Genomic DNA, 57,671 nt, shown 5'->3' on the forward strand with positions numbered 1-57,671 from the left:
GGGTATTTCCAAAGCCAGTAACCGAGAAGAGCTGGAAAAGGCTGTAGATCTGGCTTTGCAATTTGACCTAAAGGTGATTGTCGAGGAGTACGTCGATGCCCGTGAGATTGAGGTCAGCGTACTGGGCAATGATGAGCCGATTGCCTCGGTACCGGGTGAAATTGTATCGTCGAGTGATTATTACGATTACGCTGCCAAATATACGGATGGCCAATCGGAAATGCTTATTCCGGCACCGTTGGATGAGGAAGTGGCAGATCGTATTCGTGAAGCCGCATTGCAAGCATTCCGCGCTCTGGAAGGCTGCGGGATTTCCCGTGCCGATTTCTTCGTCAGACGCTCGGACGGACATATCCTTATTAATGAAGTGAATACAATGCCTGGCTTTACACCGTTCAGTATGTATCCATTGCTGTGGAGAGAAACTGGCGTATCCTATGCAAGTCTGCTGGACCGCATGATTGCTCTTGCACTGGAGCGTTATGAGCGCAGATCCGCACTGCACTACGAGAACTCATAAACGAAACAAAGGGGAGCTGATCACTCTCCTTTTTGTTCATATATAAGGCACATACTTGAGCATTTCACTAAACCCTTAATGATGAAAGGTGGCAGCTACACATGGGCTTTCAAACTGAATTTAACTCCGTGTGCAAATTCAAGAGCGAACAAGAACTATACGAACTGCTGGAATACGGACGTGGCAAAATGGTTAAATCCGGGCTGCGCGTGTTTCCGACAGGCCAGAAGGTCATCGCTTACAACGTGGACAACGTGGCAGTAGCCATCGTGCAGATTATGGGCTGTATCGCCGAAATTAATTTCCAAGGCGATGAAGTGACCGAAGTTGAAATGATCCTCATTCGTAAGCTGAATGATGAGGAATCAAGAATTCAGACCGCATTGGCGGATGAAATGTTTTTTGGAGCACAGCAGCAATCCTAGCTGTTTTCTTCTTGCAATTTGTGCGATAACACCGAATCAGCAGGTGCATTTCCGGGTATGATCAGTAGAAAAGGGGTTTAGGTCACTGAACCAAAGCGACCTTACCATCTACTGCGACTGCTGAAAGGAAGACACTCTATGATCGTAAGGTTCGGTTATGTAGCCATGTCGGTTACCGTTCAAAATGCATCCCCCTCTAAAACCATGACATTGAGCAGCTTTAACAAGATTGGAGACCGAGAAGCTGCAATCCGCAAGCTAGAACGGATAGCAGCCGAAAATCTCCATAATACTTTGAGGCTGCTGCGCCATAATCGCGCGAGTGATATCCAGGTCTATCGTTTCTCATCCAAGCTGATTCCGCTCGCGACCCATCAGGATCTGCGGGATTGGGACCCTTTTCAGGCGCTCGCTGCTGACTTTGCAGAGGTTGGGAACTATGTCAGGGCGAATAAGATGAGGGTATCGTTTCACCCCGATCATTTTACAGTGTTAAGCACTCCCCGTCCTGAGGTGTTGCAGAGCTCCATTAATGATCTGAAGTACCACAAAGCGATGCTGGAGGCCATGGGACTGGGTGCCGAAGCTAAGAACAACATTCATATTGGTGGTGCATACGGAGATAAGGTGACCTCAGGCCAGCGTTTTGTAGAGCAGGTTAGTGCTCTGGATCTTTCGTTAAGAGAACGGTTAACGCTGGAAAATGATGATAAAACATTCAATGCGGTGGAAACGCTGGAGGCTTGCAAATTGACGGGGTTACCGATGGTTCTCGATATTCATCATCAATGGGTGAATAATGAGGGGGAAAAGCCGTGGGAGCTATGGCCGGATATTTTGGATACCTGGAAAGGGGAATTGGCCCAAGCCGGATCTTCTGTGGATCATCCATTGCCGCCCAAAATCCATGCGTCCAGCCCCAAAAGTGAAAAAGATCCCCGGGGCCATGCGGACGGTGTTCTAGTGGAGCCGTTGCTTACCTTTTTGCGCAATATTGCCGGATATACGGATCGGATTGATGTCATGCTTGAAGCCAAACTTAAGGATGAAGCGTTATTCGGGTTGATGAATGAACTGCGCCTTCAGGAAGCTAATGGGGTTAAAGTGCTGGATGGAGCTTCCGTAGAAATTATGCCTTAGAAAGTAGCATTTTGCGGATAAAGCTCCCATTTAGAGAAACTTTATGCAGATTATTGTGTATACTAGAATGTGTAAACTAGCAAACTTGTACTGAAACAGAGATGGTTAAGAGACTGTGTTGTAGAGCAGCTTCGTAAACCACGTAACAATGATATAGAAAGTAGAGTGAACACGTTGAACGAAAATGAAAACGAAAAGGTTCCCTATATCGTATCAGGAAAAAGCTATACTGCCGTGGCTATTAACGCGGCATCCAAAGCCGGGGAATGGATTAAAAGCAGGCTGGGAACTGTTGAACATTTGAATACCAAACAGTCTCCTACGGATCTAGTGACCGAGGTAGATAAAGGTGCAGAGCAGATGATTCGCAGACTGATTCTGACCCATTTTCCCGATCATGCTATTTTGGGTGAAGAGGGTGTAGAGCCGGGAGCCGAAGCTTCGGCCCGCGCATTAGAGGCTGCCCGTGAAGAGGAATATCTATGGATTATTGATCCGGTAGATGGGACTACCAATTTTGTGCACAGTCTGCCGTATTACAGTGTGTCAATTGCCTTGGCCCATCGTGGAGAGGTGATTGTCGGGGTTATTTATGATCCATCCCGTGATGAAATGTTTGTAGCAGAAAAAGGAAAAGGCGCATATGTACATGGCAATCGCATGCAAGCATCGAGAGAAGAAACACTGGGAGATAGTCTGGTGTGCGTCGGCTTCCCGCCGGATCGTACGTATGCACAACCGCTAAATATGAAAATTACGCAGGTTCTTACACCTCAGGTACGCGGCATTCGGGCGCTGGGCTCGGCAGCATTGCATCTGGCTTATGTAGCATCAGGACGGCTGTCGGCCTATTGCGAAATTGGTTTGAATGCGTGGGATGTGGCAGCGGGCGCTTTGCTGGTGCAGGAATCAGGCGGCACCATTACCGATACATTGGGCAGACCTTATGACCTGAGTGTACGGCATATTGCAGCGACGAATACAGCTATTCATTCTCAACTTATTCAAGTGCTGAAAGAAGCAGACGCAACCGGATTATAATTCTACGTAGAACATCATCATGAAGGAGGAAATCGCGATGAGCCAATCCGAAGAATTGGAACGCCAGCTCAGTGAACTGCTGACGGAAGGCGAAATTCGTGAGAATGAGGCCCAGAAGCGGGAAAGACTCAGTCCTAAATATGAGGTGCGGGTTCAGACTCATATCGATCCCATTGTTGAGGAGACACGTAAATACCGGAGTATGGCACGGGAACTTGATGACCGATACGACGAATATATGAGCAAGGCGGACAAATCGAAACCAACCGATCAACGCTAAGCAAATACAAATACCTCTTGCCGAATGACCAAGGCATGGGGTATTTTGTATGATATATAAAGTTTTCTCCATTTTGGGCTGGACCGGGCAGGATGAGCGAAGGAGGCGACATTCACTGATTACCTACTTTAAAAGCGCTTACAAAAATGCTGGAATCCATCATAAAATGGTACTGCTGATTACGGTGCTTATGCTGGTTAATTTTGCAGTTGTTGCAGTCATACTTAAGTACGTATTTCATATTTATGATAATCAAATGTACAAAAAAACATCCGAAGTACTCAATATTTCTTCAATCGGCATAGAAAATGAGCTGAAGGATGTGGAAAAAGTTACTTTCAAGGTAACAACGGACGAGCAGCTTCAACGTTATTTGCTGCAATTGGAAAAGGAAACGTCACCTTATACCAAAATGGTGCTGCGTAAAAAAATAACGAATAGGCTCGTCGCCTTTGCCGGCTCTGAGACCTATGTCTATTCTATGATAGTAATCGATAAAGAGGGACAGGTCATGAGCGCGGGCAACCGCGAAGGTATTCCCCAGGAGCTTCGATCCACCCTGTCGGAGCTGGCAGACGAACATGACGGTTCCAATGCATGGTATGCGGCAGGTCATTCCTCCTTGCTGGCAGCTCGGCAGTTCAAATCCTTTACCGATTCCAATTTTACACTGAATGGGCTCGGAACGCTTGCGATTCGTGTGCGAATTGACCGGATTGTAGCGGATCGTGTGCAGACCTCCGGCCGTGACGGACAACTGATGATTACAGATGGAAGACGGATGATTTATCCCGAAACACCACTTTTGAGTGAGAGTGATATCCAGGCGGAGCTTGGCCGAAAGCAGCCTTACGGGATTGCGACCTACTCAGGAGGAACCTTTTTCGCTGCTCAAATCAAATCCTCTTATACGGGGTGGACGTATTTGCATATGACCCCCTTCGATGATATGTTTCGCAGTATTACGATCATTAAAGAAGTTGTAAGCGCTATTTTTGTAATTATGCTTCTTATCGCATTGGCACTGGGGGCTAGGTTGTCAGGGAGCATTACCAAACCGATTGTTCAATTAATTCAGAACATGCGTAAAATAGAAAAAGGCGATCTCGACCGTTTGGAAGAAGAAGCACTTGGCGCGGTCCCCCTTTCCACACAGGATGAGGTAGGCTTGTTACATCGGACATATAAGAAAATGATTCGCCGCATTCGTGAGCTCATTAATGAGAATGTTGCCAAGCAGCTATTACTGCGGGAAACAGAGCTAAAGGCATTACAGGCACAGATTAATCCACACTTTTTATACAACACGCTGGAATCCGTGAACTGGCTCGCCAAGGCCAATAAGCAGGATCGGATTTCAGAGATGGTGGAAGCACTTGCTTTTCTATTGCGTAGTGCGGTCAGTTTTGAAGAGCAGCTGATTCCGCTTCGAAAAGAACTGGATATTGTAAGGAGCTACGTAACGATCCAAAAAACACGTTTTGATGAACGTCTCGTTTTCCATCTGGATGTCCCGGAAGAACTGATGGATGCACAAATTCCGAAGCTAACGCTTCAGCCCTTGGTGGAGAATGCCATTCATTATGCGCTGGAGCCGCGAATTGAACCCTGTCGGATTGCTATTATTGCGAGAGAAAGCGAGGGGGCTTTATTTCTACGAGTTGAAGATGACGGACCCGGAATGACGCCGGATTTCTTGGAAAAGCTGCGGAGCGGGCAGGTCCTGACTCGTGGGCAGGGCATTGGACTTACGAATATTCAGGAACGGATTAACCTGACATTTGGTACATCTTGGGGGATAGAGCTGCATAGCGAGTCAGGAACAGGAACGTCGATTCATGTCTGTATTCCATATGTGAAAGGGGATCAGGGTCGTGTACAAGGTGCTACTGGTTGATGATGAGCGTATGATTTTGGAAGGCATATCACAGGTGGTTGATTGGGGTAAAGCGGGAACGAGATTGGTTGGTACGGCACGTAACGGGATTGAGGCTTATGATCAGATTCAGGCCAGCCCGCCTGATTTTGTGATTAGCGACATCTCTATGCCTGGATTGGACGGCATCGGACTGGTTGCCAAAACGACGGAGCATTTTCCAGACGTCCGTTTCATTCTGTTGTCTGGTTACAAAGATTTTGATTATGCCTGTCGGGCCATGCAATACGGGGTGAAGCACTACTTGTTGAAGCCATGCAATGAGCGGCAAATTCATGAGGCTCTGACCGAGTTGGGGCAGGAGCGGGAGGAGCAGGAAGAACGCAAGCAGTTTGTAAACCGGATGAAGCTAGATTTTCAGCGTATGCTGCCTCATGTGAAGGAACACTTTTTGAAGGAGTTTATTTCCTATAAAACTTACGGTAGCCGTGATATCGCATTTTATGAGCGGTTATTCGGAATTGAATTGCAAGATAAGCAGGTTCGAATGCTGCTGCTGCGGGTGGAGGAATCCCATGAGCCGGAGCATTTGTTTGCATTGCAAAATATAGCGGCAGATTTGATGGATAATGTCTTGCTCAGTACGACCATGCAGGGGCAATTGCTCATCGTGCTGGAAAGTGAGGAGGATGACACGTCACGGTTTATGAAACAGATTGAAGCGGTACGTGCGACATTTCATCGCTTTTACAAGCTGGAGGTAACAGTCGCAGTTAGTGAGTCGGATAGTATGCAGCATTCACGGGGGATGTACCGGGAGACACTGCATTGTATGAATCACCGTTTTTACACCGGGGAGGGCAGTTTGATTACGAAGGAGGATTTAGCGGCTGAGGATACCCGGGAGATGGCAGATTTGGAGCTGGACGAGGAGAAGTTCGGTCTGCTAATCAAGGCTGGAAATACGGTGGAGGTTGCACAGGAAGTGGATCGGTTGTTCGGTATTCTGTCCCGGATGAAGCTGGAAATCTCCGTGACCCGCTCCTATGTGCTTCAGCTCTATGCCGCTATGATCCGTATATGCCCTGAAGAAGAGCGTGCGGCGTTTACGAGCCGAATGGTGGTGCTGGCAGAGCAAAAAACGCTGGCATGTCTCAAATCTTTTGTACAGGAAGCTGCCGAACGAATGACCGCAATCTATTATAAAAGTAATGTGTATCGCCAATCTTCCACCGTTGATAAAATGATCACTATTATTGAGCAAAACTACAGAAAATCCGATCTGTCGCTGAACGGAGTGGCAGGTCAAATGCTGTATATGAATTCCGACTACTTAGGAAAAATTTTCAAAAAAGTGACAGGCGAAAACTTTTCACACTACGTCAATCGTTATCGGATCGAACGTGCGGCTGAGCATATTCGAGAGACCGGAGACGTGAAGGTGTTTGAGCTGGCCGAATGGTTCGGCTTCGGTGGGAACGCGCAATATTTTAGCCAGGTGTTCAAAAAGTGGGCGGGTATGACGCCTTCCGAGTATATTAAATCACATGAACGGGGATGAGCTGATGGCCCCCACTGTTTTTTAAACCTAGGAAACCTGATTTGTGTATTCCAATGTTTCTCTGCTTTTGGGAAAATAACAACAGGAGCTAATGTAAACGCTATCAAAATTGCGTAAATGCGTTGTCACTCGTGATTTGGCTCCTTTCTAGAACAGCGAAAAGGGGAGAGATAGGTGGGCAAAAAGGGATGGTTTCTGATCATAGCGATGCTGCTCGTTTTGACGACGGCATGTAGCGGAGCGGACGGCGGCAGCAATTCGGGCACAAGTGCAGACGGGAAAGTAAAGTTACGTATCGCTTGGTGGGGATCGGATACGCGTCATGAATACACGCAGAAGGTCGTTGATTTGTATAAGCAGAAAAATCCAAATGTAACGATTGATGTGGAATATGCCTCTTTTGATGACTATTGGAAAAAGCTCGCCCCGCAGGCTGCGGCTAATCAGTTGCCTGATATCGTGCAAATGGACATTTCGTACATTAGCCAATATGCGAAAAATGGTCAACTGGAGGATCTCGCGCCTTACTTGAATCAAAAAATTCAGGTCGCTGATGTGACCGAAAATGTACTCAAAACCGGCGTAATTGCTGGAAAGCAATATGGTATCCCAACCGGTGTCAATGTTCTGGGTTTCCAGTATGACCCGGCGCTGCTCAAAAAAGCAGGCATAGACAAAATTCCTGACAACTGGACATGGGATCAATACAAAGAACTGGCTTTAAAAGCGGGTTCCAATAAAGTATACTTTGACAGCTCGATGGCTGCTGATATTTTCTTCCACTACTATTTGCGTACGCAAGGAAAGACTCTCTACAATGCGGAAGGAACAGGATTGGGGTATGACGATGATAAGCTGTTTGTTGACTTCTTCAGCGGATTGGCTGATCTGATTAAGAAGGGAGCGACCCCACCTCCTGAAATTATGAACCAGACCAAGGGGATTCTTGAGGAATCCGATATCGTAAAAGGAACAGGCATCGGCATTTGGCAGTGGTCCAATCAGTATGTGGGCTTACAGCAGGTTGTTAACCGCCCAATGGCACTGGCTCCAATGTTTGGGCCGAATATGGAAAAAGGAGTATACATGCAGCCTACGATGTACTGGACGGTTGCTTCCCGTTCACAGGTGAAGGATGAGGCCGCAAAGTTTATTGATTTCTGGATGAATGATGTAGAAGCGAATAAATTGATTAAAGGCGAACGGGGCGTGCCGATTTCCTCCAAAATCAAGGAGGCTGTTGCGCCAGAGTTAAGCGAGCCTACGAAGCAGGTGTTTGAATTTGTAGCTTCCATGGAGCCGAAGGCTTCTCCAATGAGCCCGCCGCCACCAGTCGGATCGCCGGAAGTGATTGCGACTCTGACCGATTATATTGAGCAGGTCAATTTCGGACAGATGACGGCTGAAGACGCAGCGGCCAAATTCCGGGCTGATGCGAATACTATCCTTGCGAATAACAAGCAATAATGAGCGCAATGAGACCTTTAGGGTATCTGACATCGTTTTAGCATAAGAACGACAAGATCGAAGGAACGTTTCGTTAAGTTAACCGTGCGTAGTCCAAAGCATGATTGCGCACGGTTGATTCGACGAACCAACTGCATAAGCACCCTTTGCAGACATCACAATAATATTCATATAACAACGAATTATTAACAACATAAAGTTTTTCTATTTCTTTAAATGCAACAGAAGGGAGGCTTGATGAGCTTGCGAAATCATCAGAGCTTGAAAGCCAATATGACCGGATATGCGTTTATCAGCCCGTTTATTGTGGGCTTTCTGGCGTTTACGTTAATTCCAATGTTTATTTCGCTGTATCTGTCCTTTACCACCTACAACCTGTTCACTCCGCCCAAATGGATTGGTCTGGGTAACTTCGAAAAAATGTTCACAGGCGACCCGAAATACTGGAATTCGATCAGGGTCACGTTTACGTATGTGCTGGTCGGAGTACCGTTGCGACTGATTTTCGCGTTGTTTGTGGCTATGATTTTGAATACCAAATCGCGCATGGTCGGCACCTATCGGACAATGTACTATCTGCCGTCGATTATCGGAGGTAGCGTTGCGGTATCCATTATGTGGCGGAACATTTTCAGTAATAACGGCATAGTGAACAGCCTGCTTTCGACCTTAGGGGCGACTCCGGTGAAATGGTTTGGTGATCCGGATGCTTCGCTTACGATGCTGATCACCCTGTCCGTATGGCAATTTGGCTCCTCCATGCTGATTTTTCTGGCAGGTTTAAAGAACATTCCTGTTGAATTGTACGAGGCGTCCAGTGTAGATGGCGCTAAGCCAGTACGAAAATTTTTCAGTATTACGCTACCGTTGCTTAGCCCCATTATTCTATTTAATCTGATTATGCAGACGATCAGCGCTTTTATGACCTTTGTCCCGGCTTATGTTATTTCTAAGGGCGAAGGAGGCCCGATGGATGGAACGATGCTGCATTCACTGTATCTGTTCCGGCAGGCATTTATGTTCAGCAACATGGGATATGCGGCAGCCATGGCTTGGGTCATGCTCATTATGATTGGGATACTGACAGCGATTTTATTTATAACCTCCAGATACTGGGTATTTTATGAAACGGAAAAGGGGCGCTGATACCGATGGCATGGAAAACAGTCAAATGGCCAATTTATCACATACTGGTTGCTGCACTGGCGCTCCTGATGCTGTATCCCGTTTTTTGGATGCTGTTCAGCTCGTTTAAAGAAAGTCGGACGATATTCGTCACGGCATCCTCGCTTTTCCCTACTGAATGGATCTGGCAAAACTATGTAACAGGCTGGAAAGGGACAACTGGCTACAACTTTGGCACGTACATTCTAAACTCGCTCACGATTGTGGTGATTTCAACGATTGGAGCTGTGCTTTCCTCTTCTTTGATCGCATTTGGCTTCGCACGCTTGAAATTCAAAGGGCGTAACTTGTGGTTTGCTTTGATGATGGTGACACTTATGCTACCAGGGGATGTGGTACTGGTACCGCAATATATTATTTTCACCAAGCTCGGTTGGATCAATACGATCTTACCGTTGGTGGTACCCTCCTTTTTCGGGATGCCGTTCTTCATCTTCCTGATGGTGCAGTTTATACGGACGATTCCAGCAGAGTTGGATGAAGCGGCGACGATTGACGGATGCGGCAAGTTCCGGCTGTATTTCAGAATTATTTTACCCTTACTCAAATCGTCGTTGGCTACAGCGGCAATCTTCTCTTTCTACTGGAAGTGGGAGGATTTGCTTGGTCCGGTACTGTATCTGAATTCGCCGGAGAAATATACCGTATCTATTGCACTCAAGATGTTCCTCGACAGCGAGTCGGCTTCCAACTGGGGAGGAATGTTCGCGATGTCTATCCTAAGCCTGCTTCCAGTTATCGCTGTATTCTTCGCATTCCAGAAGCAAATTGTAGAAGGAATGAGTACGAGTGGTTTGAAGGGGTAAGATCCAAAATCCATAGCGTGAGGATATGAAGCTTACGAGTGGAAATGGAAGGCATCCGGGTTTGTACGATTGAATGGACGGGATTTGAGGGCGATGGCTGAGAGGTGAGTAAATTGTGGAAGTTTGATTTTGGTCCGGGAGAGCCTGCGGATGGCTACAAGGGAGTGTCTCCGGATTGCTTATATACAACTGAACAGGGCTATGGCTTCGAGGCTACGGAGCATGTGTACGGTCGAAAAAGGCAGAGTGCAGCCAAGGATGCACGCACGCGGCTACGAAGCAGCTTTTGTATTCCACTGAACGCTGCATTTGTTGCAGATGTTCCAGACGGGATATATCTCGTCACCGTACTGGTCGGCGATTCACAGGCGGAAACGATCACGCGATTCAAGGCTGGTGAAGGTAAGCATATGCTGCCTCCAGTACACACGCTGCCGGGCCAGTTCACTGAAGCACTATTTGCGGTGCCTGTCCGGGGTGGCAAACTACGCCTCACCGTGTCAGGCACCGCGCCACGGCTCAATGCGCTGGAGATTGCGCCAGCGCCACAGACCCTCCGGCTATTCCTAGCCGGAGATTCCACGGTTACGGATCAGGACGCATCCGGCTATCCGTATACTGGCTGGGGCCAGGCTTTGCCCGCCCTGTTCAAGCATGATGTCTGCGTGGATAATCATGCCGTATCGGGACGAAGCTCCAAAAGCTTCGTGGGCGAAGGACGGCTGGATGTCATTTTAGGCGAAATAAAGGCAGGAGATTTCCTGTTCATCCAGTTCGGTCATAATGATCAGAAGCCTGATCCTGAGCGGGCTACAGAGCCTTTTACAACCTACAAGGAGCATCTTCGCCTCTACATCGACGGCGCAAGAAGCCATGGGGCAACCCCGGTACTGGTCACGCCCGTACATCGTCGCTATTTTAACGAGGATGGTACGCTATCTGACACACATGGTGACTATGTAACAGCGGTTCGTGAGCTGGCGGAAGAAGCGAATGCGCCGCTAATTGATTTGTCTGCCCGCACGCAGGAGTTATATGAGCAGCTAGGTCCCGAAGAGAGTAAAGAGCTTTTTATGTGGCTGCTGCCTGGTGAATACATGAACTTTTCCAGCGGCTTAGAGGATAACACGCATTTTCATGAGAATGGCGCGGTTCGTATTGCAGACATGGTGGTGGATGCTGTGAAGGAACTGGATTTGCAACCGCTGCGCATGTATTTACGTTGAAGGACGACCTTTTCATGTACCGGCGTCAAGGAGGTAACTCACGTGAAACTTACCAAAGGGGGAGACGTGGAAATGCCTGCATTGATTTTTGATGAAAAACAAGTTAAGCAGGTGATCGACCGGGTCGTAGAACGCACCTTTCAAATGCACTACAGCTGGGATTGGCCGGGCGGAGTCGCCTTTTACGGAGTATGCGAAGCGTATGAAGCGACAGGGAACGAAAAGTATTTGACCAAGCTGAAAGAATGGGTTGATGAAAATATTGAGGACGGACTTCCGTCTCTCTCGGTGAACGGCGTTTCTGTCGGGCACTGTTTGTTAACGCTTTATCAGGCCACAGGTGAGCAAAAATACCTTGATATTGCCATCGAGATGGCCGAATTTTTGGCCCAAAAAGCGGAGCGGTTTGCCGACGGCATTTTCCAGCATACGGTGAACTCACTTCATGATGTATTTCCGCAGCAAGCATGGGTGGATACGATGTTTATGGCCGGTTATTATTTGCTTCGTATCGGTCATCTGCTAGGGAACAAGGAGTATTGGGAGGATGGGGTTCGTCAATATCACGGGCATGAAGAATTTTTGCAGGACCCGGATACGAATCTGTATTATCACGGATGGGATCATGCGAATCAAAGCCGGATGTCAGGAATATATTGGGCGCGCGGCAATTCATGGGCAGCCCTCACGATGGCAAAAGCACTTAATTTGGTGGAGGTGCAGCATCCATCTTATATGATCATCGACGGCTCGCTGCGTGACCAGCTCAATGCGCTGGTGCGGCTGCAATCCCCGGAAGGGCTGTGGCATACGGTGCTGAACGATGATACCTCTTATCTGGAAACGTCGGGCTCGGCAGGAATTGCGACTGCCTTGCTTATGCAAGGAAGATTGTTTAACAAATACACCCAAAAGGCGATCGACGGTATTCTTTCCCGCATTAAGGACGACGGCACAGTAACGGGTGTATCCGCTGGAACTGCTGTGATGAACGATATTGACGGCTATCGAAATGTGCCATACAAACGCCTTCAGGGGTGGGGGCAGGGATTGGCGCTTGCTTTTCTGGCTCAACTGTTGCGTACCAAGGAGAATCCGTACGGCTAGAAGAAGGGGCATAAGCGCCAAAAAGTATGATGGGTAAAGGAGGCCAATAGTATGGGAAATGCTGAACGTTCTCAGGAAAAGGTGGCTAATCAGCCGCGAGGCAGCCTATTCTGGGTCATCCCAGATGGGTATATTCCACCGGAAAGCCGGGGAGAGCTGCTCAGTCATGAGAGTATATGCGTGCTGAATTGTGGGAGCCGTGTGGCAAATCTAAGTATAGACATCTATTTTGAAGACCGCGAGCCATTAGAGGGATTGATCGAGGTAGTGGAAGGAAGACGAACCCGTCATATCCGAACAGCCTCGTTGGAGAAATCCGGCGAACGGATTCCGACAGGCATTCCTTACGCAATTACGGTCACTAGCGATGTGCCCATCATCGTACAATATAGCAGATTGGACACGACACAGCCGGAATTGGCGTTAATGAGTGTCATAGCGTATCCTATTTAATCCAAAGAAGACTAAGAAGTGAAAAAAAGAAATCTCTCGGCTGGAATTGCGCAGCTGGGAGATTTCTTTTTTTGCAGGCAATGTAGTGTTTATTTTTAGCCCGTATTTTGTGATTTTGCCGAAGTTGTTTTGATCGGCGTGAAGTTTTTTCGCCCTCCGAAATTGGTACCCAGCACGCCGATAATGATCATCACAGCCCCAACAATGTGATAGTAGGCGAGCTGCTCCTTCAAAATGTAAGCACCGGCAATCATGGAAATGAGGGTGGATAAATTGCCGATCACACTCATTTTGGAGGCTTCGATCCACTTCAAGGCAAAGCTCGATAACAGCGAGGTGACGAGGGTAGACAGAATGCCCAGATAAATCAGTGCCATCCAATAACCAGGCTTCACCAGTGGAGCGGTATAGGCGCTCATGGAGCCGTCTATAGCATGATATCCCAGTGCCACCACGTTAAAAACGATACATCCCAAAATAGAGGTAACGTAGGTCAATTCCATGGGGTTGTACTTTTGTGTTAAGGGTCGTGCCAGCACATTATAGCCGGATAGGCATATCGCAGAAAGCACGAGCAGAAGAATACCGCCATAGCTATTGGACGCTAGCGGTGCTCCGCTTTTCATCACAAATATAAAAACCACGCCAAAGACAGAGAGCAGTAAGGAAATTTTTTGGACTACCGTTGTACGCTCTTTAATAAAATAGGAAGCTAACAGCAACGTAAAAATAGGAACGGTTGCTTGAATAATTCCACCTTCCGATGAAGAAGTGCTCATCAGCCCGAAGGCTTGTAGTGGAAAATACACTAAAGGGGAGAGCAGTGCTAGTGGTAAAATGCGCAAAATGTCACGTAACTTGATGTTGAGCTTAATCCAACCGAGCAGCACTGGAATGGTCAAAGCGATAAATGACAGCGCAAAGCGATGGGCAATCACATCCAGCGGGCTTGCCTCAGTGACTGTCAATTTTACAAATAAAAATGAAAATCCAAGTATAGCTGCATAGCTGAGAGCTGCCAGATAGGCGGCTCCATTTCTAGAACGACTGTGCATAATAAACCTCCGTAATCATGACCTTAACCTGTTGTTCTCTCAATATACCCGGATGGCATCATCTGATACAATCCATAAAATCTGCAACTGTACGGGTACAGTTGTCAAATAAAAAAGCCGGAACGAAGTCCCAGAGGTCGGATACCCATCCCTAAGACTACTTCCAGCTCTTATCCTATTCATATTCTATCACTTACTGCTTAGTTTACTTCCCTTGTGACATCGCCCGGAACGAATCGTCCGCCGCTTCCAGCGTAGCATCCACATCTTCGTCGGTATGCGCTGTTGTAAGGAACCAGGCTTCGTACTTGGATGGTGCCAGATGAATACCGCGATCCAGCATGTGACGGAAGAAGGATGCGAATGCTTCGCTATCCGTATCCTGCGCCTGCGCGTAATTCGTGATCGGATGATCACAGAAATGCGTCGAGAACGCTCCACGAATACGATTGATCGTCAATGGCACGCCGTAGCGTTCAGCAGAGGATTGAATACCGTCCGTCAGCCTCACGGCCAGACGTTCCATCTCTTCGTACACGCCTTCCCCTTGAAGGACTTCAAGGCAGGCGATGCCTGACGAGATGGAAGCCGGGTTGCCGGCCATCGTACCCGCCTGATAAGCCGGGCCAAGTGGGGCAACCTGCTCCATGATGTGCTTGCTGCCGCCGTAGGCACCAATCGGCAGACCACCACCCATGATTTTGCCCAGAGCGGTCAAATCTGGCTGAATCGCATCATGGTTGTCCAAACCTGCATACGTTTGGGTGGAACCGAAGTGGAATCGGAATGCGGTAATGACCTCGTCATAAATGACAAGTGAGCCGTTCGCACGCGCCATCGAGCAGAGCCCTTCCAGATAGCCTGGCTGCGGCATGACCATGCCGAAATTACCGACAATCGGCTCAACCATGACTGCCGCCACATCGTCGCTCCAACGCTCCAAGGCTTGGCGCAACGCGTCGAGATCATTGAATGGCACGGTAATAACCTCGCTCGCAATGTTGGTCGTAATGCCTGCGCTGTCAGGTATGCCCAGCGTGGAAGGACCGGAGCCTGCGGCTACAAGTACCAGATCTGAGTGACCGTGGTAGCAGCCGGCAAATTTGATGATCTTGTTCCGCCCAGTATAGGCTCGTGCCACACGAATCGTCGTCATAACTGCTTCTGTGCCGGAATTCACAAACCGGACCTTGTCCATAGAAGGAATTGCTTCCTTCAGCATCTTCGCCAGTTTGATTTCCAATACCGTTGAGGTTCCGTATAATACGCCGTTCGCGGCCGCTTCGCTGATGGCCTTAGTAATATGGGGATGGGCATGCCCAGTAATAATAGGGCCATAAGCCGCCAAATAGTCGATATATCGATTATCATCCTCATCCCAGAAATGAGCACCTTTAGCGCGTTTCATGAATACTGGAGCGCCGCCGCCCACAGCTTTAAAGGAGCGTGAAGGGCTGTTAACGCCCCCGACAATATGCTCCAGGGCTTCTTTATATAGTGCTTCGGAGTTTTCCCGTTTCATCATCAAAAACTTCCTTTCCGTTCATTAAAATAGGGTATACACACGCCAAAGGGCAGCGTTCACGGCTGCCCCTGCATACATCATTATAGCTCTTTTTGACCTGTCTTTGTTGTTGATTGTGTGGAAGCATCCTCATTACTGGTTTTACTGCCCCCTGTAAAAGAAGCTTTATCCTTCTTGGTAGACGATGCACTGTCTGGCTGTTTCGTTTCGTTCTGATCCTTGTTTTGTTCCTGTGTTTGTGTGGGTGGATTATTAAATATATCCTGCACATACGTTTTCAGTTCTTCCGGATCGCGGACAGTAAGAACTGCTGCGCCGCCCACATTCTCTTCTCCGAGCATCTTCATCGGTGGAACCTGTTCGCTGCCTGCAAAGTTGCTTTGGTACCCCACATTTGCCAGCTTCCACATATCGTTAACACTGAGATTCGTGTCGATGTACGGGTTAACCTGCTCTAAAATATTCGGCAAGTTAGCGATGGAAGTCGTGGTTTGCATTTTCTGGGCTACGGCTTCCAAGAATGCCCGTTGTCGTCCTGATCGGGAGAAGTCGGACATTGCATCGTGGCGGAACCGCACATATTGAAGCGCCGTGTTGCCATCTAGATGCTGCATGCCCTTTTTCAAATCAATATCGTACTGATGTTTATCCGCATTACTTGTATAATGCATATCCTTTTCCACTTCAAAATCAATCCCGCCTACGGCATCCACCAGTTTGATAAAGCCCTGGAAATCCGTGTACACATAATATTGCACCGGGATGCCTAACAGATCGCCAGCCGTCTTCATGGCCGTGTTGGGTCCGTGAGTAATGGCAGTGTTAATTCGATTTTTTCCATAGCCGGGAATATCCACGTACGTATCACGCAAAATAGAGAACAGGTGGATTTTTTTCTTAACGGGGTCCAGTGATACAACCATCATGCTGTCTGATCGGGGGACTTCCCCTTTCTGGATACCGCGCCCATCGACACCCATCAGTAAAATGTTAACCATATCGGTACCTTCCCACTTGGGCGGTTCTGGCGTGCGAACCTGATCGACCTGCTTTACATTTTTGAAGGGGGAGTTAGCGCCCTCTTTATGCAGATTATCCAGCTGATTATAAATGGATGTAAAATAGTACACGGCAAAGCCGACAATCGCGACGATTACCACGGCTAGAACCGACCATATCGTCCTTTTGGTTCTGCTTGTCATGGATGCTCTCCCTTTCGCTTTTCAGTTCATTACATTATAATTTCTTTTTGGAGCACAATCAATTTAACTATGGATTTTACAAATCCTGATTGAGAGGTATAACATGCTGGCAATTGATGTGCAGGATCTGCGCAAAACATTTAAGGTTCAAAAAAATCGCGAGGGCTTAAAGGGTGCCTTCCTTGATTTATTCGCCCGCGAATACAACGAGGTAGCCGCAGTCAAAGATATATCTTTCCGTATTCCGCAAGGAGAAATATGCGGTTATATCGGTGAAAACGGCGCTGGAAAGTCCACCACGATTAAGATGCTGACAGGTATTCTCGTGCCGACATCGGGACATCTCAAGGTGGGCGGTTATGTCCCCTATGAGGAGCGCGAGAAATTTGTAGGCAACATTGGTGTTGTTTTCGGTCAGCGCAGCCAGCTTTGGTGGGACATCGGTGTGATCGAGTCTTTTCAACTACTGCGGAAAGTATATCAGGTTCCGGCTACGGACTTCAAACGCAGGCTGGATGAGCTGGTGGAGAGACTGCAATTGCAGGATCTGCTAAGCCGCCCGGTACGCAAGCTTAGTCTCGGGCAACGGATGCGCTGTGAGTTGGTAGCAGCTTTGCTGCACAATCCGTCTATTGTTTTTCTGGACGAGCCCACCATTGGGCTTGATATTATGGTGAAGTCCGAAATTCGCGAGTTTCTGAAGGACATGAACCGGGATTACGGTACGACTATTTTGCTGACAACCCATGATTTGCAGGATATTGAAGCGCTGTGCTCGCGCGTCATTATGCTGGATGATGGAAATATCATTTATGATGGTGGTCTGGAGGATCTGAAGGCGCGTTGGGGGACAGGTCGAGAAGTACGGTTCCAGTTTGGCACATCGACCCAATTGGAGCAATTACAGGCATGGACTGCTGATATGCCACTGGCTTGGACGATGGATAATGATTTGGCTGCCAAAGTTTGGATTCCTCTTCATATTAATGTATCGGATGTGCTCGCTTGCGTAGTCGGTCGCACGGACATTACGGATATCAAAATCATTGAAACCAACACGGATGATATCGTCCGCAGTATCTATCAGTCTGGTTCGGCTGAACGCCAGGGCAATCCGATAGTGGAGGCCAAAGTTCATGCTTAGCGTATACACCGATTTTATTCGTATCCGATTTCTCACGATGCTTGCGTATCGTGTGAACTATTATTCAGGAATCCTTATTTATTGCATGAATATTGGCGTGTATTATTTCACATACAAAGCGATATATGGCGATGCGGGTAGCATTGGAGGCTTTACCGCTGCTCAGATGACGACGTATGTAGCAGTATCGTGGATGGCGAGAGCCTTTTATTTTAACAATCTGGATCGTGAGATTTCGACGGATATACGTGATGGAAGCATTGCAATTCAGATGATCCGACCTTATAACTATGTACTTGTTAAATTTATGCAAGGACTCGGCGAGGGAATGTTCCGTTTTCTGCTGTTTATGATTCCAGGCATGGCGATTGCGATGCTGTTATTTCCGGTAAAGCTTCCCACGGATCCGGTAGCCTGGGTTGGTTTTCTGGTCATGCTGTTTTTTAGCTTTATGATCAACACTCAGATTAATATTATTACGGGATTAACGGCCTTTTTTATCGAAAATAATGAGGGCATGATGCGTATGAAGCGCGTAGTTGTAGATCTGTTTTCTGGGTTGATTTTGCCAATCAGTTTGTTTCCCGGCTGGCTGGCGACGATCGCCCAATGGATGCCGTTTCAGGCGATTACCTATTTGCCGGGTTCTGTATTTACGGGACGTGTAAAAGGCGTGGGCATCTGGAATGTACTGGGTATCCAAATCATTTGGCTGGTCGTTCTGCTCGTGCCGATGATCATCATTTGGCGACTGGCGCGCAGACGTCTGTTCGTGCAGGGAGGGTAAGCCGATGATGTACTATTTGGGTCTCATTAGCGAATATTTGAAAAATTACATGAAGTCACGGCTCACCTATCGGGCTGACTTTTGGGTAGAAGTGATTTCAGACCTGCTGTTTCAGGCCACGAATCTTATTTTTATCCTGGTTATTTTTATGCATACGGACAGTTTGGGGGGCTGGAGTGAAAATGAAGTCGTGTTCGTTTATGGATTTTTCATGGTTCCTTACGGACTATTCAGCTGTTTCGTCAACCTTTGGAACTTTAGCGAACGTTATATTGTGAAAGGTGAGCTCGATCGGGTAATGACTCGTCCTGCATATAATCTGTTCCAGATTTTCCTTGAAAATGTAGACCCGCCAGCGCTGGTGGGCTCAGTGATTGGTCTGATTATTATGGGGATCAGCGGGGCACAGATGGACTTGGCTATGGAGTGGTGGTTCGTACCAGCGCTGATCGTTTTGAGCCTAAGTGCCGTGGCAATCTATACAGGCATTTACACCATATTGACTTCTCTTTCATTCTTTTCGGATGCGCCCACTGGAATTATTCCGCTCATGTACAATATTCAGGGCTACGGACGTTATCCAGTGACGATCTATAACCGAGCCATTCAGGTTGTGCTGACTTGGATACTACCTTTTGCTTTTGTTGGTGTATATCCAGCCTCCCTATTCCTCCACCGAGAGGACATGCGCCATATGGCTCTCTTAACTCCTGTGATGGGGATTGTCTTTCTGACCTTGGGCTTACTGGCATGGAACTGGGGAATTCGCCGCTACAGAGGGGCAGGCTCATAGGTCAGTTCACATAAGCCCCCCACAAGATAGGAGATGATGAAATGTCCGCTGTATTTACCGTTATTGAGCAAGAGGCACCTGATTTTGAATTGCCTGGGAGTGAAGGAAAGCGTGTCAAGCTGTCTGATTATCGAGGCAGTAGGGTATTGCTGTATTTCTATCCCAAGGATTTGACCTCTAGCTGCTCGACCCAGGCTTGTGATTTTCGGGATAAACATACGGAGTTTGAAGGCTTGAACACGGTGATTTTGGGGATAAGCCCAGATCCACTCAAGCAGCATGACAAGTTTATTGCAAAGTACGGACTCCCTTTTCAGTTGTTATCTGATGAAGAGCATCAGGTCGCTGAGACGTATGGTGTATGGCAGCAAAAACAGATGTACGGCAAGCAGTACATGGGTATTGTTCGGTCTACGTTCCTTATTGATGAAAATGGCATTTTAGTTCATGAATGGCGTGGTTTAAGAGTGAAAGGGCATATCGATGCTGCGCTGGCTTACATTCAGGATAAGGCGTAAGTGAAGAATACAAGAAAACCTTTTGAAATCGGAGCATGCTTTTTTAAGCATCGGTTTCAAAAGGTTTTTGTTAATTTTTGGATGATTTTTGTCGATGCTTCCACTTTTGCTTACAGAGATAAACACCCCATAAAACAAGCGGAATGATCAAGCCGTTGGTATAATGCCAAGTAGACATGGGATAAACCAGAGTTCTTACATAATAAAACACATTTGGGGTTATCGAAATGGTCATGCCAAACACAAGCCCTCCTGCGGGGATGACAAAGGGACGGATATTAGAAATTCGGAATAGTTGGGTTGTTCCGAAGGTAAACGCGTAAAAGAAAATGACTCCCTTGAAAAAAGCGGCCAGTGCCCAGGTTAATGAGACAAGCGACTCAATGCGTGTAATATAATTCAGTTCATTGATTTTTGTTGTAAGTGCAGAAGAAATGTATGGACTGTAGTTGGTCACAAAGGGCCCAATGATAAGGAGGGAGAGCAGTAAAAAGAGGGTAATCAGCACTCCGCCTATGAGCGACGCCAGCAGCATATCTCTTTTAAAGTGGCCTCTTTTGTTTACAAAAGGAAATACCATGAGCATGATAGACATGCTGGCAAAAGGCATTCCCGCGCCTGGAACCATCCCTTTAGCAACAGGAGCGAGCCCGTTTTCCAAAACAGGCCGTACATTAGAAAGCTGAATTTGTGGCAGGAGTGCCAAGATCAGACCACAGAAGATGAGTACATACACAGGTAGCAAAATCTCGCTAACCCGACTAAAGGCTTCAATTCCCGCTAGCGCAGTAAGCACCAGTAGTGAAACTTCCATCGCCAGTAGAACGCTCAAAGGGGTTTCTTCAAATAATTGTGTACTCAGAAAATCTCCTACCTCTCTCGCATTAAGGGCGGTACCCATAAAAAAATAAAACAGATACCAGCAGGAAACAATAGATCCGAACACAGGTCCCAAAATTTTGCGGATGGCTTCAATAAGCGAAAGATTCGGGTAGAGCTCATGAACGCGAATAAGTACATAAATGATAACTAAGCCCAACGGGATAGATAATATAGAGCTGATCCAGGCATCCTGCTGAGCAATATGTGTAATGATAGTCGGATAGATTAAGAGCATATCCCCGATTAAACTCAGGAACATCAGGACAGTCACTTGCCGAACGCTAATACGTGCTTTTTTTAACATGTGGCTGCCTCCTTTTCTAAAAACCAAATATATTTGACACAAAAGCGTTAACAGGGTTATAGATGGTTTCAATCAGAACCAGCGGGCTTGGCGTAACCTCTGATTTGGCCGCAAGGACACTAAGCCATGTGCCTAATCCGAGCATAATGATATACACGAACATATCCTTAAAGCGATGCTTTCGGTACAAGCCTGGTAAATCTTTGGCAGCAATGGCTAGACCGATACAGATAATGACAATGGTGATCAGCATGTTAAGGCTCCTTCCGTTAAGGGTGAGGGTCAACCAGGTCCCAGGCTGTGACGGCCTTTCGATCTAAACTTGTATACGACAAGCAGCAGCAAAGGAAGGACCACGGAATCAGTCAAATCCCAATAAATCCAGGCGTGAACGATCGTATCCAGATAATAAGTAATGTTGGGTGCCGACACGATAATCAGACCAAATAGGATCATAAAGCTAGGGCCCAGAAAAGTCCGTACATTGTCTAATCGCAGTAGCTGAGTCATTCCTAAGGTAAAGGCATAGAAGTGTAAGATGGTTTTAACAAAAGTAGTGATAATCCAGGCTGTGCTCATCAGGGATTCAACCCTCTGTAAGAAGTTCCCTATGTTAATTTTTTTAGATAGCGTATAAGAGGTATACACGCTGTGTTCGGTTACAAAAGGGCCCAGAACCATGAGAGAAACCAGGAGTAGCACGCTTAACAGAACGCTGGCAGTAAGGCCGGCTAGTAAAACCGATTTTTTTAGACCCGGTTTTTTGCTTACATAGGGGAAAATCATAAGTAAAAAAGCTAATTCTCCGAAGGGGTAGGAGAGCGCAAATAGGCTGCCTTCCATAATCTTAGGAATACCTTGCTCCATAATAGGCTTAAGCTGCTGACTTTCACATTGGGGAAGCAAGCACAGGATTAAAAACAAAGCGAAAGCCAAGCACAATGGAAATAAGATTTGAGCCGTACGGGCAATAGGCTCCAATCCCATATACATCCCCCACATCAGCACAAGGATTAAGAGTAAATTGATAACGGGAAGAGGTGTCATCACATAGGTCTGGCTGTTCATAAAATCTCCAACTTCTCTTAAATAAATCGCTGAATTCATCATTAAATGGAACAAATACCATATTGAGATGAGGGCGCCTAGCCACGGACCCAAAATTCGCTGGCAGAGCTGAATAAAGGTAAGTTCAGGGTATAGCTGGTGTACCCGCAGGAGCAGCAGCAGTACAGCTAGTCCTGCGGGGATGCTTAGAAATGAGCTGATCCAGGCATCTTGCTTGGATATGGCTGTAATGAGGGAGGGATACACCAGTACGCAGTCTCCGATAATACTCAAAAATACGAGTACGGCTATATTTGGTATGCTAATACGCCCTTTCTCCTCCACCCAGCTCACTCCTTCATTTCTTTTTGGAACGATTCAAACAAAGAACCAATTTTTTTGATCGTCGTCTTTGCCTTATATTCAATCTGTAAGTCCATAAATGGATTTTCTTTTTCTTCTTTTAGTCTTTTCCAAAGCTCTGGTTTGGACTGGTGGATCAGCTGACCAAAGCCGAAAATGTCTGATTTAAACTCACGACGAACAGTCTCTACGGAATGCTTCAAAATTTCAACGATTTTTTCATTGCTTGCGGCCTCAATTTCTTTAATATCAGCCATACTGCTTAACTTCATATGCTTACAATTGACCTCTCGTACAGTGCTGTCGTTGGTAACGGATATGGAGATAACAGGTTCTCCATCGCGAACAATCACTTTTTTTTTGGTTTCGCTGTTCAAGGTTAATAAGGCGATATTCCCTCCTCCCTGACAGTCGACGTGTCCTGTAGTTGATTCCACTGTATTCCGAATGTAATTGAACCCTTTGCTGTCTTGTTCATTGATCCAGCCCAGCAAGCGGTCTTTTTTTAAGACACCGATACCGGAGAACCTCAGTATGGTTCCAGGAGATATGCTTTTGGTGTCATCTATACCTTTTTCATTAGACGCTTCTATATCTCCCAAAGCTTCCAATGCGGGCAGAGTGGACTGGATGTCAGGATTAGCCAAGTCGCTCAGCAATTGATCCATGGTTACTTTGGTGGCAGGAGCCCATGTTTTGGTTAACGTATCCAATGAAGCAAACATTTTATTGGCCGGTAACTTTTCAAGTGGAGTGGGGATCTTTAACATCGTGGAAGCCTTGTTATCTTTGGCTATCGCAATATAAAAGTCACTTCTAGTAAAAGGCTCTCGCATCAAGGCTTCAATCGCATCAGAAATTCCTCTTCTCGCGTACTCTTCACCTAAAATCAGCATACGAATATGAGATAAATAGATGATTCGCGGGCTTGTATCCGTCATTTTTTGAATAGCCTCTTGAATTGTGGGCGCAGTGGCCTCATAAGTAACGACGGGCGAGCCTGCACTTGGTGAAGATTTGGAAGCTACTGCCGAAGGAATAACCACCTGAGCCGTCACCTGATACTGGTCACCTTCCATATCCACTCCGATCCCAATAGCGATGCCCAGCTCGTTTAATTCTTTGCGATCCCAGCAACCACCCAATAGTAAAGCAATCAGCCCCCAGACGATGAGCAAATGTATGGTCTGCTTCATGGTTGATCCCTTCTGGTTTTTGATTTATTGCCAATCCGTCTTTTTTTCGTTTTTTGGCGGATCGTATTTTGGATAGAAATGGATTGAGGCCGTGTCGTCATGCGAGGCCAAGGTAGGCGAAACAGCGTATCTTTCATATCGCTTTCCACATAGGGACCAAACGGGCTCATATAAGATACTCCAAACGATCGCAGACTGGTTAAGTGCAGTAAAAGCACGATTAAACCCATCAATATTCCAAGAAGCCCGAAGGCTGCGGCTAGCATCATTAAGGCGAAGCGTATAATACGAACCGCTATCGACAGGCCGTTTTCTGGAATAACATAGCTGGAGATGGCGGTGATTGACACGATAATGACCATAGCCGCCGAGACAACCCCCGCATCCACGGCTGCTTGCCCAATAACCAGTGTCCCTACAATAGATACAGCCTGTCCGACTGTCCTCGGAATTCTGACTCCTGCTTCACGCAAAATTTCATAAGTAATTTCCATGAGCATCGCCTCGATAAAGGCTGGAAACGGCACGCCTTCCCTTTGTGCTGCGAGACTGACCAATAAGTTTGTAGGAATCATCTCTTGATGAAAGGTAGTTACCGCAATATAAACTGCTGGTGCAAGCAAAGCGATAAAAAAGGAAAAGAAACGCAGCAAACGCAGCAAAGTGCTGATGTCAGCACGCTGGTAATAGTCCTCCGCCGACTGGAAAAATTGAACGAACAATGCGGGTATCAACAGTACAAAGGGGGTCCCGTCCACCAAGATAGCGATTCGGCCCTCCAGTAGGCTGGCAGCGACCGAATCCGGGCGCTCGCTGTTATAAATGGTGGGAAACGGGGTGAAGGTTTCATCCTGAATTTCCTCCTCGATGTAACCCCCTTCCAAAATCCCGTCAATATCAATTCGGTCGAGACGTTCTCTCAGTTCCTGAATAACTCCTTCGTCAGCAATCCCTTTGACATACATCACGGCCACATTGGTATGAGTCACTTGACCGATCTGTCTTGTTTCCATCCAGAGACGCGGATCGCGGATTCGCCTACGAATTAGGGCAGTATTGGTACGCAAATTTTCGGTAAAAGCCTCCATTGGACCCCGTACGACACTTTGGGATTGGGGTTCGCTTACACTGCGATCCTCCCAACCGACCGCATCAATCCATATGCCCTTTGCGTATCCGTCCAGCAAAATGATAATACCGCCAGATAGCATCTGGTTGAATAAGGCATCCATTTCGTCCACACTACCTGAGTTACCTGCAATCAAAACTTGATCCTTTAAATAGTCAAACGGTTCCGCACCCTCCGGTACATGATGCTCGTTTACCCGCATTAATGAACGCAGAACGGAATCATGGAGCAATTGAGTGTTAATCAGACCATCGATATAAAACAAAGCTGCTGGCCATTTTTGCATCCATAATAGCTCTTTAATGATTACATCTCCGCTGTTTCCAAAGGAGCTTTCAATATGGTTTACATTATCCCTCAAGTTAGAGGACACATGAGTAAGTGGACAACTTTTATTCTGATTTGGCATACGTAAAATCCTCCGATATTGGAGTTTGTTGGCTTAGTATGCTCTGAATATATGAATTTATGCCTTGACGATTATAGAGCGATTTTTATAAATTAGATAAATAACTAATTAGATTTATGTATAATAAATGAATCCTAAGTATCGGAGTTGATTTAAAATGGTAGATAGGCAATACAGGAAGTTATTTGCCGCAGGTATCATTAACGGAATGGGAGACCGATTCTGTCAGATCGCTTTGTTGGCTTTAATTTATCGGCTTACCGGATCGGGATTCAGTGTGGGTATCATGCTGGGATTGCGGGTGATTCCTTTTTTAGTCCTGTCACCTGCGGCGGGCGTGCTTATTACCCGCATATCCCGGCGTATGCTTATGATGACCACGGATCTTTTCAGAGGCTTGGCAGCCCTTGCCTTTTTAAGTGTTCATAGTCCTGAGGACATTTGGATCATTTATGGAGTCAGTACCCTGCTAGCCTGCGGAGAAGCTTTGTATGCTCCTGCTCGTAAATCATCCATTCCGCTGCTTGTTCATCCCTCCGAATTATTGAAGGTGAACAGTCTTGAGCAGGTGATGAGCGGGCTGGTGCTGGTCGTTGGTGCTGCTGCCGGAGGCATCATATCTGCTCTCTTTGGACCACAAGCTGCATTTATATTGAACGCAGCAAGTTTTTTTGCCGCAGGTTTGATCGTTCGCAATATTGCATTTCCACCTGTCATGAAGGAGAAAATAAGCAGGGAGGATCATCCAAACCGGAGCAGATCGCGAATGTTGGACTGTATTCGTGCATCCGTTCCTCTCCAAGTTGTTGTTGCATTTGAGTTGCTGGTTCCCATGCTCAATGGCATTGATAATGTTCTGATTAGTGTATATGCAGTGCAGGAATTCAGGCTGGGAGATGCCGGAATCGGATTGTTTTACGCCGCTTTGGGCGCGGGTCTGGTTGCCAGCTATGCAATAGGACATTTATTCAGTGGTTCTTTGTTGAAGGGAGGACTGGTATGCCTTTTGTTGGAGGGGATTTTACTTATGGGATTAAGCGGTATTTATCAAGCATGGGCGGCGGTTGCTATTTACTTCTTAATTTCGTTGGCTGGCGGGGTAGGGGCCATTTGTCTGGATACATTATTAATGCGGGAGACCCCATTGTATTTACAGGGTCCATTGTTGGGCATGCTGACGGCGTGGAGCCAAGGTATCATCGGACTGTCTATGTTTGGAGCAGGGGTGACGATTGAAATGATGGAGCCGCGTATGTTGGGTTTGGTTGGAGGCGCGGGATTTGCGGTGATATCTATCGTGATTTCGATGTATTATGCAAGGATTCGTAGCCGTAAGGCAGCAGGAGTTTGACTACTTCAAGTCATCCTTGTTGCTGGTTTTCACCGATTTTTCGGATTTGCGTAGCGAGCTAAACAGGAAGCTTCTCCACCGGTAAATAATATACAGCAGGATTATGAACCCGACGACTCCCGCAATTCGCAGCGCATACAGCTCTACCAAATGGAAAATGGCATCCCATTGGGGACCAAATAGCTTGCCGATGCTTAGAAAGAGGATGACCCAGAATAAAGCGCCGCTGTAAGCATACAAGGCAAATTTACGGAAAGAAAGAGCAATAATCCCGGCAAAATAACCGGTAAAATGCCTGACACCGGGGATAAAATATCCAAGGAAGATAAGCCAGTATCCATATCGTTGGAACCATTTTTGTGTTTTCTGAAGCTTGTCCGGCGATAACAAAACCCATTTACCGTATTTCTGAATAAAGGGGAGTCCAGCCCATCTTCCAATAAAGTAGGTAATAGTCATACCGAGGGTTGTTCCCAGAAAAGCTAGTAGCACCAGTTTACCGAAATCCAAGGTACCGGCATAGGAGAGATATCCCGCATAAGCCATTGTGGTTTCCCCGGGAAATGGTAAAGCAATAAACTCAAGCAGCAAGCCGAAAAAAAGGACGCCGTAGCCGTATTCTTCGAACAATTGCACGATCCACTTCAGCACATCCATCGTTTACACTCCTACGAACAGATTGAGTATTTTAGAATCAATTCATTTTAACAATCTTTTCATGCCCACTCAACTCCGGTTGATTTCTTGACGTCTTGTTTTATCGTTGCGTATAATGAAACGAACAATTGAGGGAGGCACGGTAATGAATAAGCCTAATGAAATCGTTGTAGTTCTTGATTTTGGAGGACAATACAACCAGTTAATCGCAAGAAGAATTCGGGATCTCGGCGTATATAGCGAGCTCCTTCCATACAATACGCCTGCGGAGAAGCTGAGAGAGCTGGCGCCAAAAGGGATTGTTTTCTCAGGCGGACCTTCCAGCGTATATACAGACAATGCTCCTCAGGTGGATCGGGCAATTTATGATCTTGGCATTCCTATCTTTGGTATTTGTTATGGCATGCAGCTGATGGCTCACCAACTGGATGGTAAGGTAGAACGTGCGGGCAAGCGTGAGTATGGCAAAGCAGACGTGCAATTCAATCAGGATGCTCGCTTGGCTAAAGGATTGGATTCTCGTCAAACCGTATGGATGAGCCATGGGGATCACGTTACAGACCTGCCGACTGGCTTTACACTGGATGCAGGAACAGAGAGTGCGCCGATTGCCGCGATGAGTAACCTGGAGCGGAATCTGTATGCGGTGCAATTCCATCCAGAGGTACGTCATTCCGTTCAAGGTAACGAGATGATCAGCAACTTCCTTTATGAAGTGTGCGGTTGTGAAGGCAACTGGACCATGGAGTCGTTCATCGAAGATCAGATTCGTGAGATTCGTCAACAGGTAGGCGACAAGAAAGTATTGTGTGCCTTAAGCGGTGGCGTGGATTCTTCCGTTGTAGCGATGCTCATTCACAAAGCGATCGGTGACCAACTGACGTGTATGTTCATTGACCATGGATTGCTGCGCAAAGGTGAAGCCGAAAGTGTAATGGAGACGTTCGTTGGTAAATTTGATATGAAAGTTGTCAAAATTGACGCACGTGAGCGCTTCTTGTCCAAGCTGGCAGGAGTCGATGATCCAGAACAAAAACGTAAAATCATCGGTAACGAGTTTATCTATGTGTTCGAGGAAGAATCTTCTCAATTTGACGATTTTACTTTCCTGGCACAAGGTACGCTATATACGGATATTGTAGAGAGCGGAACAGCAACGGCACAGACCATTAAATCCCATCATAATGTGGGTGGTTTGCCAGAGAACATGAAGTTCAAGCTGATCGAGCCGTTGAATGCTCTGTTCAAGGACGAAGTGCGTAAAGTCGGCGAAGAATGTGGACTGCCAGCTGAGATTGTATGGCGTCAACCATTCCCAGGTCCTGGTCTTGCCATTCGTGTGCTGGGTGAAGTGACAGAGGACAAGCTAACGATTGTTCGTGAGTCGGATTACATTTTGCGCGAGGAGATTGCTAAAGCCGGTCTGGACCGGGAAATCTGGCAATACTTCACCGCTTTGCCGAATATGAAGAGTGTTGGCGTTATGGGCGATGCTCGTACGTATTCTTACACTGTAGGTATTCGTGCAGTAACCTCCATCGACGGTATGACCGCCGACTGGGCGCGTATCCCTTGGGATGTGCTGGAGAAAATTTCGGTACGTATCGTAAACGAAGTGGATAACGTGAATCGCATCGTGTACGATATCACCTCCAAACCACCAGCAACGATTGAGTGGGAATAAACGTGGGAACTCCCGCCCTGTAATCACAAACCTTTTGAGATTCACCAATACAACATCAGGACTCCTCCGCATCGGCCGAAATATCGCTGTGCGGCAGGAGTCTTTTTTACGGATCAAGGTCGAACATCTGCTCCCACTCCAAAATGAGAGCGGGGAAGAGAGTATTTTTATGGGTCAAAATCAAGAAACCCCAGTTATTTTCAACGGATATGAGGTTGAAAAAGAGGAGATAGTATTCAATAATAATGTCTCCTTTTTTTATATGACTTTATCAGCTTCAAGCTTTTTTATGTTATCCTCCAATGGTGTCATGTTTTGATACTAATATATTTTATAATATACCTAGAATAAAGTGTTACATATCCCGTTTCATTAAACGCTGTTCTAAGGAGAATAAAGAGATGAAAAAATTATTTTTGTCGTCCTCATTTAAGGATGTTGCACCATGGTTAGTCCATTTCGCCGGTGAAAACTTGGAAGGAAAAAAAGTCACCTTCATCCCAACCGCAAGTATTCCAGAGAAAGTTAAGTTTTATGTGGAATCAGGAAAAAAAGCATTAGAGAGTTTAGGATTAGTCGTGGATGAAATCGAAATAAGCACAGCAACCTGGGATGAAATAGCGAGTAAAATTAGAGGGAATGACTATATTTATATTACCGGAGGCAACACATTTTATTTACTTCAAGAGTTAAAAAGAACTGGGGCTGACAAAATCATTGCTGAAGAAGTTAATGCAGGGAAATTGTATATAGGCGAATCTGCCGGTTCGTTGATTTTATCACCGAATATCGAATATGTTCAACTTATGGACGATGTGCAGGAGGCCCCTGCATTAGATTCCTTTGCTGCACTAGGGGTCATTGAATTCTATCCAGTCCCCCATCATACGAACATTCCGTTTAAAAAAGCGGTGGAGAACATCATTGAGGAATATGGCAGCCAATTAAATTTATATCCAATCAGCAACGCGGAAGTTATTTTGGTTGAAGGTGACAGGATAAAAGTGGAGAACACATGACTTCATTAAAAAGGCAGCACAATATAAAGAACCTTTAACTCCACATCTATCGTGGGGTTGAAGGTTCTTTTTTTATAATTCTACCTTACCATACGATCTTTTTCCCAGTTGCAGCCGATTCCTCAATGCGGTCCAGTAGCTGATGCAGCTTTAAGGCATGGTTGAAATCGGGAGCGAGACGGGTGTGTGTCAAAATATCCTCGGCAAAAACATAATGAGCCTTGGCTACATTCAGGGTTACCCCTTGTTTTGGGAAATCCAGGCTTGTATTAGGCTCTCTAGTTATACTTATTTGTTCAAAAGCGCCATTAGGACCATGACTCTGCGTACTGCTTGGATCGTACACAAGTTTTTCGAGCGTTAGATTCCCAAATTGAACATGCCCAAGCGAAGGATTCTGTGTCAAACGCAAAATGCCCTTTTTCCCCTGAATCTCTATCTCAAACTTAGAATTTACTCCACCTTGAATGTGAACGGATACTGGTACTCCTTTTTCCAACAGCCCGTGAATCAGAATCTGATCGGCTGTATCCTTGGAAATGACTTCACCCGTTTCCTGAATAGTGGCTTCGTTATAGCGGGATGATGTGATGGCCGATAGCTCGCGGAATTCGCCAACGATGTATTGCAGCGCATCCAGGGAATGCCCGCCATTAATCGTGAGCAGATTAGCCCCATTGGCTCTATTCAGCAAATAAGCAGTGTCCTGATTTACTTGTCCTCCTTTGCCGGGAGTAGCTACTTGCATATGACAGGATATAATTTCACCAATCTCTCCGCCCTCTACGAGTTTTTTCATCGTTTGCACTTCAAGATCCTGCCGTGCCTGCAAGCCGACGCTATGATGAATGCCTGCCAATTCCGCCGCCTTGGCCATTTCAGCAGCTTCCGCAGTGTTTGCCCCCAAGGGCCATTCACAAAAAATATGCTTTCTCTCTTGAATTGCCGCCATCACCGCCTCGTAATGATGTGGAACTTTTATGCTCACCACGACCATATCCACATCCTCGGAAGCTGCGAGCTTTTTGGCATCATCAAAAGCCAGTGCCGCGCCTACTTCTTCTGCGCTTCGTCGCGCACTCTCCATACGAGAGGTACCGACGGCAGTGATATCCAGGTTCAAGTGCTTGAGCAAAGCCGGAATATGTGTTTGACTGGCCCATTTATTATTCATCGAACCTCCTACGATACCTACACGAATCTTCTTTTTGACCATGTTGCCATACCTCCTGATTTTTAAAATGAGGGTGGAAAATAGCATCCAAGGCCAATATAATACATTTAACTCATAAATAATAATGCTTGTTTATGATATAGATATCATTTTATTTGATGGGAGATGAAGAGATGGATATTGAAAATATGCAGGCATTTGTTTCGGTGGCAGAGCTGAGAAGCCTGACAGAAGCAGCTCAAAAGTTGAATCACCTGCAATCGAATATGACGGCCAAAATAAAGAAGCTGGAGGCCCATTACGGCACAGCGTTATTTTACCGAAAGCCCCGTGGTATGGAGCTGACACCTGCAGGAGAAATCCTATATGCTCAGTTCAAGCAAATGTTGTTGCTGTGGCAAGACACGGAGATGAAAATGAGACCGCAGGAGGAAAAGCTGCGCATCGGTACGATGCAGTCCATTGTTGCGGGGGAAACAACAAGGGCGCTTACGAAGGTATACGAGCTGTACCCGCAGGCCTCGGTTACATTAAAAACCGGAACCACCACGGAAATGGAGCGATTGATCCTCGACGGCGAGCTCGATATTGCTTTTGTCACAGGGTATCCCACCAACCCGTATATTCATTATCAAAAAATATGCCGTGAAGAGTTGGTGCTGGTGGGGAAAGGCATACATGAAGGCTCAGACCTCAAACAGGTGCTGCAAGGAGCCTCTATTATCATATTGTCGGATGGCTGCCTGTACCTAACGCATTTAAAGAAGATGTATCAGGACATGCAATTGACCCATGGCGAGGTTGTGGAGGTCGGTGTGTTTGATACGATGGTGGAATTTGCCTTGATGGGAATGGGAATCACCCTTATGTCTAAAAGGCTTGCGCGGCAATTCAAAGTAACATCCTATTTGCCCACTCCCCCAACCATCGGCTACATGGATACATATTTAATATCTCGTCCAAATCACGAAATGACAGCGATTGAACATAAATTTATCGAAATCAACAATACGATCTAATAGATAGGAGAGACATCGAATGACAATCAATCAAGGCAAATACCAAGGCAGCCATGCTGTATTTCTGGGCGATAGTATTACGTTTGGATATGAATTGCGTGATGAAGAAAAGCCTTACCCCCACCTTGTGAGCGGCGCACTGGGATTCCTAACCTTTGAGAATCACGGCATATCCGGCAGCAGTGTAGCCAGCGGCGGTTTTGAACCGATGTGTGAGCGTTATGAGAAAATGAACCCTCACGCGGACGTAATCTTTTTTATGGGGGGAAGAAACGATTTTTCGATGGGAGAAATACCGTTCGGTAGCTTGGATACGCCATCGACAGAAACGCGTACGTTTTATGGTGCGCTCAAGCATATTGCCGAAGGATTAATTAACCGTTATCCGGACAAGCTGATCGTCTTTTTGACTCCGCCTCACGGATCAAGTGATACGGTTCCTGAGCATCTGCCTAATGCCATTACTGGTCAAGTCTATAGCGCGTATGCACAGGCTGTGAGAGAAGTGGCCTCACTTTATTCTTTCCCGTGCTGCGATCTGTGGAATATCACCGGAATTCAACCACTATTGCCTGTACATAAACAAATGTACTTTACAGGGGAAAATGGTGTTCCTGACGGCCTGCACCCGAATCAGGCAGGCCACGAGCGGATGGCGGCCCGTATTATCGGATTTATGAATACACTGTAATTTGGACCATTTCATCGTTTTATTGAATGACCCTACTAACTACAAGTTCTAGAATGCTCAGGCTATTTGTTTAGCTTGAGCATTTTTTTGTGATTGTAGGATTTGTATATATAGACTTGTCTCAGGACTTGTATATTTTTAGTGAGCGTGTATAATACTTGATATATCAATTGATGGGTCAAGCATTAGAAGGAGGGTTTGTCATCGAACATTGCTCTGAAAGAAGCCAGTTGTTTTATCGCATGCATCTTTTGTGTAAAGAAATGAATAACGCTTTTGAAGCACAATTAAAAACCAGTTTTACCAAGGTCGAAATTTTGTATCATATTGATCATCGTCAGGAACTAAGTCAGCTGGAGCTCCAACATCTGCTCGTTCTGGATGGTGCAGCAGTGACCCGACATCTGAGAAGGCTGGAAGAGGAAGGTCTGATTTTTCGTAGTAAAAAAGAGCAGGATAAGCGTGTGACCTATATACGTTTGACCGAATTAGGGGTTCAAGAGCTGCAAGTTTTGTCAGAGCAAAGACAAGCCTTTCAGGAAAAGCTGCTATGTAAGTTTACAGATGAGGAAATTGTGGTTTTTACAGATGTGCTACAGCGTATGTCTAGCAATGTGAAGAATATGTAAATGTGCGAGGAGGAAATGAATATGAAAGCCATCGTTATAGATCAGTATGGAAGCAAGGATGAATTGAAAGAAAGAGAAGTGCCTACTCCTACACCACAGGCTCACCAGGTTGCAGTCAAAGTGGCGGCTACCTCCATCAATCCAATTGACTGGAAGCTGCGTGAAGGTTACTTAAAACAAATGATGGATTGGGAGTTCCCGATTATTTTAGGCTGGGATGTAGCCGGTACTATTTCGGAAGTAGGCAGCGAGGTCACCGATTGGAAAGTGGGAGATGAAGTGTTTGCACGTCCGGACACCACCCGATTCGGTACTTATGCCGAGTATACCTTGGTGGATGATCATCTGCTGGCACGTAAACCCGCATCAATTTCTTGGGAGGAAGCCGCTTCTGTACCTTTGGCGGGGTTGACTGCTTGGCAGGCGCTCTTTACACATGGTCAACTGACCAAAGGGGAAAAAGTATTAATCCACGCAGGTGCAGGTGGCGTAGGTATGTTTGCTATCCAGTTTGCCAAACAGGCCGGAGCCTATGTCATTACTACAGCCAGTGAGCGTAATCATGAATTGCTTGCTTCATTGGGAGCCGACCAAATCATTGACTATCGTACAACTCGTTTTGAGGAAGTTTTATCTGATGTGGACGTGGTGTTCGATACGATGGGTGGGGATGTTCAGAAAAACAGCTTTAAGGTAGTGAAAAAGGATACCGGACGGATCATATCCATTGTCAGCAATTTTGACGAAGAGTTGGTGAAGGAGTACAACGTAACAGCCCAAAATATATGGCTGGAGCCCAACGGACAGCAACTACAGGAAATTGCCGATCTGTTGGAGCAAAAGAAAGTAAGATCGGTAGTAGGAGCTACGTTTCCTTTTTCACAAAAAGGTTTGTATGACGCACACGCTTTAAGCGAAACCCACCACGCTGTTGGTAAAATTGCAATAACCTTCTCATAAGGACGCATACACATATACAGCATGAAAGGAATTGCACGATGAAGATTTTAGAAGATTATTTTCACTACTATGATCTATCGTTTATCTGAAAAATATACCGGACTCAGCGAATGCCTTTGATAAGTACAAAAATATCTGATTCCTCTAAATGATAACCCGTCAGCTGCATAATAGCTTGCGGGTTTTCTGTTTTCCGAACAATACATATGTGTTCAATTTGTAACATTCGCTTTTTCTGTTGACAAGCAGTAGGTGAGAGCCTAAAATAACGAATGTAATAATATAGCGCATATGAATGCGAATATTACTTCAAACGAACGACAACAATACGAGTATGCTTTGCGTAGGAGGAATTACGACTCATGGAGCGTTTCTTTAAATTAAAGGAACATGGCACGAACGTCCGCACAGAGATTATTGCGGGGATTACTACTTTTATGACCATGGCTTATATTCTGGTGGTCAACAATACCTTTTTAGGTCCGACTGGAGCAGGTATGCCCAGTGAAGCTGTCTTTTTTGCGACGGCGGTAGGTGCAGGTTTGGTTACCATACTGATGGGGCTATTCGTTAATGTGCCGATCGGCATGGCGCCGGGTATGGGCTTGAATGCTTATTTTATGACTGTAGTCCTGAGTTCCAATGGCATGATTACTTGGCAAGCGGCACTTGGCGCTGTATTTATATCCGGTATCGTCTTTCTGATTTTAACCGTGACACGAGTAAGACAGATGCTGCTTGTTGCAGTTCCGGAAAATTTAAAGACAGCCATTACGGTGGGTATCGGTTTGTTTATTACGATTGTCGGCTTCAAGCTTTGTAATCTGGTTATGGTGAGCATCGTTCCAGGGACAGATGTTGGTCAACCGATTCCGGGCCATGCTTTTAATTTGATTCTGGGAAGTCTGGTACATCAAAAGGATGCACTGCTGGCGCTAATCGGATTGCTTATTATCGCAGCACTGATGGTCGTTCGGGTCAAAGGTGCATTGCTGATTGGGATCGTAGCTACTACATTAATCGGTATTCCGATGGGAGTAACAAATCTGAGTAGCTTGACAACAGGCAACTGGATTCCTGATTTCAGTAATTTGGCTGTAGGTCAGTTAGACTTGAAAGCAGCTTTGCATATCGGTCTATTTGATATCATTTTCATCTTCACATTTGTAGAGTTGTTTGATACGTTCGGTACCTTGGTAGGTACGGCTACGCGCGCGGGTATAATGAAAGATAAGAAAAAAGGCGAGAAAATTATCGGTAAAGCGATGCTGGTGGATGCAGTTGGGGTAAGTACTGGTGCAGTATTGGGTACAAGTACGATTACAGCATTCGTAGAAAGCTCCGCAGGGGTAGAGGAAGGCGGACGTACCGGACTGACTGCTGTAACGACAGGTGTTCTGTTCTTGTTGGCCCTGTTTATTGCACCGTTGGCTCTGGTTGTGCCTTCTGCCGCTACTGCTCCAGCTCTCATTATCGTTGGGGTCCTAATGATGAGTCAGGTTCGCAATATCGACTGGGACAACTTCCTGTTGGCGTTTCCTGCATTTTTGACCATCGTGCTGATGCCTTTCACAGGTGGAATCGCGAATGGTATCTCTGCTGGTATTCTGTCTTACGTTGTGCTGGCTGTGTTTAGTAACCTGTTTACCAGCAATAAAGTTAAAATTCACTGGCTCATGTGGGTGCTTGCTATTATTGTAGTGATCCGCTTTGCCTTTATGGGCTCCGAATAATCAGTAGATATAGAACACAGAACCTCTTTCCTGTTGCTTAAGGGAAGAGGTTCTTTTTTTTGTAGTTAGACGCAGATAGATACAAAGGAGCTATTATATAGAAGGAAAACGAATAATAATAAAGTATTGTGAAACCTTATCTAATAAATGCTTGCAAAAAGGATATGTATATGGTATATTCTAATTCCGGCCAAGAAATACAATGTTGCGAGCGAGTATTACAAAAAAGATTTCAAAAAATGCTTGCAAAGTTGGTTCGGACATGATATGATATAAGAGTTGATGAGGCGACGAGCTGAATCAATAAGAAAAGAATATTTGATCTTTGAAAACTGAACAACGAGTGAGTAAAATGATTTTGTTCGCAAAATCAAACAAGAGATATTATTATCTCGTCAGTTTCAACATGAGCTTATCGCTCTTTCTATAAACCAGCTTCGGTTGGTCTTTAATGGAGAGTTTGATCCTGGCTCAGGACGAACGCTGGCGGCGTGCCTAATACATGCAAGTCGAGCGGGGTTATATAGAAGCTTGCTTCTATATAACCTAGCGGCGGACGGGTGAGTAACACGTAGGCAACCTGCCCACAAGACAGGGATAACTACCGGAAACGGTAGCTAATACCCGATACATCCTTTTCCTGCATGGGAGAAGGAGGAAAGACGGAGCAATCTGTCACTTGTGGATGGGCCTGCGGCGCATTAGCTAGTTGGTGGGGTAAAGGCCTACCAAGGCGACGATGCGTAGCCGACCTGAGAGGGTGATCGGCCACACTGGGACTGAGACACGGCCCAGACTCCTACGGGAGGCAGCAGTAGGGAATCTTCCGCAATGGGCGAAAGCCTGACGGAGCAACGCCGCGTGAGTGATGAAGGTTTTCGGATCGTAAAGCTCTGTTGCCAGGGAAGAACGTCTTGTAGAGTAACTGCTACAAGAGTGACGGTACCTGAGAAGAAAGCCCCGGCTAACTACGTGCCAGCAGCCGCGGTAATACGTAGGGGGCAAGCGTTGTCCGGAATTATTGGGCGTAAAGCGCGCGCAGGCGGCTCTTTAAGTCTGGTGTTTAATCCCGAGGCTCAACTTCGGGTCGCACTGGAAACTGGAGAGCTTGAGTGCAGAAGAGGAGAGTGGAATTCCACGTGTAGCGGTGAAATGCGTAGAGATGTGGAGGAACACCAGTGGCGAAGGCGACTCTCTGGGCTGTAACTGACGCTGAGGCGCGAAAGCGTGGGGAGCAAACAGGATTAGATACCCTGGTAGTCCACGCCGTAAACGATGAATGCTAGGTGTTAGGGGTTTCGATACCCTTGGTGCCGAAGTTAACACATTAAGCATTCCGCCTGGGGAGTACGGTCGCAAGACTGAAACTCAAAGGAATTGACGGGGACCCGCACAAGCAGTGGAGTATGTGGTTTAATTCGAAGCAACGCGAAGAACCTTACCAGGTCTTGACATCCCTCTGACCGGTCTAGAGATAGGCCTTTCCTTCGGGACAGAGGAGACAGGTGGTGCATGGTTGTCGTCAGCTCGTGTCGTGAGATGTTGGGTTAAGTCCCGCAACGAGCGCAACCCTTATGCTTAGTTGCCAGCAGGTCAAGCTGGGCACTCTAAGCAGACTGCCGGTGACAAACCGGAGGAAGGTGGGGATGACGTCAAATCATCATGCCCCTTATGACCTGGGCTACACACGTACTACAATGGCCGGTACAACGGGAAGCGAAATCGCGAGGTGGAGCCAATCCTAGAAAAGCCGGTCTCAGTTCGGATTGTAGGCTGCAACTCGCCTACATGAAGTCGGAATTGCTAGTAATCGCGGATCAGCATGCCGCGGTGAATACGTTCCCGGGTCTTGTACACACCGCCCGTCACACCACGAGAGTTTACAACACCCGAAGTCGGTGGGGTAACCCGCAAGGGAGCCAGCCGCCGAAGGTGGGGTAGATGATTGGGGTGAAGTCGTAACAAGGTAGCCGTATCGGAAGGTGCGGCTGGATCACCTCCTTTCTATGGAGAATCGTTTCCGGAGAGCGGAAACATTCAAATATGAAGCGTATGCTTCAAAAACTACTCACTCGTTGCTCAGTTTTGAGAGTTCAAACTCTCAACATACTGCATGAATATCATCTACTCGGTTGAGTTAGACCGATATTCACACAGGCTACAGTTTCGATGAAACTGTATTGCACCTTGAAAACTGGATACCGAAACGAAATTGCGTTTTAGAATATTCCTTTAAGCTGATCTTGTGTAAACAAGTGAAATAAAGGTAGCAGGTAAGGAAAGATCTTTTGCCTTTGGCAAAAATCATTCTTTATCGAACATCGACATTTTCTTTCTTTGAAAGAAAAGTCTAGGTTAAGCTACAAAGAGCACACGGAGGATGCCTAGGCGCCAGGAGCCGACGAAGGACGTGGCGAACAACGATAAAGCCTCGGGGAGCTGTAAGCAAGCTTTGATCCGGGGATGTCCGAATGGGGAAACCCGGCTGTCTTCATCGACAGTCACTTTCTGCTGAATACATAGGCAGAATAGAGGCAGACCAGGGGAACTGAAACATCTAAGTACCCTGAGGAAGAGAAAACAATAGTGATTCCGTCAGTAGCGGCGAGCGAACGCGGATTAGCCCAAACCAAGGAGCTTGCTCCTTGGGGTTGTGGGACGTCTCACACGGAGTTACAAAGGAACCAGTTAGATGAAGAGGTCTGGAAAGGCCCGCCAGAGAAGGTAAAAGCCCTGTAGTTCAAAACTTGTTCTCTCCGAGACGGATCCCGAGTAGTGCGGGGCACGTGAAACCCCGTATGAATCCGGCAGGACCATCTGCCAAGGCTAAATACTCCCTGGCGACCGATAGTGAAGCAGTACCGTGAGGGAAAGGTGAAAAGCACCCCGGAAGGGGAGTGAAATAGATCCTGAAACCGTGTGCTTACAAGAAGTCAGAGCCCGATCTATGGGTGATGGCGTGCCTTTTGTAGAATGAACCGGCGAGTTACGTTCCCGTGCAAGGTTAAGGTGAAGAGCTGAAGCCGCAGCGAAAGCGAGTCTGAATAGGGCGAATGAGTACGTGGACGTAGACCCGAAACCGGGTGATCTACCCCTGTCCAGGGTGAAGGTGCGGTAACACGCACTGGAGGCCCGAACCCACGCATGTTGAAAAATGCGGGATGAGGTGGGGTAGCGGAGAAATTCCAATCGAACCCGGAGATAGCTGGTTCTCCCCGAAATAGCTTTAGGGCTAGCCTCGGAAAGAAGAATCGTGGAGGTAGAGCACTGATTGGGTGCGGGGCCCGCAAGGGTTACCAAGCTCAGTCAAACTCCGAATGCCATAGATTTAGTTCCGGGAGTCAGACAGTGAGTGCTAAGATCCATTGTCGAAAGGGAAACAGCCCAGACCATCAGCTAAGGTCCCCAAGTGTGTGTTAAGTGGGAAAGGATGTGGAGTTGCACAGACAACCAGGATGTTGGCTTAGAAGCAGCCACCATTGAAAGAGTGCGTAATAGCTCACTGGTCGAGTGACTCTGCGCCGAAAATGTAACGGGGCTAAACACACCACCGAAGCTATGGCTTGATGCTTGCATCAGGGGTAGGGGAGCGTTGAATGCGGGTTGAAGGTGTACCGTAAGGAGCGCTGGACTGCATTCAAGTGAGAATGCCGGTATGAGTAACGAAAAGATCTGTGAGAATCAGATCCGCCGAAAGCCTAAGGGTTCCTGAGGAAGGTTCGTCCGCTCAGGGTAAGTCGGGACCTAAGGCGAGGCCGATAGGCGTAGTCGAAGGACAACAGGTCGAAATTCCTGTACCACCGTAATCCGTTATGAGCGATGGGGTGACGCAGTAGGGTAGTGACGCGGACTGATGGATGTCCGTCTAAGCAGTGAGGCTGGTGTGTAGGCAAATCCGCACATCGTAAGGCTGGGCTGTGATGGGGAGCGAAAATTATAGTAGCGAAGGTCATGATCTCAGACTGCCAAGAAAAGCCTCTAGCCAGGAGAAGGTGCCCGTACCGCAAACCGACACAGGTAGGCGAGAAGAGAATTCTAAGGCGCGCGGAAGAACTCTCGTTAAGGAACTCGGCAAAATGACCCCGTAACTTCGGGAGAAGGGGTGCCTCGGTAGGGTGAATAGCCCGAGGGGGCCGCAGTGAAAAGGCCCAAGCGACTGTTTAGCAAAAACACAGGTCTGTGCGAAGCCGCAAGGCGAAGTATACGGGCTGACGCCTGCCCGGTGCTGGAAGGTTAAGGGGAGTGGTAAGCTCGCAAGAGCGAAGCTATGAACCGAAGCCCCAGTAAACGGCGGCCGTAACTATAACGGTCCTAAGGTAGCGAAATTCCTTGTCAGGTAAATTCTGACCCGCACGAATGGCGTAACGACTTGGGCGCTGTCTCAACGAGAGATCCGGTGAAATTTTAATACCTGTGAAGATGCAGGTTACCCGCGACAAGACGGAAAGACCCCATGGAGCTTTACTGCAGCTTGATATTGAATTTGGGTACGATCTGTACAGGATAGGTGGGAGCCGTTGAATCTTGAGCGCCAGCTTGAGAGGAGGCATCCTTGGGATACCACCCTGATCGTATCTAGGTTCTAACTTGGTACCGTGACCCGGTGCGAGGACAGTGTCAGGTGGGCAGTTTGACTGGGGCGGTCGCCTCCTAAAGAGTAACGGAGGCGCCCCAAGGTTCCCTCAGAATGGTTGGAAATCATTCGAAGAGTGCAAAGGCAGAAGGGAGCTTGACTGCGAGACCTACAAGTCGAGCAGGGACGAAAGTCGGGCTTAGTGATCCGGTGGTACCGCATGGAAGGGCCATCGCTCAACGGATAAAAGCTACCCTGGGGATAACAGGCTTATCTCCCCCAAGAGTCCACATCGACGGGGAGGTTTGGCACCTCGATGTCGGCTCATCGCATCCTGGGGCTGAAGTAGGTCCCAAGGGTTGGGCTGTTCGCCCATTAAAGCGGTACGCGAGCTGGGTTCAGAACGTCGTGAGACAGTTCGGTCCCTATCTGTCGTGGGCGTAGGAAATTTGAGAGGAGCTGTCCTTAGTACGAGAGGACCGGGATGGACGTACCGCTGGTGTACCAGTTGTTCCGCCAGGAGCACCGCTGGGTAGCTATGTACGGAAGGGATAAGCGCTGAAAGCATCTAAGCGTGAAGCCCCCCTCAAGATGAGATTTCCCAGTATGTAAGACCCCTTGAAGACGACGAGGTAGATAGGTTGGGGGTGGAAGTGCAGTAATGCATGGAGCTGACCAATACTAATCGGTCGAGGGCTTATCCTAAAGAATAAAACGCAAATAAGTTTCGGATCCAGTTTTCAGGGTGTAACCTTGAAGGTAGAATTTGCACAGCAAATTCATGTTTGGTGGCGATAGCGGAGGGGTTCCACACGTACCCATCCCGAACACGACCGTTAAGCCCTCCAGCGCCGATGGTACTTGGACCGCAGGGTCCTGGGAGAGTAGGACGTCGCCAAGCAACAGGCAAAAGAGACCAAGATCTTCTGAAGATCTTGGTCTCTTTTTTGCGTTATAAAGCACTGGAATTTTATTTAAAGTGAGGTTGTTATAAGTTCAACTGGATAAGTGGATATTAACTAATAAATAAGAAGACGGTTTTAAAATAATTTAGTACCAGGTATTAGTATCTGGTGTTATAATATGAATAAGGATTACAAAGGAGAGTGATCAGATTGTTGAATTCAAAAGCTAAGCTTACGGCCTTTGGCACTTATGTACCTGAACGGATTTTGACGAACGCTGACTTGGAGAAGCTTGTGGATACGAGTAACGAGTGGATTGTACAGAGAACGGGTATGCATGAAAGACGCATTGCGGCTGAAGATCAATATGTATCTGATTTATGTATACAAGCTATTACTCGTATGATTAACCTGTATGACGTAAATATAAACGATGTTGAGATGATCATTGTAGCGACGAGTACACCTGATTACTACTTTCCAAGCACGGCTTCACGTATTCAGGCTCATTTTGATATTCCAAACACAGGGTCAATAGATGTTAGTGCAGCATGTGCAGGTTTTTCCTATGGACTTCATTTGGCAAATGGCCTTATTACGAGTGGTCTGCATCGTAAGGTGCTGGTAGCGGGAGCCGAAACGTTGTCCAAAATTACAGATTATACGGATCGGACGACGTGTATACTTTTTGGAGATGGTGCAGGGGTTGCACTTGTAGAATATGACGAGGATGAAGGATCATTTTTAACTTCAGATATAGGTACCTATGGGCAAGGGGGAGCACATCTTTACCGTGTGGGATTATCTGATCATTTGGATGGAGAGAAGCTGCAAGACCATGGATTTATTGCTCAAAATGGACGAGAGGTTTATAAATGGGCTGTTCGCTCTGTTCCAACGGGAATAGAACGATTATTGGATAAGGCAAATATGAAGAAGGAGGATCTTGACTGGTTTGTACCTCATAGTGCTAATTTGAGAATGATCGAGTCCATATGTGAAAGAAGTACAGTACCTTTGGAAAAAACGCTGACAAGCGTAGAATTGTATGGTAATACATCGGCGGCATCCATCCCGTTGGCTTTGCAGTGTGGTTTGGATGATGGACGTTTACGGTATGGACAACATGTATTGTTATATGGATTTGGGGGAGGCCTCACCTATGCGGGTCTGCTATTAAAATGGAGTGTGCCTGATTTGTAAGTTATCCTAACCCATGTAGAAGCAATAGCACTAGTATGTACGATCATGTTAATAAGAGCCGTTGGCATTAGAATTTATCGTAAGTTGGCAGGATGGTATAATTAACACTATGAGAGAAAGGAGCGTAACATGAAGGTATTGGTATTGGCAGAAAAACCGTCCGTGGCCAGAGAGATTGCACGTGTGATGGGTAGCCGCGAGAAGCATAAAAGTTATATAGAAGGACCCCAGTACGTGGTGACGTGGGCACTGGGACATTTGGTCGGCTTAGCAGAGCCGGAGGATTACGATTCTAAGTATTCGACCTGGAATTTGGAGGACTTGCCTATTCTTCCGAAGAGTTCAAAGTTAAAGGTGCTGCGCGAAAGTAATCATCAGTTCAAAGCTGTGCAGCAGCTCATGAAGCGGCAGGACATTGGAGAGCTTATCGTGGCAACCGATGCTGCTCGTGAAGGAGAATTGTTGGCACGCTGGATCATCCAAATGGCAAACTGGAAAAAGCCCTTCCGGCGCTTATGGATCTCCTCGCAGACGGACAAGGCGATTAAGGCAGGTTTCGCAAATCTATTGCCTGGTCAGCAGTTTGATCGTTTATATGAATCGGCTCGCTGTAGAGCTGAAGCAGACTGGATGATTGGTCTCAATGTAACTCGCGCGTTGACTTGTCGTTATAACGCCCAACTTTCGGCTGGAAGAGTGCAGACACCAACGCTGGGGATGATTATGGAGCGTGAGAAGGAAATTACCGAATTCCGTTCTCAGGAATATGATACTCTGACGGCGGATTTTGGCGATTTTCAGGCAACTTGGCGGGCAGAAAGCGGGGATTCACGCATGTTTGACCGCACTCAAGCAGAGGCTTTGCGCCGTAGACTTGAGGGGGCCAAAGGCACAGTTGCCAGTGTTAAAAAGAGCGAAAAGAACGAGCCTCACCCGCTAGCGTATGATTTAACGGAACTGCAAAGAGATGCTAATCAGCGCTATGGCTTTTCGGCTAAACAGACCTCTAATCTGCTTCAGCGTCTGTATGAGCAGCATAAGCTGGTGACGTATCCACGTACAGACAGCCGTTATCTGACATCCGATATGGTGGACACACTTAAGGAAAGGCTCAGTAGTGTAGCAGTAGGTCCGTATGCTTCCTTGGCACGTCCGCTATTGCGTAACAACCTACCAATCACAAAGCGAATTGTGGATGACAGTAAAGTCACGGATCATCATGCGATTATTCCTACTGAGCAGACATTATTGCTTAATCAGTTGAGCCCTGAGGAACGGAAGCTGTATGATCTAATTGCACGACGTTTTATCAGTCTATTCTATCCACCTGCACGTTATGATGCTGTAGCCGTATCAGTAACGGTGGAGCAGGAGACGTTTCAGGTAAAAGGCACAACGGTAAAAGATAGCGGATGGCGTGCTGTATATGACGCGAACCATTATGATATGGATGATGAAGAAGCAGAGGATCGGGAAAACAATGGACGAGGCGTTATTTTACCTGAGCTGCAAAAAGGAGATTTCGTCCGGTTACAGCGTTGCCTTGTACGAGCTGGGCGAACGATGCCGCCGAAGCGGTATACAGAAGCAGCCCTGCTCGCTCAGATGGAAAAGCATGGACTGGGTACACCTGCTACCCGTGCAGATCTAATTGAGAAGCTTGTCAGCTCGGATACGATTGAGCGTCAGGGGAACGTGATGCATCCAACCGGGAAAGGTAAGCAATTGATTGAACTGGCGGCTCCACAGCTTCGAACGCCCGAATTGACGGCACGTTGGGAAGCGGAGCTAGAACGGATTGCTCGTGGTCAAGGACAACCGGAACCGTTTTTGAATTCTATTCGTGCTATGGCGAAAGAGCTGGTTTCCACTGTGAAAAATAGCAATGCGGAGTACAAGCCCCATAATGTGACGAATAGTCATTGTCCAGATTGTGGTACAAAGCTATTGGAGAAGAAGGGTAAGAAAGGCAAGTTCCTTGTATGTCCAAGTGCGGATTGCGGTTACCGTCGTTCAGGGGAAAAACGTTTGTCCAATCGACGTTGCCCGCAGTGTCATAAGAAAATGGAAATGAAAGAGGGCAAAGCAGGATTGTATGTAAGATGCCTGCCCTGTGGCATTACCGAGACGTTGGATAAGGACAAGCAACGGGTAAACAAACGGGAACAGCAAAAGCTAGTAAGACAATTTGAAAAGCAGGAATCTTTTGGATCCAGTTTGGGTGATTTGCTTAAAGCAGCGATGGAACAAAAGCAGGGCAAATAGCAGGGCAAATAACGGATGACCAAAAGTGCTACAGTCACATAATCAGCAGGTATACGTCGGTATAAAAACGATCACTCCTTGGCATGGTAAGCCGAGGAGGTGAGTATTTATGCCCAAACATAAACCGCTTAAAATCAATAATCAGCAAAATAAATCAAGCATACTGGAGGAGGAAATTGCTGCTCATCCAGAGAAGCAAGCGAAATATCCTCCAAGCTTGAATGGGATTCCCAAACAGCAGTCTTGATGCTGCGTGGGAGGGACAACGAATTACTGTATAGAACCAAGACGATTGGACGTCAGATGAAGTAGTTACTATGCTAGACCTGTCTCGCAAAAAAAAGAAGCAGCAGTTACGGTGGTCAACCGTAATCGCTGCTTCTTTTTCATAATAGAATGTTGATTTATTTGATTTGAGATAACTACTTTTAGTATTCATTGAAAAAGGATTGAATTTGGTTAACATCGTGTGTTTGGGTCAAAGCAAGCATGAGCAAAATCCGTGCTTTTTGCGGATTAAGCGAATCGGTCGATACAAAGTTCGATGCCGCGTCTTTTGTTGACGGGGACACCACTCCACTTCCCACGCGGCTGGAGCGGGCAATGATCACTCCTTTTTTACCTGCGGCCTCTGCGCCTTCTGAGGAGGTCTTGGACAAGGAACCATTACCGGAACCAGCTACGACAATACCCTTGGCACCAGCTGCTACGGCTGCATCATACAGATAGCGACCATTGTTTTGATATTCGTATAAAATATCTACTTGTGGCAGTTGAGTCAGGTTAGAGATGTCGAATACAGAAGAAGTCGTATGCTTGTGTGTGGATTTGTTGTAGTAGTACACTTGATCGCCCACAACAGCTCCAAGGTATCCCTGCTCCACAGACTTGAATGTATCGACTGCTGTTGTGTTCGTTTTGGTGATGTATCTTGCTGCACCGATACGGTCGTTCAACAGGACGAGTACACCCTGACCTTTAGAGGCCGAAGCCCCGGCGACTTTCACTGCATTATAAAGGTTGAAGGGACCATCGGCACTGATGGCAGTAGCTGGACGCATAGAGCCAACGACAACTACTGGCTTATCGCTTTTGATAACAAGATTGAGGAAATAAGCTGTTTCTTCTAATGTATCTGTACCATGTGTAATGACAATGCCATCTACATCGTCTCTGGCAAGCAGTTCATTGGTGCGTTTGGCAAGTTTTAAGAGGATCTCATTATTAACGTCGGGGCTACCTACATTAACAACTTGCTCACCACTGACATTTGCAATACTTTTCATCTCAGGAACGGCATTGATCAGGGTTTCCACACCCAACGCGCCTGCTTTGTAGCCGGTTGTATCCGTATTGACGGAAGATGATCCTGCAATGGTCCCTCCTGTGGCAAGTATTTTAATATTGGGTAAATGGTTGGTTTGAGGGTTTTCAGATTTGTCCGACGTTGTAGTGGTAGAAGTAGGGGCAGTTGTACTGGTTGTAGCTGCTGCAGCAGCCGCAGCGTTGGCGGTAAATCCACCACTCCATAAGGTACTACCGAGAATAAAGCTAGCCAACAGGGGAATCATCGTCATTTTTTTCATGTTAGTCATATAAAGCTCCTCTCCAATCTTAAACCTCAAATATAAATGATAGATTAACTGACAAATATTTTGTCGAATTACGTTAATATCACGAATTATAGGGTGTAAAATTGCTTTTAGTCAACACTTATGTTAGGAAATATGACTTTAGAACTTATTTATTATAAATGTAATCGATTTCAAAAAAGACATTTGCAAAACAAAACAACAAGCAGATATCTCATAAGGAGTCTGCTTGCTGTTATTGTGGAAGCTAAACAACAGATTTTACCCTGTAATCAATTCACATAAAAGGCTGCAAGGTTAAGTTGATACTTTAGGTTAATAACGCGGCTATACAGCTTAATGCAGATTCCTTGGTCAAGGATTATTAGAATGCTGTTTTGTCGGCAAGCTGGCGCTGGGAGTTCCTTTTCCTCGTTTACGGTTACGTTCTGCCTTTTTTGCATTTTCTCGCAGCTTTTCAACGTATTCATGGGTGCTTTCCATGGCAGTTCCTCCTTTAAGACGAAATAGATGCACTCGGGGATCGCCCTTATGCCACCTTACTATTTCCGCAAAAGCGCTATCCAAGTCAGAAGAGGCGTTGTTTCTGTAAAAGGGGTGAGGTTATAATGAGGGGGAGAGCGCTATATAAGGCCTAATACCTGAACTTGGTACGGTGTGCAAAAGGAGGAGAGACATTGCAGACAGGCTTGTTGGTATGGCTGCTGTTTATCAATGCAGTAGGCTATCTGGTAATGTCGGAGGATAAAAAGAGAGCACGTAAACATCGCGATCGTGTACCTGAGCGGACGTTGTTTTTCCTGGCCCTGATCGGGGGAGCATTAGGCGTTCTAATTGCCATGTACCGTAAACGCCATAAAACACGGCATATGAGCTTCAGACTAGGTATTCCTGCGTTGCTATTCATGAACGCATTGCTGTATGGGTATTTTTTACGGTAAAGGGGAGGAGTTTAGGTTCTCATAGGGAAGTTTAATGATGAGTGAGAAGACTATTCCAGCCATCCAGTGATGTCATGGAATGAACAACAACAGGAATACATATTTCAGGCTTTGAATCAATAAACTGAATGAGGAAGAGGTGCATATTATGATATTTTCAAAAGTATTGCTTGCTTATGATGGTTCGGATGCATCCAACAAGGCTTTGTTAAAGGCGGCTGAATTGGTCAAGGCATCACCCTCCTCGAAGCTTGAGGTGGTAACGGCATTCGATTTTCCTCGGATCTTTATGGGCGAAGGTTTGGCTCCAATTCCGGCTTCAATAAATAAAGAATATTACGATTTGGCCGAACAAACTACGGATGAAGTTAAAAAACGACTTGCTGAGCAGGGTGTAGATGCCAAGGTGGAACTGATTCAAGGTTCTCCAGCCGAAGTCATTTTGGATTATGCCAATGAGAATGGCTTCGATGCGATTGTGATCGGTAGCCGAGGTTTAGGTGGTATCCGTGAATTTGTATTGGGTAGCGTAAGTCACAATGTGGTGCAGCATGCGCGTATTCCTGTGCTGGTCGTAAAATAACTAAATAAAAAGTAAAAGTCGGTTTACTGCCTGTATAGGGAGTGCCGACTTTTATTTTTTTTCAGTGGGATGCGTTGCAGTCGCTGTTATCAGGGGAGGGGAGCGATAGCTAAATATAATACAATAGTCCTGACCTGTGGGTATATAAGGGTACTGATTTCACTAAACACGAACATTCTATTGTATGATTATTCTAATGTTCGTTTTCAAGTTGACATAAGGTGTAGGGAATTGTTAAACTAGGAAGTGTATTATCGATAAAAAATGAACTTAAGGTACAATTTAATAAGGTACACATGTTTGAGCCGAAACAAACCACGATCATACTTGTAAAGAATATCGATTGGGATGGAATAGGCACAATTCTAACTCGTATAATGCCGGGGATATGGCCCGGAAGTTTCTACCTGGAAACCTTAAATTTCCGGACTACGGGAGACATACGGCTGAAGCCGCATTGGATGCGGTGGAAGAGGCTTGCTTTTGGCATGCCTTTAAGAGGCTCTGTCGTTTGTTTTTTCGTAGTCCGGTGTCTTGAAAATAACGTTATTTTCGAGTGCCGGATTTTTGGCGCTTATTGATAAACAGGGAGTGAAGGACATGTCAGTGCAGGTCGCTGTCATTATGGGCAGCACATCAGACTGGGACACCATGCAGCATGCATGTGCTGTGCTGGACGAGCTTGAAATCGGATATGAGAAAAAAGTAGTTTCAGCCCATCGTACACCGGATTTAATGTTTCGTTTTGCAGAAGAGGCCGCTGGGCGTGGACTAAAGGTCATTATTGCTGGAGCGGGTGGGGCTGCGCATCTGCCAGGAATGGTGGCTGCGAAGACAGCATTGCCGGTCATTGGTGTGCCTGTTCAGTCGAAGGCTCTGAACGGTCTGGACTCCCTGCTCTCCATTGTGCAGATGCCGGGTGGTATTCCGGTTGCCACTGTGGCAATTGGTAAGGCAGGCGCTACAAATGCAGGGCTGCTGGCAGCACAAATATTAGGCGCTTTTGACGAAAAGATAAGCCAGCGGGTTTTGGCGAGACGCGACCGTATTCGTGATGAGGTGCTGGAAGGCAGTGACTCGCTATGAATGGGGCATGTGAATCCGCAGGCCGTATCCGACCTCCTGGTACAACGATTGGACTTTTAGGAGGCGGGCAATTAGGAAGAATGCTTGTACTGGCTGGAACCAATCTAGGATATCGCTTTGTGACACTGGACCCTGCACCGGATAGCCCTTGTGGACAGGTGTCAGAACAAATCCGCGCTGCCTATGATGATGAGCATGCGGCCAGAGAGCTGGCTGAGCGGTGCGATGTGATCACGTATGAGTTTGAAAATGTGGACGCAGGTGTGGCTGCACTTTTGGAACAGGAATCCAGCGTGCCGCAAGGCAGCAGTCTTTTGTACACAACACAGCACCGTCTGAGAGAAAAGCGTTCTATTGAAGCTGCTGGTGTCCCTGTCGCTCCGTATCGTGAAATCAGCAGTCTTGCGGATATGGTGCAAGCGGTAGCTGAACTGGGTGTACCGTGTGTGCTTAAGACAGCAGTCGGTGGTTATGATGGCAAGGGACAAGTGGTCATTCGCCAACCGGAGCAAGCCACGGCTGCCTACGAACAACTGGCAGGAGGCGGTGCGGAACTGGTATTGGAACAGTTCATCCATTTTCGCTGCGAAATCTCGGTGATTGTAGCTCGCAGCACGAACGGTGAAGCCAAAGCCTTTCCACCTGCCGAAAACATTCACGTGAACAATATTTTGCACACGTCGATTGTGCCTGCACGTGTGCCAGAGCCTGTTCAGGAGGAAGCACGCAAGTTGGCGCTGGCTGTGGCAGAGTCGCTGGGTGCGGTGGGACTGCTCGCTGTAGAGATGTTTGTCACCGAAGACGGACAATTGTACGTTAATGAGTTAGCACCACGACCGCATAACTCCGGTCATTACACGATGGAGGGGTGCGCGACGTCGCAATTCGAGCAGCACATACGTGCGATTTGCGGTTTACCCTTGGGCAGCACGAAGCTGCTGACTTCCGTCGTGATGGTCAATGTGCTAGGTGAGCATTTGGAGGATGTGGTTCGGCGGTTTGCGCAATCGGATGTTGAAGCTGAAAGATTGGATGTTGTACCCAAGCTGCATTTGTATGGAAAAAGTGAAGCCAAGCCAGGCCGAAAGATGGGACATATTAATCTATTGTGCCAGGATGCGGAACAAGCGCTGGAATGGATTGAACAAACCAATATTTGGGGGAATAAATAGTCATGATCGAACGCTATAGCAGACCGGAAATGAGAGCGATTTGGACGGAAGAAAATAAATTTAAAGCTTGGCTGGAAGTAGAGCTGTGTGCCTGTGAAGCATGGGCGGAATTAGGGGTTATCCCAAAAGAGGATACTGTTGCTCTGCGTAAGAATGCAAGTTTTGATATTGAACGGATCTATGAAATTGAGCAGGAGACAAGACATGATGTCATTGCATTTACCCGCACGGTATCCGAAAGTCTTGGAGACGAGCGCAAATGGGTACATTACGGTCTGACCTCCACAGATGTAGTTGATACGGCACTGGGCTACCTGTTAAAGCAGGCGAATGAAATCCTGGAGCGCGATATCTTGAATTTTATTGAAATTTTGAAGGAAAAGGCATTGGCTTACAAGCATACACCGATGATGGGACGTACACACGGAGTACATGCTGAGCCAACAACGTTTGGACTGAAGATGGGATTGTGGTACGAGGAAATGAAGCGCAATCTGGAACGCTTTCGTTTTGCGGCTGACCAAGTACAATACGGTAAAATGTCCGGTGCAGTTGGGACATATGCCAACATTGACCCGGCTGTAGAAGAATTTGTATGCCGCAAGCTGGGCACCAAGCCTGCACCCATTTCTACACAGACGCTTCAGCGCGACCGTCATGCCGAATACATGGCAACATTAGCGTTGATCGCCACATCGTTGGACAAATTTGCTACAGAAGTCCGTGCTCTGCAAAAGAGTGAGTTCCGTGAGGTGGAAGAAGCTTTTGCCAAAGGTCAAAAAGGTTCTTCTGCGATGCCGCATAAACGCAATCCGATCGGTAGTGAAAACATCTCTGGCCTGGCACGCGTGATTCGTGGGCATATGGTATCTGCGTATGAGAACGTAACCCTGTGGCATGAACGCGATATCTCGCATTCTTCCGTAGAACGTATTATCCTGCCGGATGCAACAATGCTGTTGAACTACATGCTGAACCGTTTTGGCAATATCGTAAAAAATCTGACGGTCTTCCCTGAAAATATGAAGCGCAATATGGCACGTACGTATGGTGTACCATTCTCCGGCCGTATTATGACGAAGCTGATCGACAAAGGCTTTAGTCGTGAAAAAGCCTACGATACCGTGCAGCCGCGTGCTATGCAGGCGTGGGAAGAGCAACGCCAATTCCGCGAAATCGTCGAGGCAACTCCGGAAATTACGGCCGTGCTCAGCGCAGACGAAATCGAGGATGCGTTCAACCCAGCCTGGCATCTGAAGAACGTGGATACGATCTTCAAAAAGCTGGGATTAGGGGAGTAGGAGGGAAGGTTGCTGCGTGGTGAGGCCGCTGCGCGAACGGATCATTCTTCCGATTGCTGTTGCCCCTGGATTCCTGTGATTGTATAAGTCCAGATATTGGTTGGAATCCAGAGGCAAAGGCAAGCGCTGACGCTTCTCCAGAACGATTCCGTCCGCTCCGCTGCACCCAGCACCAACCCTCATGTGGGAGCAGAACTAGGGAAGGTGCGGCACATAAGATGCCGCACCTCCCCAAAGGCGATGGAAAAGCGTGTTCCACTGCTTTCTATCGCAGGCCACGTTCTCGTGAGGGCTGCCGAATTTGCGCAGCAAACAGCCCGCTGCCCTCCCGAGAACGCGCAGGCTCAAGAAGCGAAGCCTTGAGCCACCGTATCCGTGCGCAGCGTAGCACATGCGCACAACAGGGCGAAGCCAGAATGCTCGCTGCACGGCATGCCGTGCTACGGCCACAGGCCGAATGATATTGCGGCGAAATGCACGTAAAAACGTTGTTTTGTACCAACGTAAAAGCGTTGCTTGATGAAAGCTTGTGCGAACAAGCCTTTATCCAGCGAAACGCGCTCACATCACTCTAGCCCCATAATAAAGGCCCCCATCCCGCTCACCAAGCCAACCCTTGCGGGAGTCCCGAGGACAGCAGCCCTGGGGGTCCTCCCCGAGGGGAGGATTTAGGAGGGGGAATACTCTTTTGAAAGAGGTGTAATGAAATGTCATTGTCTACTGCCGAAGGTCTGATCCATGCGCCGCTCTTGTATAAAGGCAAGGTGCGTGAACTGTATGATCTCGGAGAGCATTTTCTGATTGTGGTGACAGACCGAATTTCGGCTTTTGATTATGTGTTAGAGCCACCCGTGCCCGAAAAGGGGAATGTGCTGAATAAGCTTAGCGCTTTCTGGTTTGAGCAGACGAAAGACTTGCTGGAAAACCATGTCGTGCACACTGATGTGAACAAGCTCGGGCATGTGATCGACGAACAGCATAAAGAGTTGCTGAAGGACCGGATCATGGTCACGCTGAAGGCTGAACGCATCGACATTGAGTGTGTGGTGCGCGGATATATTACCGGAGGCGGCTGGCGTCAGTATGAGCAGAACGGTGAGGTGAACGGCATTCCATTGCCAGAGGGGCTGCGTAAAAACGAGCGCTTTCCCAAGCCATTATTTACACCGGCTGCAAAAAATGATGTTGGACACGACGAGGACATTTCCCTTCACCAAATGAAAGAACTGGTCGGGGTTGAACTAACAGGTGAGCTTGAAGAAAAGAGCTTGGCGTTGTACGAATTTGCACGTGCTTTCTGCGAGAAGCGGGGGATTATTTTAGCCGATTGCAAGTTTGAGTTTGGTCTTGTTAACGGTAAGGTGATTTTGATTGACGAAATTTTCACTCCAGATTCATCCCGTTTTTGGGCGCAGGAAAAGTATGAGCTGGATGTTGAGATTGACAGCATGGACAAGGAGCCGGTACGAAGCTATTTGGCATCATCCGGTTGGGACAAGAATAGCAAGCCCGATCCATTGCCTGCTGAGGTCGTAGAAGAAACAACTGCAAGATATACGGATATTTGGCGGCGTCTGACGGCACAGTAAATAGTAATCATAATTCAACCAATAGGATTCACTCATTCGGAGGAGGAACTGAAGGAACATGATGAAAGCAACAGTCTATGTCACGATTAAGCAAAGCGTTTTGGACCCGCAGGGGGTTGCGGTGCAAGGCGCACTACATTCTATGGGTTTCGGAGAAGTGGACAGCGTCAGAATTGGTAAGTATATGGAATTGAATCTGGATACAACAGACCGCGAGAGTGCTGAAAAGCGCATCATTGAGATGTGCGAAAAGCTGTTGGCCAACACGGTCATTGAAGACTACCGCTACGAACTGGAGGGCTGATTCCATGAAATTTGCAGTTCTGGTTTTTCCGGGCTCCAACTGTGATATTGACTGCTATAAGGCGGTAGAGGACACGGTCGGTGAACCTGTCGATTATGTTTGGCATACTGCGACGGATCTGTCGCCTTATGATTGTATTCTTGTTCCAGGAGGCTTCTCCTACGGGGATTACCTGCGTTGCGGTGCGATTTCCCGGTTTGCTCCGGTGATGAAGGAAGTTGCCAAAGCGGCTGCCGAGGGCAAATATATTTTAGGGATTTGCAACGGATTTCAAATTCTGACCGAAGCCGGGTTGTTGCCAGGGGCTTTACGCCGTAATCTGTCGATGAAATTCCTATGCCGGGATACGGTGTTGCAGGTTGCGAATAACCAAACACCTTTTACAAGAGATTATGCTGCTGGTGAAGAGATCATTATTCCGATCGCCCACGGTGAAGGCAACTATTACTGTGATGATGAGACGCTGGCTCGTTTGCAGGCGAACAATCAGATTGTATTTAAGTATAAAGATAATCCTAATGGTTCCATGACGGATATTGCAGGGATTTGTAATGAGCAAGGTAATGTGCTGGGCATGATGCCCCATCCGGAACGCGCGGTGGACGCATTGCTCGGGACGGATGATGGCAAACGTATGTTTACATCTATTTTGAACGCTTGGAGGGATCGACATGGCGCAGCAAGTGTCCGCTAAGGAACCGACGGCAGAGCAGGTTGCCGAACATAAACTGTATCAGCAGATGGGTGTATCGGACAGTGAATATGCGTTGATCTGTGAATTCATGGGACGTCAGCCCAATTATACGGAGATAGGCGTGTTCAGTGTCATGTGGTCAGAGCATTGTGCTTACAAAAACTCCAAGCCGTTGTTGCGTCGTTTTCCAACGAGCGGTCCGCGAGTTCTGATGGGACCCGGCGAGGGCGCAGGCATTGTAGATATCGGTGACAACCAAGCGGTTGTATTTAAAATCGAAAGCCATAACCATCCATCGGCTGTGGAGCCTTTTCAAGGGGCAGCGACTGGGGTAGGCGGTATCATTCGTGATATTTTCTCCATGGGTGCAAGACCAGTTGCGGTGTTGAACTCTCTGCGTTTTGGCAAGCTGGAGAGCGACCGTGTGAAATATTTGTTCGAGCATGTGGTATCCGGTATTGCGGGATACGGGAACTGTATCGGTATTCCGACTGTAGGCGGCGAGGTCGTATTTGATGAAAGCTACGAAGGCAATCCGCTCGTCAATGCAATGTGTGTCGGACTGATTGATCATGATAAAATCCAGCGTGGTGTTGCTAAAGGGGTCGGTAACCCGGTGTTCTACGTGGGACCGCCGACAGGTCGTGATGGGATTCACGGAGCGACATTCGCATCGGTTGAGCTGACAGAGGAATCTGAAGCGAACCGGACTGCGGTTCAAGTAGGCGATCCTTTTATGGAGAAGCTGGTTATGGAATCATGTCTGGAATTGATCGACAGCGGTATTGTGCTGGGTATTCAGGATATGGGTGCCGCAGGACTTACCTGCTCCAGCGCGGAGATGGCGAGTAAGGCTGGCAACGGTCTGGAGCTGTATCTGGATCAGGTACCGCAGCGTGAAGAGGGCATGACACCTTATGAAATGATGCTGTCTGAATCACAGGAACGGATGCTGTTCGTAGTAGAGCCTAAGGATGAAGCACAGGCACTGGAAATTTTCGAGCGCTGGGGTGTTATTTGTGCCAAGGTCGGTAAAGTGACGGATGACGGTCGTTTGCGTTTGTTCCATCACAATGAAGTGGTCGGAGATATGCCAGTGACGGCGCTGGTTGACGAGTGTCCGATTTATGACAAGCCTTCCGAAGTCCCTGCTTATTATGAGCAAAATGCTGCTATTGACACACTTCGTTATGCAGAAGTGACGGATTTGAACGGTGCGTTGAAAAAGGTGCTGTCATCACCAAGTGTAGCCAGTAAGAAATGGGTATACGAGCAGTATGACTACATGGTACGCACGAGTACAGCCGTTCGTCCGGGATCGGATGCAGCTGTTGTGACTGTGCGCGGAACTCGTAAGGGACTCGCCATGACGACAGATTGTAACGGACGGTATGTATACCTTGATCCAGAGGTAGGCGGACGGATTGCAGTCAGCGAAGCAGCGCGTAACATTGTATGCTCCGGCGGCGAGCCGTTGGCAATTACGGATAATCTGAACTTCGGTAACCCTGAAAAGCCAGATATTTTCTGGCAAATGGAAAAAGCCGTGGACGGTATGGCAGAAGCTTGCCGTGTACTGGATACACCTGTCATCGGGGGCAATGTCAGCTTGTACAATGAAAATGCTAAAGGCTCCATCTATCCGACGCCTGTTGTCGGTATGGTAGGTTTGGTACATGATACAGATCATATTACGACACAAGGCTTCAAAGCCGAAGGCGATGTGATTTTCCTGGTGGGGGACACGAAGGCCGAGCTGGGAGGCAGTGAGTTCCAAGCTGTCGTACACGGTGTATCCGAGGGACGCCCGCCTGAGCTGGATTTGAACGTAGAGAAAAGACTACTGACTGCGGTACTGGGAGCGATTCAGGGCGGATTGGTACAATCTGCGCATGATTTGGCAGAGGGAGGATTGGCTGTAGCGCTTGCGGAATCTGGGATTAGCAGCGGATTGGGAGCACAGGTCAACGTAGAAACGACTTTGCGTCCTGACCATGCTTTGTTTAGCGAAAGCCAATCCCGTATTTTGTTATCTGCATCGCCGGATAAAGCGTCTGCTCTGGAAGCACATCTGCGTGGTTTGGAAGTGCCAGTTACTGTATTAGGAAAAGTTGAAGGATCACAATTGACAGTTGAGGTGAACGGACAACCCGCTTTGAACGAGGCAGTCGCCAGTTTGAAGCGAATCTGGGAGGATGTCATTCCATGTCTGATGAAATAACAGCACGGACGTTGTGGACTGGAGATTATTATAATGAAGGCTCTGGTAAAGAGGGGCTGTTTGATAAATTAAAAGAGGAATGCGGTGTGTTTGGAGTATACAGACACTCCGATGCCGCTTCCCTAGCATATTACGGATTGCATGCACTCCAGCATCGCGGGGAGGAAAGTGCAGGCATCTGTGTGAGCAGTGGCGACGAGTTCCATTATCATCGTGGAATGGGGCTTGTAAAAGAAGTATTCAATAAAGATTTGATGGCTTCGCTGACAGGCGATATTGCCATAGGACATGTGCGCTACTCGACAAGTGGAGACAGTAAGCTAACGAATGCACAGCCTTTGGTGTTCAAGTATCGTGATGGCGATCTGGCAGTAGCGACGAACGGGAATATCGTGAATGCTTTGCAAATCCGGCAAGAGCTGGAGCAGGGCGGGTCTATTTTTCAAACGACCAGCGATACAGAAGTAGTGGCGCATTTGATCGCACGATCATCCAAGGATTTAGTGGAGGCCGCGAAAGATGCATTGAAGCGTATTGTCGGCGGATTTGCCTTTCTGATTATGACCAACGATAAATTGCTGGTCGCCTCTGATCCCAATGGCTTGCGTCCGTTGACGATGGGCAGATTAGGTGATGCATATTTGTTTGCTTCTGAAACCTGTGCTTTGGAAACGATTGGGGCAGAGCTGTTGCGCGATATCGAGCCGGGTGAACTGTTGGTGTTGGACAAAAATGGTCTGCACGAAGACCGTTACAGTGAAGGCAAGCATCGTAAAGCACTGTGCGCGATGGAATATATTTATTTTGCCCGTCCTGACAGTGATTTGAATGGTTCCAATCTTCATGCTGCGCGCAAAAGAATGGGTAGCCAGATGGCGCTGGAA

The 57,671-nt window shown here is 47.1% G+C and carries 50 protein-coding genes, 3 rRNA genes and 1 riboswitch (2 of these 54 only partly in view); of the genes, 41 read left to right on the forward strand and 12 right to left on the reverse strand.

Annotation, left to right across the window (positions count from 1 at the left end; translation table 11 throughout):
- The 13 genes from AOU00_RS16350 to AOU00_RS16410 all read left to right on the forward strand — a co-directional run.
- Nucleotides 1-520, forward strand: partial view of a D-alanine--D-alanine ligase gene (locus AOU00_RS16350; protein ID WP_061831540.1) — the 3' end only. It extends 569 nt beyond the left edge of the window; only the last 520 of its 1,089 coding nucleotides appear in the window; its start codon lies beyond the left edge, outside the window; the stop codon is at nucleotides 518-520.
- A 101-nt stretch (nucleotides 521-621) separates the two neighbouring features.
- Complete coding sequence (locus tag AOU00_RS16355) at nucleotides 622-945, forward strand: hypothetical protein (protein WP_061831541.1); 324 nt, start codon at nucleotides 622-624, stop codon at nucleotides 943-945.
- A gap of 138 nt (nucleotides 946-1,083) precedes the next feature.
- Nucleotides 1,084-2,085: a UV DNA damage repair endonuclease UvsE gene (gene uvsE, locus AOU00_RS16360; protein ID WP_061831542.1), complete on the forward strand. Its 1,002-nt coding sequence runs from the start codon at nucleotides 1,084-1,086 to the stop codon at nucleotides 2,083-2,085.
- Nucleotides 2,086-2,259: 174 nt separating this feature from the next.
- A complete protein-coding gene (locus tag AOU00_RS16365) occupies nucleotides 2,260-3,126 on the forward strand; it encodes an inositol monophosphatase family protein (protein ID WP_061831543.1) in 867 nt (288 codons plus the stop codon).
- 37 nt (nucleotides 3,127-3,163) lie between these two features.
- A complete protein-coding gene (locus AOU00_RS16370; protein ID WP_029515768.1) occupies nucleotides 3,164-3,406 on the forward strand; it encodes a hypothetical protein in 243 nt (80 codons plus the stop codon).
- 166 nt (nucleotides 3,407-3,572) lie between these two features.
- Nucleotides 3,573-5,303, forward strand: coding sequence for a sensor histidine kinase (locus tag AOU00_RS16375; RefSeq protein ID WP_172828342.1), 1,731 nt, complete (start codon nucleotides 3,573-3,575; stop codon nucleotides 5,301-5,303).
- A complete protein-coding gene (locus tag AOU00_RS16380) occupies nucleotides 5,281-6,843 on the forward strand; it encodes a response regulator transcription factor (protein ID WP_069291102.1) in 1,563 nt (520 codons plus the stop codon). Before AOU00_RS16375 ends, AOU00_RS16380 begins: the two co-directional genes overlap by 23 nt.
- A gap of 174 nt (nucleotides 6,844-7,017) precedes the next feature.
- A complete protein-coding gene (locus AOU00_RS16385) occupies nucleotides 7,018-8,310 on the forward strand; it encodes an ABC transporter substrate-binding protein (protein WP_069291103.1) in 1,293 nt (430 codons plus the stop codon).
- 237 nt (nucleotides 8,311-8,547) lie between these two features.
- On the forward strand, nucleotides 8,548-9,456 hold the full coding sequence (locus AOU00_RS16390; protein ID WP_023987015.1) for a carbohydrate ABC transporter permease: 909 nt from the start codon (nucleotides 8,548-8,550) through the stop codon (nucleotides 9,454-9,456).
- Between the two features lie 5 nt (nucleotides 9,457-9,461).
- Nucleotides 9,462-10,301: a carbohydrate ABC transporter permease gene (locus tag AOU00_RS16395; protein ID WP_023987016.1), complete on the forward strand. Its 840-nt coding sequence runs from the start codon at nucleotides 9,462-9,464 to the stop codon at nucleotides 10,299-10,301.
- A 113-nt stretch (nucleotides 10,302-10,414) separates the two neighbouring features.
- A complete protein-coding gene (locus tag AOU00_RS16400) occupies nucleotides 10,415-11,527 on the forward strand; it encodes a rhamnogalacturonan acetylesterase (protein ID WP_061831546.1) in 1,113 nt (370 codons plus the stop codon).
- Nucleotides 11,528-11,599: 72 nt separating this feature from the next.
- The gene (locus tag AOU00_RS16405; protein ID WP_069292064.1) at nucleotides 11,600-12,634 is read left to right on the forward strand and encodes a glycoside hydrolase family 88/105 protein; all 1,035 of its coding nucleotides are present in this window, start codon (nucleotides 11,600-11,602) and stop codon (nucleotides 12,632-12,634) included.
- A 51-nt stretch (nucleotides 12,635-12,685) separates the two neighbouring features.
- Complete coding sequence (locus tag AOU00_RS16410) at nucleotides 12,686-13,087, forward strand: sensory rhodopsin transducer (protein ID WP_069291104.1); 402 nt, start codon at nucleotides 12,686-12,688, stop codon at nucleotides 13,085-13,087.
- Between the two features lie 95 nt (nucleotides 13,088-13,182).
- On the opposite strand, the gene AOU00_RS16415 is transcribed toward AOU00_RS16410, so the two are convergent.
- The 3 genes from AOU00_RS16415 to AOU00_RS16425 form a co-directional block, all read right to left on the reverse strand.
- Complete coding sequence (locus tag AOU00_RS16415) at nucleotides 13,183-14,142, reverse strand: DMT family transporter (RefSeq protein ID WP_069291105.1); 960 nt, start codon at nucleotides 14,140-14,142, stop codon at nucleotides 13,183-13,185.
- Between the two features lie 205 nt (nucleotides 14,143-14,347).
- A complete protein-coding gene (locus tag AOU00_RS16420) occupies nucleotides 14,348-15,664 on the reverse strand; it encodes a glutamate-1-semialdehyde 2,1-aminomutase (RefSeq protein ID WP_269465967.1) in 1,317 nt (438 codons plus the stop codon).
- A gap of 83 nt (nucleotides 15,665-15,747) precedes the next feature.
- The gene (locus AOU00_RS16425) at nucleotides 15,748-16,869 is read right to left on the reverse strand and encodes an LCP family protein (RefSeq protein WP_069291107.1); all 1,122 of its coding nucleotides are present in this window, start codon (nucleotides 16,867-16,869) and stop codon (nucleotides 15,748-15,750) included.
- Nucleotides 16,870-16,972: 103 nt separating this feature from the next.
- On the opposite strand from AOU00_RS16425, the gene AOU00_RS16430 reads away from it, so the two are divergent.
- The 4 genes from AOU00_RS16430 to bcp are packed head-to-tail and all read left to right on the forward strand — an operon-like array spanning nucleotide 16,973 to nucleotide 20,111.
- Complete coding sequence (locus AOU00_RS16430; RefSeq protein WP_023987023.1) at nucleotides 16,973-18,013, forward strand: ABC transporter ATP-binding protein; 1,041 nt, start codon at nucleotides 16,973-16,975, stop codon at nucleotides 18,011-18,013.
- Nucleotides 18,006-18,800 carry an ABC transporter permease gene (locus tag AOU00_RS16435; RefSeq protein WP_053324641.1) on the forward strand — a complete coding sequence of 265 codons (795 nt, stop codon included), beginning with the start codon at nucleotides 18,006-18,008 and terminating at the stop codon, nucleotides 18,798-18,800. The genes AOU00_RS16430 and AOU00_RS16435 overlap by 8 nt, the downstream gene beginning before the upstream one ends.
- Nucleotides 18,801-18,804: 4 nt before the next feature.
- Nucleotides 18,805-19,593, forward strand: coding sequence for an ABC transporter permease (locus tag AOU00_RS16440; protein ID WP_080710685.1), 789 nt, complete (start codon nucleotides 18,805-18,807; stop codon nucleotides 19,591-19,593).
- A 41-nt stretch (nucleotides 19,594-19,634) separates the two neighbouring features.
- Nucleotides 19,635-20,111: a thioredoxin-dependent thiol peroxidase gene (gene bcp, locus AOU00_RS16445; protein ID WP_069291108.1), complete on the forward strand. Its 477-nt coding sequence runs from the start codon at nucleotides 19,635-19,637 to the stop codon at nucleotides 20,109-20,111.
- 70 nt (nucleotides 20,112-20,181) lie between these two features.
- On the opposite strand, the gene AOU00_RS16450 is transcribed toward bcp, so the two are convergent.
- Genes AOU00_RS16450 through AOU00_RS16470 form a run of 5 tightly spaced genes read right to left on the reverse strand, consistent with a single transcriptional unit; the run spans nucleotide 20,182 to nucleotide 25,441 of the window.
- Nucleotides 20,182-21,297 carry a GerAB/ArcD/ProY family transporter gene (locus AOU00_RS16450; protein WP_069291109.1) on the reverse strand — a complete coding sequence of 372 codons (1,116 nt, stop codon included), beginning with the start codon at nucleotides 21,295-21,297 and terminating at the stop codon, nucleotides 20,182-20,184.
- 16 nt (nucleotides 21,298-21,313) lie between these two features.
- Nucleotides 21,314-21,550, reverse strand: coding sequence for a hypothetical protein (locus AOU00_RS16455; RefSeq protein ID WP_069291110.1), 237 nt, complete (start codon nucleotides 21,548-21,550; stop codon nucleotides 21,314-21,316).
- A 29-nt stretch (nucleotides 21,551-21,579) separates the two neighbouring features.
- Nucleotides 21,580-22,689 (reverse strand): GerAB/ArcD/ProY family transporter, encoded by a 1,110-nt coding sequence (locus tag AOU00_RS16460; protein WP_069291111.1) that lies wholly within the window; start codon nucleotides 22,687-22,689, stop codon nucleotides 21,580-21,582.
- A 5-nt stretch (nucleotides 22,690-22,694) separates the two neighbouring features.
- Nucleotides 22,695-23,903, reverse strand: a complete 1,209-nt coding sequence (locus tag AOU00_RS16465; protein WP_069291112.1) for a Ger(x)C family spore germination protein — start codon at nucleotides 23,901-23,903, stop codon at nucleotides 22,695-22,697.
- Nucleotides 23,900-25,441 carry a spore germination protein gene (locus AOU00_RS16470; RefSeq protein WP_069291113.1) on the reverse strand — a complete coding sequence of 514 codons (1,542 nt, stop codon included), beginning with the start codon at nucleotides 25,439-25,441 and terminating at the stop codon, nucleotides 23,900-23,902. The genes AOU00_RS16465 and AOU00_RS16470 overlap by 4 nt, the downstream gene beginning before the upstream one ends.
- Before the next feature lie 157 nt (nucleotides 25,442-25,598).
- Between AOU00_RS16470 and AOU00_RS16475 the strand changes: the two genes are divergently transcribed.
- The gene (locus AOU00_RS16475) at nucleotides 25,599-26,792 is read left to right on the forward strand and encodes an MFS transporter (RefSeq protein WP_061831555.1); all 1,194 of its coding nucleotides are present in this window, start codon (nucleotides 25,599-25,601) and stop codon (nucleotides 26,790-26,792) included.
- On the opposite strand, the gene AOU00_RS16480 is transcribed toward AOU00_RS16475, so the two are convergent.
- Nucleotides 26,793-27,449 (reverse strand): DedA family protein, encoded by a 657-nt coding sequence (locus tag AOU00_RS16480; RefSeq protein ID WP_061831556.1) that lies wholly within the window; start codon nucleotides 27,447-27,449, stop codon nucleotides 26,793-26,795.
- 145 nt (nucleotides 27,450-27,594) lie between these two features.
- Between AOU00_RS16480 and guaA the strand changes: the two genes are divergently transcribed.
- Together guaA and AOU00_RS16490 are read left to right on the forward strand one after the other, a co-directional pair.
- On the forward strand, nucleotides 27,595-29,133 hold the full coding sequence (gene guaA, locus AOU00_RS16485; RefSeq protein WP_013308777.1) for a glutamine-hydrolyzing GMP synthase: 1,539 nt from the start codon (nucleotides 27,595-27,597) through the stop codon (nucleotides 29,131-29,133).
- A gap of 401 nt (nucleotides 29,134-29,534) precedes the next feature.
- Nucleotides 29,535-30,152, forward strand: coding sequence for a peptidase E (locus AOU00_RS16490; RefSeq protein WP_061831557.1), 618 nt, complete (start codon nucleotides 29,535-29,537; stop codon nucleotides 30,150-30,152).
- A gap of 85 nt (nucleotides 30,153-30,237) precedes the next feature.
- Here the strand turns inward: AOU00_RS16490 and AOU00_RS16495 are convergent, their stop codons facing one another.
- On the reverse strand, nucleotides 30,238-31,368 hold the full coding sequence (locus tag AOU00_RS16495) for a Gfo/Idh/MocA family protein (protein WP_061831558.1): 1,131 nt from the start codon (nucleotides 31,366-31,368) through the stop codon (nucleotides 30,238-30,240).
- A 131-nt stretch (nucleotides 31,369-31,499) separates the two neighbouring features.
- On the opposite strand from AOU00_RS16495, the gene AOU00_RS16500 reads away from it, so the two are divergent.
- From AOU00_RS16500 to AOU00_RS26635, 11 genes are all read left to right on the forward strand, one after another.
- The gene (locus tag AOU00_RS16500) at nucleotides 31,500-32,345 is read left to right on the forward strand and encodes a LysR family transcriptional regulator (RefSeq protein ID WP_061831559.1); all 846 of its coding nucleotides are present in this window, start codon (nucleotides 31,500-31,502) and stop codon (nucleotides 32,343-32,345) included.
- A 19-nt stretch (nucleotides 32,346-32,364) separates the two neighbouring features.
- Nucleotides 32,365-33,036 carry an SGNH/GDSL hydrolase family protein gene (locus AOU00_RS16505; RefSeq protein WP_061831560.1) on the forward strand — a complete coding sequence of 224 codons (672 nt, stop codon included), beginning with the start codon at nucleotides 32,365-32,367 and terminating at the stop codon, nucleotides 33,034-33,036.
- 158 nt (nucleotides 33,037-33,194) lie between these two features.
- Nucleotides 33,195-33,665: a MarR family winged helix-turn-helix transcriptional regulator gene (locus AOU00_RS16510; RefSeq protein ID WP_061831561.1), complete on the forward strand. Its 471-nt coding sequence runs from the start codon at nucleotides 33,195-33,197 to the stop codon at nucleotides 33,663-33,665.
- A 21-nt stretch (nucleotides 33,666-33,686) separates the two neighbouring features.
- Entirely contained in the window at nucleotides 33,687-34,625 is a 939-nt protein-coding gene (locus AOU00_RS16515) for an NADP-dependent oxidoreductase (protein WP_061831562.1), read from the forward strand.
- A 362-nt stretch (nucleotides 34,626-34,987) separates the two neighbouring features.
- Nucleotides 34,988-36,358, forward strand: a complete 1,371-nt coding sequence (locus AOU00_RS16520) for an NCS2 family permease (RefSeq protein WP_061831563.1) — start codon at nucleotides 34,988-34,990, stop codon at nucleotides 36,356-36,358.
- Nucleotides 36,359-36,806: 448 nt separating this feature from the next.
- Nucleotides 36,807-38,362 (forward strand): 16S ribosomal RNA (locus AOU00_RS16525).
- A gap of 349 nt (nucleotides 38,363-38,711) precedes the next feature.
- Nucleotides 38,712-41,636, forward strand: a 23S ribosomal RNA gene (locus AOU00_RS16530).
- A gap of 79 nt (nucleotides 41,637-41,715) precedes the next feature.
- Nucleotides 41,716-41,832: ribosomal RNA gene (gene rrf / locus AOU00_RS16535) — 5S ribosomal RNA — on the forward strand.
- Together the 16S, 23S and 5S rRNA genes form the textbook arrangement of a ribosomal RNA operon.
- A 214-nt stretch (nucleotides 41,833-42,046) precedes the next feature.
- Nucleotides 42,047-43,039 (forward strand): ketoacyl-ACP synthase III, encoded by a 993-nt coding sequence (locus AOU00_RS16540; RefSeq protein WP_069291114.1) that lies wholly within the window; start codon nucleotides 42,047-42,049, stop codon nucleotides 43,037-43,039.
- 129 nt (nucleotides 43,040-43,168) lie between these two features.
- Nucleotides 43,169-45,304, forward strand: a complete 2,136-nt coding sequence (locus tag AOU00_RS16545) for a DNA topoisomerase III (protein ID WP_069291115.1) — start codon at nucleotides 43,169-43,171, stop codon at nucleotides 45,302-45,304.
- A gap of 109 nt (nucleotides 45,305-45,413) precedes the next feature.
- Nucleotides 45,414-45,551: a hypothetical protein gene (locus AOU00_RS26635; RefSeq protein ID WP_016819760.1), complete on the forward strand. Its 138-nt coding sequence runs from the start codon at nucleotides 45,414-45,416 to the stop codon at nucleotides 45,549-45,551.
- Nucleotides 45,552-45,732: 181 nt separating this feature from the next.
- Here AOU00_RS26635 and AOU00_RS16550 read toward each other — a convergent pair whose 3' ends face one another.
- Both AOU00_RS16550 and AOU00_RS25880 read right to left on the reverse strand, forming a co-directional pair.
- Nucleotides 45,733-46,899: a type II asparaginase gene (locus AOU00_RS16550; protein WP_069291116.1), complete on the reverse strand. Its 1,167-nt coding sequence runs from the start codon at nucleotides 46,897-46,899 to the stop codon at nucleotides 45,733-45,735.
- A 351-nt stretch (nucleotides 46,900-47,250) separates the two neighbouring features.
- Nucleotides 47,251-47,379: a DUF4023 family protein gene (locus AOU00_RS25880; RefSeq protein WP_081112528.1), complete on the reverse strand. Its 129-nt coding sequence runs from the start codon at nucleotides 47,377-47,379 to the stop codon at nucleotides 47,251-47,253.
- A gap of 194 nt (nucleotides 47,380-47,573) precedes the next feature.
- Here AOU00_RS25880 and AOU00_RS16555 point away from each other — a divergent pair, with 194 nt between their 5' ends.
- From AOU00_RS16555 to purF, 10 genes are all read left to right on the forward strand, one after another.
- Nucleotides 47,574-47,837 carry a DUF1294 domain-containing protein gene (locus AOU00_RS16555; RefSeq protein WP_025719814.1) on the forward strand — a complete coding sequence of 88 codons (264 nt, stop codon included), beginning with the start codon at nucleotides 47,574-47,576 and terminating at the stop codon, nucleotides 47,835-47,837.
- A gap of 148 nt (nucleotides 47,838-47,985) precedes the next feature.
- The gene (locus tag AOU00_RS16560; protein ID WP_061832065.1) at nucleotides 47,986-48,420 is read left to right on the forward strand and encodes a universal stress protein; all 435 of its coding nucleotides are present in this window, start codon (nucleotides 47,986-47,988) and stop codon (nucleotides 48,418-48,420) included.
- A gap of 350 nt (nucleotides 48,421-48,770) precedes the next feature.
- A riboswitch (purine riboswitch) is annotated at nucleotides 48,771-48,872 on the forward strand.
- 148 nt (nucleotides 48,873-49,020) lie between these two features.
- The gene (purE, locus tag AOU00_RS16565) at nucleotides 49,021-49,506 is read left to right on the forward strand and encodes a 5-(carboxyamino)imidazole ribonucleotide mutase (RefSeq protein WP_013308792.1); all 486 of its coding nucleotides are present in this window, start codon (nucleotides 49,021-49,023) and stop codon (nucleotides 49,504-49,506) included.
- Nucleotides 49,503-50,678 carry a 5-(carboxyamino)imidazole ribonucleotide synthase gene (gene purK / locus AOU00_RS16570; RefSeq protein ID WP_069291117.1) on the forward strand — a complete coding sequence of 392 codons (1,176 nt, stop codon included), beginning with the start codon at nucleotides 49,503-49,505 and terminating at the stop codon, nucleotides 50,676-50,678. The genes purE and purK overlap by 4 nt, the downstream gene beginning before the upstream one ends.
- 2 nt (nucleotides 50,679-50,680) lie before the next feature.
- Entirely contained in the window at nucleotides 50,681-51,979 is a 1,299-nt protein-coding gene (gene purB / locus AOU00_RS16575) for an adenylosuccinate lyase (RefSeq protein ID WP_013308794.1), read from the forward strand.
- A gap of 707 nt (nucleotides 51,980-52,686) precedes the next feature.
- Nucleotides 52,687-53,568, forward strand: coding sequence for a phosphoribosylaminoimidazolesuccinocarboxamide synthase (locus AOU00_RS16580; protein WP_069291118.1), 882 nt, complete (start codon nucleotides 52,687-52,689; stop codon nucleotides 53,566-53,568).
- Nucleotides 53,569-53,626: 58 nt separating this feature from the next.
- Nucleotides 53,627-53,872 (forward strand): phosphoribosylformylglycinamidine synthase subunit PurS, encoded by a 246-nt coding sequence (gene purS, locus AOU00_RS16585; RefSeq protein WP_013308797.1) that lies wholly within the window; start codon nucleotides 53,627-53,629, stop codon nucleotides 53,870-53,872.
- Between the two features lie 4 nt (nucleotides 53,873-53,876).
- The gene (purQ, locus tag AOU00_RS16590; protein WP_069291119.1) at nucleotides 53,877-54,566 is read left to right on the forward strand and encodes a phosphoribosylformylglycinamidine synthase subunit PurQ; all 690 of its coding nucleotides are present in this window, start codon (nucleotides 53,877-53,879) and stop codon (nucleotides 54,564-54,566) included.
- Nucleotides 54,544-56,787: a phosphoribosylformylglycinamidine synthase subunit PurL gene (gene purL / locus AOU00_RS16595; protein ID WP_069291120.1), complete on the forward strand. Its 2,244-nt coding sequence runs from the start codon at nucleotides 54,544-54,546 to the stop codon at nucleotides 56,785-56,787. Before purQ ends, purL begins: the two co-directional genes overlap by 23 nt.
- On the forward strand, nucleotides 56,772-57,671 hold the 5' portion of the coding sequence (gene purF, locus AOU00_RS16600; protein ID WP_069291121.1) for an amidophosphoribosyltransferase. Its footprint extends 582 nt past the window's final position; only the first 900 of its 1,482 coding nucleotides appear in the window; it begins with the start codon at nucleotides 56,772-56,774; the stop codon falls past the right edge of the window. Before purL ends, purF begins: the two co-directional genes overlap by 16 nt.

This window comes from Paenibacillus polymyxa, assembly GCF_001719045.1.
Lineage (GTDB): Bacteria > Bacillota > Bacilli > Paenibacillales > Paenibacillaceae > Paenibacillus > Paenibacillus polymyxa_B.

Coding starts and splice junctions, on each gene's coding strand:
- AOU00_RS16375 (WP_172828342.1), top strand. CDS start 3,573: ATGGTACTGCTGATTACGGTGCTTATGCTGGTTAATTTTGCAGTTGTT.
- AOU00_RS16505 (WP_061831560.1), top strand. CDS start 32,365: ATGACAATCAATCAAGGCAAATACCAAGGCAGCCATGCTGTATTTCTG.
- AOU00_RS16465 (WP_069291112.1), bottom strand. CDS start 23,903: ATGAAGCAGACCATACATTTGCTCATCGTCTGGGGGCTGATTGCTTTA.
- AOU00_RS16550 (WP_069291116.1), bottom strand. CDS start 46,899: ATGACTAACATGAAAAAAATGACGATGATTCCCCTGTTGGCTAGCTTT.
- AOU00_RS16455 (WP_069291110.1), bottom strand. CDS start 21,550: ATGCTGATCACCATTGTCATTATCTGTATCGGTCTAGCCATTGCTGCC.
- AOU00_RS16545 (WP_069291115.1), top strand. CDS start 43,169: ATGAAGGTATTGGTATTGGCAGAAAAACCGTCCGTGGCCAGAGAGATT.
- AOU00_RS16395 (WP_023987016.1), top strand. CDS start 9,462: ATGGCATGGAAAACAGTCAAATGGCCAATTTATCACATACTGGTTGCT.
- AOU00_RS16515 (WP_061831562.1), top strand. CDS start 33,687: ATGAAAGCCATCGTTATAGATCAGTATGGAAGCAAGGATGAATTGAAA.
- purL (WP_069291120.1), top strand. CDS start 54,544: ATGGCGCAGCAAGTGTCCGCTAAGGAACCGACGGCAGAGCAGGTTGCC.
- bcp (WP_069291108.1), top strand. CDS start 19,635: ATGTCCGCTGTATTTACCGTTATTGAGCAAGAGGCACCTGATTTTGAA.
- purQ (WP_069291119.1), top strand. CDS start 53,877: ATGAAATTTGCAGTTCTGGTTTTTCCGGGCTCCAACTGTGATATTGAC.
- AOU00_RS16430 (WP_023987023.1), top strand. CDS start 16,973: ATGCTGGCAATTGATGTGCAGGATCTGCGCAAAACATTTAAGGTTCAA.
- AOU00_RS16470 (WP_069291113.1), bottom strand. CDS start 25,441: ATGCCAAATCAGAATAAAAGTTGTCCACTTACTCATGTGTCCTCTAAC.
- AOU00_RS16415 (WP_069291105.1), bottom strand. CDS start 14,142: ATGCACAGTCGTTCTAGAAATGGAGCCGCCTATCTGGCAGCTCTCAGC.
- purB (WP_013308794.1), top strand. CDS start 50,681: ATGATCGAACGCTATAGCAGACCGGAAATGAGAGCGATTTGGACGGAA.
- AOU00_RS16355 (WP_061831541.1), top strand. CDS start 622: ATGGGCTTTCAAACTGAATTTAACTCCGTGTGCAAATTCAAGAGCGAA.
- AOU00_RS25880 (WP_081112528.1), bottom strand. CDS start 47,379: ATGGAAAGCACCCATGAATACGTTGAAAAGCTGCGAGAAAATGCAAAA.
- AOU00_RS16420 (WP_269465967.1), bottom strand. CDS start 15,664: ATGAAACGGGAAAACTCCGAAGCACTATATAAAGAAGCCCTGGAGCAT.
- AOU00_RS16520 (WP_061831563.1), top strand. CDS start 34,988: ATGGAGCGTTTCTTTAAATTAAAGGAACATGGCACGAACGTCCGCACA.
- AOU00_RS16450 (WP_069291109.1), bottom strand. CDS start 21,297: ATGTTAAAAAAAGCACGTATTAGCGTTCGGCAAGTGACTGTCCTGATG.
- AOU00_RS16370 (WP_029515768.1), top strand. CDS start 3,164: ATGAGCCAATCCGAAGAATTGGAACGCCAGCTCAGTGAACTGCTGACG.
- uvsE (WP_061831542.1), top strand. CDS start 1,084: ATGATCGTAAGGTTCGGTTATGTAGCCATGTCGGTTACCGTTCAAAAT.
- AOU00_RS16580 (WP_069291118.1), top strand. CDS start 52,687: ATGTCATTGTCTACTGCCGAAGGTCTGATCCATGCGCCGCTCTTGTAT.
- AOU00_RS16410 (WP_069291104.1), top strand. CDS start 12,686: ATGGGAAATGCTGAACGTTCTCAGGAAAAGGTGGCTAATCAGCCGCGA.
- AOU00_RS16425 (WP_069291107.1), bottom strand. CDS start 16,869: ATGACAAGCAGAACCAAAAGGACGATATGGTCGGTTCTAGCCGTGGTA.
- AOU00_RS16480 (WP_061831556.1), bottom strand. CDS start 27,449: ATGGATGTGCTGAAGTGGATCGTGCAATTGTTCGAAGAATACGGCTAC.
- AOU00_RS16405 (WP_069292064.1), top strand. CDS start 11,600: ATGCCTGCATTGATTTTTGATGAAAAACAAGTTAAGCAGGTGATCGAC.
- AOU00_RS16495 (WP_061831558.1), bottom strand. CDS start 31,368: ATGGTCAAAAAGAAGATTCGTGTAGGTATCGTAGGAGGTTCGATGAAT.
- guaA (WP_013308777.1), top strand. CDS start 27,595: ATGAATAAGCCTAATGAAATCGTTGTAGTTCTTGATTTTGGAGGACAA.
- AOU00_RS16390 (WP_023987015.1), top strand. CDS start 8,548: ATGAGCTTGCGAAATCATCAGAGCTTGAAAGCCAATATGACCGGATAT.
- AOU00_RS16500 (WP_061831559.1), top strand. CDS start 31,500: ATGGATATTGAAAATATGCAGGCATTTGTTTCGGTGGCAGAGCTGAGA.
- purK (WP_069291117.1), top strand. CDS start 49,503: ATGAATGGGGCATGTGAATCCGCAGGCCGTATCCGACCTCCTGGTACA.
- AOU00_RS16440 (WP_080710685.1), top strand. CDS start 18,805: ATGATGTACTATTTGGGTCTCATTAGCGAATATTTGAAAAATTACATG.
- AOU00_RS16490 (WP_061831557.1), top strand. CDS start 29,535: ATGAAAAAATTATTTTTGTCGTCCTCATTTAAGGATGTTGCACCATGG.
- purE (WP_013308792.1), top strand. CDS start 49,021: ATGTCAGTGCAGGTCGCTGTCATTATGGGCAGCACATCAGACTGGGAC.
- AOU00_RS26635 (WP_016819760.1), top strand. CDS start 45,414: ATGCCCAAACATAAACCGCTTAAAATCAATAATCAGCAAAATAAATCA.
- AOU00_RS16560 (WP_061832065.1), top strand. CDS start 47,986: ATGATATTTTCAAAAGTATTGCTTGCTTATGATGGTTCGGATGCATCC.
- AOU00_RS16475 (WP_061831555.1), top strand. CDS start 25,599: ATGGTAGATAGGCAATACAGGAAGTTATTTGCCGCAGGTATCATTAAC.
- purS (WP_013308797.1), top strand. CDS start 53,627: ATGATGAAAGCAACAGTCTATGTCACGATTAAGCAAAGCGTTTTGGAC.
- AOU00_RS16435 (WP_053324641.1), top strand. CDS start 18,006: ATGCTTAGCGTATACACCGATTTTATTCGTATCCGATTTCTCACGATG.